The 57,671-nt window shown below is 65.6% G+C and carries 24 protein-coding genes, 1 tRNA gene and 1 pseudogene (1 of these 26 running past the window's edge); 5 read left to right on the forward strand and 21 right to left on the reverse strand.

The window, feature by feature from the left end:
* From ACPEES_RS09220 to ACPEES_RS09310, 19 genes and pseudogenes are all read right to left on the reverse strand, one after another.
* Window positions 1-169 (reverse strand): annotated as a pseudogene (locus ACPEES_RS09220) (IS5/IS1182 family transposase); the annotation flags it as partial.
* 678 nt (window positions 170-847) lie between these two features.
* Complete coding sequence (locus ACPEES_RS09225; protein ID WP_435103177.1) at window positions 848-1,924, reverse strand: hypothetical protein; 1,077 nt, start codon at window positions 1,922-1,924, stop codon at window positions 848-850.
* Window positions 1,914-6,278: a hypothetical protein gene (locus ACPEES_RS09230; protein WP_435103178.1), complete on the reverse strand. Its 4,365-nt coding sequence runs from the start codon at window positions 6,276-6,278 to the stop codon at window positions 1,914-1,916. Before ACPEES_RS09230 ends, ACPEES_RS09225 begins: the two co-directional genes overlap by 11 nt.
* Entirely contained in the window at window positions 6,278-7,024 is a 747-nt protein-coding gene (locus ACPEES_RS09235) for a hypothetical protein (RefSeq protein WP_435103179.1), read from the reverse strand. The genes ACPEES_RS09230 and ACPEES_RS09235 overlap by 1 nt, the downstream gene beginning before the upstream one ends.
* Window positions 7,011-8,540: a hypothetical protein gene (locus tag ACPEES_RS09240; RefSeq protein WP_435103180.1), complete on the reverse strand. Its 1,530-nt coding sequence runs from the start codon at window positions 8,538-8,540 to the stop codon at window positions 7,011-7,013. Before ACPEES_RS09240 ends, ACPEES_RS09235 begins: the two co-directional genes overlap by 14 nt.
* Window positions 8,541-8,865: 325 nt before the next feature.
* Window positions 8,866-10,161 carry a hypothetical protein gene (locus ACPEES_RS09245; RefSeq protein WP_435103181.1) on the reverse strand — a complete coding sequence of 432 codons (1,296 nt, stop codon included), beginning with the start codon at window positions 10,159-10,161 and terminating at the stop codon, window positions 8,866-8,868.
* Entirely contained in the window at window positions 10,133-10,924 is a 792-nt protein-coding gene (locus tag ACPEES_RS09250) for an outer membrane lipoprotein-sorting protein (protein ID WP_435103182.1), read from the reverse strand. The genes ACPEES_RS09245 and ACPEES_RS09250 overlap by 29 nt, the downstream gene beginning before the upstream one ends.
* Entirely contained in the window at window positions 10,921-13,287 is a 2,367-nt protein-coding gene (locus ACPEES_RS09255) for an FtsX-like permease family protein (protein ID WP_435103183.1), read from the reverse strand. Before ACPEES_RS09255 ends, ACPEES_RS09250 begins: the two co-directional genes overlap by 4 nt.
* A 24-nt stretch (window positions 13,288-13,311) precedes the next feature.
* Window positions 13,312-14,028 carry an ABC transporter ATP-binding protein gene (locus tag ACPEES_RS09260; RefSeq protein WP_435103184.1) on the reverse strand — a complete coding sequence of 239 codons (717 nt, stop codon included), beginning with the start codon at window positions 14,026-14,028 and terminating at the stop codon, window positions 13,312-13,314.
* Window positions 14,029-14,135: 107 nt separating this feature from the next.
* Window positions 14,136-19,082: a beta-ketoacyl synthase N-terminal-like domain-containing protein gene (locus ACPEES_RS09265; protein ID WP_435103185.1), complete on the reverse strand. Its 4,947-nt coding sequence runs from the start codon at window positions 19,080-19,082 to the stop codon at window positions 14,136-14,138.
* Window positions 19,075-27,363: an SDR family NAD(P)-dependent oxidoreductase gene (locus tag ACPEES_RS09270; RefSeq protein WP_435103186.1), complete on the reverse strand. Its 8,289-nt coding sequence runs from the start codon at window positions 27,361-27,363 to the stop codon at window positions 19,075-19,077. Before ACPEES_RS09270 ends, ACPEES_RS09265 begins: the two co-directional genes overlap by 8 nt.
* A gap of 44 nt (window positions 27,364-27,407) precedes the next feature.
* Window positions 27,408-34,184 (reverse strand): SDR family NAD(P)-dependent oxidoreductase, encoded by a 6,777-nt coding sequence (locus tag ACPEES_RS09275; RefSeq protein WP_435103187.1) that lies wholly within the window; start codon window positions 34,182-34,184, stop codon window positions 27,408-27,410.
* 60 nt (window positions 34,185-34,244) lie between these two features.
* Entirely contained in the window at window positions 34,245-46,709 is a 12,465-nt protein-coding gene (locus ACPEES_RS09280) for an amino acid adenylation domain-containing protein (RefSeq protein ID WP_435103188.1), read from the reverse strand.
* Window positions 46,710-46,789: 80 nt separating this feature from the next.
* Entirely contained in the window at window positions 46,790-47,668 is an 879-nt protein-coding gene (gene fabD, locus ACPEES_RS09285) for an ACP S-malonyltransferase (protein ID WP_435103189.1), read from the reverse strand.
* A gap of 81 nt (window positions 47,669-47,749) precedes the next feature.
* Window positions 47,750-49,105 (reverse strand): aspartate aminotransferase family protein, encoded by a 1,356-nt coding sequence (locus ACPEES_RS09290; protein WP_435103190.1) that lies wholly within the window; start codon window positions 49,103-49,105, stop codon window positions 47,750-47,752.
* 57 nt (window positions 49,106-49,162) lie between these two features.
* Window positions 49,163-50,557: a PfaD family polyunsaturated fatty acid/polyketide biosynthesis protein gene (locus ACPEES_RS09295; RefSeq protein WP_435103191.1), complete on the reverse strand. Its 1,395-nt coding sequence runs from the start codon at window positions 50,555-50,557 to the stop codon at window positions 49,163-49,165.
* Between the two features lie 21 nt (window positions 50,558-50,578).
* Complete coding sequence (locus tag ACPEES_RS09300; RefSeq protein ID WP_435103192.1) at window positions 50,579-51,562, reverse strand: acyltransferase domain-containing protein; 984 nt, start codon at window positions 51,560-51,562, stop codon at window positions 50,579-50,581.
* 130 nt (window positions 51,563-51,692) lie between these two features.
* Window positions 51,693-52,622, reverse strand: coding sequence for a DUF6208 family protein (locus ACPEES_RS09305; RefSeq protein WP_435103193.1), 930 nt, complete (start codon window positions 52,620-52,622; stop codon window positions 51,693-51,695).
* Between the two features lie 45 nt (window positions 52,623-52,667).
* Window positions 52,668-53,090: a hypothetical protein gene (locus ACPEES_RS09310; RefSeq protein ID WP_435103194.1), complete on the reverse strand. Its 423-nt coding sequence runs from the start codon at window positions 53,088-53,090 to the stop codon at window positions 52,668-52,670.
* Between the two features lie 383 nt (window positions 53,091-53,473).
* Here ACPEES_RS09310 and ACPEES_RS09315 point away from each other — a divergent pair, with 383 nt between their 5' ends.
* Window positions 53,474-53,770 carry a YkvA family protein gene (locus tag ACPEES_RS09315; RefSeq protein ID WP_435103258.1) on the forward strand — a complete coding sequence of 99 codons (297 nt, stop codon included), beginning with the start codon at window positions 53,474-53,476 and terminating at the stop codon, window positions 53,768-53,770.
* Window positions 53,771-54,240: 470 nt separating this feature from the next.
* Window positions 54,241-54,317 (forward strand) — tRNA-Arg (locus tag ACPEES_RS09320).
* 132 nt (window positions 54,318-54,449) lie between these two features.
* Here ACPEES_RS09320 and ACPEES_RS09325 read toward each other — a convergent pair.
* Entirely contained in the window at window positions 54,450-54,647 is a 198-nt protein-coding gene (locus tag ACPEES_RS09325) for a tautomerase family protein (RefSeq protein ID WP_435103195.1), read from the reverse strand.
* A gap of 102 nt (window positions 54,648-54,749) precedes the next feature.
* On the opposite strand from ACPEES_RS09325, the gene ACPEES_RS09330 reads away from it, so the two are divergent.
* The 3 genes from ACPEES_RS09330 (at window position 54,750) to ACPEES_RS09340 (ending at window position 57,263) form a co-directional block, all read left to right on the forward strand.
* Window positions 54,750-55,751: an aldo/keto reductase gene (locus ACPEES_RS09330; RefSeq protein ID WP_435103196.1), complete on the forward strand. Its 1,002-nt coding sequence runs from the start codon at window positions 54,750-54,752 to the stop codon at window positions 55,749-55,751.
* Window positions 55,752-55,760: 9 nt separating this feature from the next.
* Complete coding sequence (locus ACPEES_RS09335) at window positions 55,761-56,360, forward strand: TetR family transcriptional regulator (RefSeq protein ID WP_435103197.1); 600 nt, start codon at window positions 55,761-55,763, stop codon at window positions 56,358-56,360.
* 309 nt (window positions 56,361-56,669) lie between these two features.
* The gene (locus ACPEES_RS09340) at window positions 56,670-57,263 is read left to right on the forward strand and encodes a class I SAM-dependent methyltransferase (protein ID WP_435103198.1); all 594 of its coding nucleotides are present in this window, start codon (window positions 56,670-56,672) and stop codon (window positions 57,261-57,263) included.
* Window positions 57,264-57,348: 85 nt separating this feature from the next.
* Here ACPEES_RS09340 and ACPEES_RS09345 read toward each other — a convergent pair whose 3' ends face one another.
* A protein-coding gene (locus ACPEES_RS09345) for a PhoX family protein (RefSeq protein WP_435103199.1) crosses the window boundary here: on the reverse strand, window positions 57,349-57,671 show its 3' portion. Its footprint extends 1,708 nt past the window's final position; 323 of the gene's 2,031 nt are visible here — the last part of the coding sequence; its start codon lies beyond the right edge, outside the window; its stop codon occupies window positions 57,349-57,351.

Here is a 57,671-nt window from a genome sequence, read left to right on the forward strand (position 1 = left end):
CCGGGCGGCCCGTCGGCGAGGCGAACAGCTCGCCCCACTCGCGCTCGAACACCGACCAGTCGATACGCTCAGCGAGCTTGACCAGCGGGTGCTCCAGGTTGATGAGGTTCACCAGCTCACTGCGGAAGAGATCGTCCTGCGGCGTGCGCCGCTCGTCCCGAGGACCCATCCAACACCGTCCGTTATTGCAGGGAAACTGCTCTGAGCGTACCAAAAACCGGCAATTACAGAACGCTGGGAAACGCCGAAATCTACGCCGCATCAGTCGGTTGCGAGTTTTTCAGAACCGACTACGTAACGAAACCTTAGTTAACTCGCTTTTGTTACGCAAGTCAACGAGACCATATACCATCCGTATTTCCGTATGGGAACCGGCCGGAAAGACCGAAGTTCATTCGGGCCGGTGGGGCTCCAACCGAACGGCTCGCAAACTCTGCGGGCCTCCGAATGTCCGGGGGTGGGACGACGCGTGCATTTGCCGAGCAGGGGTTCCATTCGATGACGAACCGGCTGCCGATGGATCGGTGGTTCTCGGCCCAATCCTCCAAGAGCACGGGCTGCCAACACTGGCCCATATCCACCGGAAGCTGCGCCGCCCGGGCGTGACGCTACTGCTGCGGCAAGTGTACGGCGCAACGCCACGAACCCGAGTTGAAACCCTCCTATCAGCGTCTGGCAAGCCACTACGGCGTGGAGGTGCTGCCGACACGCCAACGCCGACTCCGTGACAAGGTCGTGGTGGGCGTCATCAGCCTGATCCCAAGTGCGAGCAACGTTGGTTCCGAGGATTACACCGGGTGCCGCAACCAAGGTCTAAAATGTCAAAGACAAATTTTGTAAATACCCTCTAAAAGGAATCCACCATCCCTTTCATTAAGTCGGCATATGTGAGACCTTCCTGTGGCAGGCATTGGCCTTCATCGAACAAGGTCTCCACTTGATCGACAAGCTCGCTTCCCAACCATTCGCGTACCGCCCGACGATGACCATTCCGCCTTTTGTCCTCTTTCAAAGGCCGGCGAGTGCCGCGTTTCAGCAGCGCCGTATACATTGGCACATCCGGCAAAACCGGTGACAATGCTGCCGCTTCGCGATTGGCATTGATGTCGTACGGGATCTTTACACCAGCGGGATCCAGATCGCCGAAGTATCGTATCTCGACGGCGCCGACCTCCCGGACGATAAAGTCCAGGTAACTCCCCGAACCGGCTTCACCAGCAGCGGATGCACGAGACCAGGCGTTGCCGGAGCCGTAGGCCACCGCCGCATACCGCCGGCTGCGTGCATTCCATTCTTTCACGGACCAATAGGAATGATGGTTCTCCACCACCAGTAACGGACGTCCGGCACTGCCCTGCGGCCCCGCTTCGAATGGAATCGGCTGGGGCACCCGGAAGCAGCCCAGATCCGTGAGATGTACCCCGCCGTTGAGCAGATAGCCCCGGGCGTCCGCCAGCGTGTCGAGCCGCTTTTCGTCGCCGAATATCTGTAGCGAGCGCTCCCGAAGCGGTATCGGCGGATTCAGGTCCGGCCGTTGCTTGAGAAAAGCGTTAATGGCCCGGGCGGCACCGATTTGCTGCACATTACGCAGACTCGCCGCAAAGGCCATTTCGGGGAGCCACGACTCCTGATCACGCTGTTTGACGGCCGTCGAGTCCGCCCGCATCCCCCGCAGCCTCACATGGTCCGGGAGGGGCGGTCGGCCCGGGCGCCAGAGATGCGGCGCTTTCGGGCACTCGAGGCTACCCTGCTCTTCCAGTCGCTCCAGCAGGAACCTCAGCCGCTGGCGGCCCGATGCGCTCTGGCTCTCATCCGGCCAGAGCCGCCGGTAGCAGGTCTGCACCGTATTGAGCGCAATCTTCACCCGGCCGTAGGCCTGCAATTCCGCCAACAGCCGGTTCGCATCCTGCCCGTCATCCGCCATGAGCCACCTGTTGTGCCTCCTCGGTTGCTGCACTCCCGCGATGGAACGTCCAATCAGCGACTTCCAGCACGATGCGGCCGGTGTTTCGGTCCTTGCCCGCTTTGCGCAGGCGCACCACGTGGGGCAGCGTCCGGAGGGAGTTGTAGTCCTGGATCCCGGTGGGGAAGATGAGCTGCACACCGAGTTGCGTAGCCATTTCCACCTGCGGCAGCAACAGCGACGGGCTGTTCACCTTGGCAAAGGGGTTGTCCACCAGCAGGAAGCCGTAAGCCTTGCCACCGCCCATGCTCAGGGCGCGCATCTGGGCACGGATATCCGCCATGACCAGATACAGCAGCATGGCCGAGGTCATGCCCTGACCGCCGGAGCCCACGTGGCGGGTGATGGGCACATAGTGCGGGTTGGCGTCCGCCGGTTTGAGGAGCTGGATGCCCAGCTCCCGATCGCCGCGATGCACCTCAGCGTATTTCTGCAGCAACTCCGTGGCCAGTTTGGCCGGGTCCGTGCGCGTCACTCCCGCTTCGATCAGCTCGCGGATATAGCCGTCCACCGCCTGCTGGCGCTCGCTGTACTCGACCCGCTTGAGCTGCTGGCGCACTTTGATGATGGGCTTGCCGCCGAAGTAAGGCACCCCGTCCGGCACGCGGGATCGGCAGGCCCGATCCAGCAGCACGATAGCTTCGTTGGCGAAGTTCATGAGCCGGTTGATGACCACGTCCACGTGCCCCTTCAACCGCTCCAGGATCTCGTTCACGGCCCGCTGACGGGTCCGCGCGGCGTCCAGGAACCGGCTGGCGTTGTGGCAGGCCGACGCGATGTGGGTGCCCGCCTCGGCCATGCTGCGGCAGATGCGCGGTTCGTGCTGCTCGAACTCCGGTGAACTCAGGAATTCGTGAACCGGCCGATAGGCCTTGCCGGCGATCTCTCCGGCCTGTTTGAGCTGCCCGGTGGCGCCGGTGTGGTATTCCTTGGCCGCATCCGCCTGAGCACCGATGGCTTCGATGGTCTCGGTACTCAGGTCCATGGATTCCATGGTCACTTCACTGTCCACGTGAGGCAGCACTTTCCGGGCCTGCTGCAGGTCGGAAATTCCCGCGTCGATACGTTCGACGGCCCTGCGCTGCTGCTCGCGATCCTGGGAGATGGCGTCACGGCGTTCCCGGGCTTCTCGGGCCTCGCTTTCGGCGCGGCGGCTGACCGCGCCGAGCTCTTCCAGCGGCAGCTCGGCCACGTCGTTGGGGATGTTGGCCTTTTCCTGTTTGTGGTGCCGCTCGGAGCGGAAGCTGACCAATTGGTTGCGGGCGGTGGTAACGGCGGATTCCGCTGCCCCCTTCTCTTCCAGCGCCCGCTCCAGTTCGGTCTGACGCTGCTGTGTCTCGGCATCCAGATTCTTGCCGACGAATGCCGCCACGTCGGCCTCGCGCTGGCCACCCAGATGGTGCTCATACGTCCGGTGCGCCTCGTTGGCTCGCTCGCGAGCCACCTTGAGCTGGTTCTGCAGGCCTTCCAGATCCAGCTTGTCCTCGCTTTCGTGGAGGGTCTGCAGCAGGGTGTCGTAGGCGCTCTGAAGCTCTTCCAGGCTGGCATCCGGGGCGGACTGGCCGGATTCGTCGGCCAGGTGGTAGTCCACAGCGCCAAACCGCTGCCGCAGATTGGACCGTGCTGTCTCCGCATCGCGGCGCTGGTCGTTCAGTGACTCCCGCAGGGAGGCATTGCGCTCCACGCCCTGCCGCGCCTCGGCCAGTTGTTCGCCGACGCGGGTAAGGCGATCCCGGACTTCGGCCAGCAGGCGCCGGTTTTCGGCGTGGGCATCGGCGTGGTCGCGCAGGAAGGTCCGCAGTTCGTGAATGACTTTCTGCAGTTCCTGGGCGTCGCCACGCAAACCTTCCAGGCGGGACTTGAGGGTGGCCTCCTGCCGCTCCAGGTCCTCGGCGGCGGTGTTAATGGCGTCCAGCTCTTCGTCGGCTCTGGCGATGCCCTCGTCCAGCTCCGCCAGCTTGTGGCGCAGGTTTTCCAGCCGGTCGCCACCGAATCGGCGGCGGTAATCGCGAATGGTTTCGCGCAGGCCATTGATGACCTCGCTTTCCTGCTTGACCCGCGCCTGCTGTTCCTGCAGGCCGGCCAACTGCTCGTCCGCTTCCGACAGAAGCTCGGCGGCGGCGTTGCGGTCGTAGACGGCATCGTGGGCCGCCGGGATAACGTGGCGATCGTCGCCGGCGTCGGCCGCGTCGGTGCTCGGCTTGGAGACGACCACCGGTTTGGACAACTTGAGATCGGCGAAATCGGTCTCGCGCAGGCGGTCCAGATCCTCGTCGCGATAGACCACCACGCCGAGATAGCGCGCCGGATCACTGTTGACCAGCCGGCGGGTTTCCTCGGCATTCGACGTCACGCCATCGGCGAGATAGCCAGGATAGTCCCGTGCCTGTTCGAAGCCGCGCTCATGGAGGAAGGTCAGCGCCTTGTCGGTATCCGCATCGCCGGGGGCCAGGCCGGTCTCGCGGATGCGCTCCACATCCCGCTGGAGGGCGTTGATGTCGTTATCCAGCCGGCGCCGCTGGCTGTCCCGCTTTTCCGCCAGTTCGGTGAGGCGCTCGTAGACCCAGTCCAAGGCCGGATCGATGTCGTCGGTGCCGAGGAGGCGTTTGAGCTCGTCGTCGCCGGCAATGCGGTCGCGCTCCGTCTCGCCCTCGGTCAGCTGGTCGCGTACCTGCTTGGCGTCCGCACGGTGCTGGCTCAGGCGGGCCTGCACGCTCTCGCGCTGTTGCTGTTGTTCGCGACGGCGTTGCTGCAGTTGGGCTTGTTCCTGCTGGGCGCGCTCGCGTTGTTCCTCGTTGTCGGCCAGGCGCTCTTCATTGCGCTCCAGCGCCGTTTTGGGCGCTTCGTGCTCCACCAGAATGCCGCTTTCGCGCAGGCGGTTCAGGGCACGCTCGTACTGGTCCAGACGCTCCTGGTAGAGGGTCTGCTCTTTGAGTGCTTCGGCCTGTTCGCCTTCCAGACGTTTCTGGTCGGTCTTGAGCTGGGCGTCCTGCTCGTCCAGGCGTTCGACCTGTCCGGTCAGATCGTCGATGCGAGCCTGTTCGGCATCCACATCCACCTGCAAGCGCGCCCGCAGGGCGCTGCCCGCGGCGCGCACCCGCTCTCGAACCGGGGCCAGCTCGGCGCTCTTGCTCTCCAGCAGTTCCCGCTTGGAGCGGACCTCCGCTTCCTTGACGCGCAGCGCGGTGAGGTAATCGGCAGCCTTGATACAGCTCAGCTCACCGCGCAGGACCTCGACCTTCCTGGCGATCTCGGCGACGAGGTCCTCGTTGTCGCTGACCAGTCGGCTCAGCCGCAGATCTTCCAATGTCTCGTAGTACACCTGGGCCTGTTTGGCGGCCTGCTGGACGTCCAGTAACTGCTGGCTGATGGTCTCCAGATCCGCCTCGGCGCGCACCTTCTTCGACGCCTCGATCTCGATACGCGCTTCGATGGCCGCGGCCATGCCCAGCACGTGGGCTTCCGCCTGTCGCAACCTGCCCTCGGCAGTGACGTACTCGCCGGCGGATTCGCCAAAGGTCTCCAGGCGCGAGACGAATTCGTGCAGCAATTCCGAGCGGCGCTTCTGCTCAGGGTACTGGCGGGACTTCTCGATGGTCTGGCCCAGGGCATCGCACACGGCGGCGCCGCTGTCACTGTCCAGCACCATGTCGAAGAAGGCGTGCATGAAGCGGTCTTCGGACTCGAACTTGCTGAAGACGTCCAGGCCCGCTTCCGTCTTGCACAAATCCACCTGTTTTTCCACCAGCCACGGGTCCACCCCGTTGCTGTCCAGCAGTTTCTGCCAGTCGCTCTGGGTGTCGGTGTGCTGGAACGAGGCATTCTCGGCCGGGGCGCGCTTGAGCCAGTTCTTGAGCTGCTCCCGGGTGTCGACGGTGAACGCATTCCCCAGGCCGGCGAACGGCAGCTCGTCGAAACCAAATCCGGGCTGGGCGTCGAACAGGAAGAAGTCCCGGTCCAGCTCCTGATTGTCGCGAACCACCACGCACTGCGCGATCACCAGCCGGCGGTCGCTTTCCACCAGATCGGCATTGCTGGCATCCAGCTCGATGGCAATGACACCGGGGACGCGGTCGAAGTAGTCCCGAAAGTGGTGATGGGGTTTCTGCAGATGCTGGATGAACTTGCGCTGCTCCGGCACGAAGCACGAGGCAATCAGCGACAGCAGCGTGGTTTTACCACCGCCGTTTTCCAGGTTGATGATGGTGTGGTCCGGCTCGCTGTTCTCAGCATTAATGAACGGAATCACCATCCCGTCGTACCAGGCCTCCTGGTAACCGACGCGGCTCAACAGCACACGGCGAATTCGATACATCAGGCCGTCTCCTCGTCCCGACGTTCAGTAGCAATCTCATGGAGGGTCCGCAGCAACGTGCCCGTGCTGCGCGCCAGCAGGATGCGGTAGCGATCGGTGGGCACATAGAAGCCCTCTTCACCGCCGCGTCGTTCCTGCTGCAGCAATAACTTCTGGTTCTCCAGATGGTTCAACACAATCTGGACCAACCCCTGCAGCGACGACGGACTGGCGCGATCGGACTGCGGCATGGTGGCGGGCAGCTCCAGCAGGTAGCGCCACGTCGGGCGCAGATCCATGGGCAGGCTTTCCGGGTCCTCGTCGGCGAGCTTTTTCAGGCGACGGCACAGCTCCGTCACCCGCTCGCGCACTTCCGTCGCGGAGGCGCTGGGCGGGGTGATGTCCGGGTCGTCAATGGCGTCAGCGGTGGGATAAAACGCCGACGCCACGGCCACCTGGATGACCACGAACACCGCCCGATTGGTGTTCTGGGTGTCCCGCCCCAGCGAGGCGCGGAATTCCGCCATGCGCTGGGCGAACAGGCTATCCGGATCGCTGGGCGCCACGACGGCGCCGGTGGCGGTCACGTCCAGCACTTCCAGCTTCAGCCCCCTGGCCACGGCATGAACCACCTCGCGAAAATCCAGATCCTCGCGGAAGCGATTCACCAGGCTCTGGTATTCGCTGTCCCGTTGGGGCGAGGCGCCCCAGCTCAGGCCCTTCTCCACCAGACGGGACGCGTTTCGGATGTCCTCATTGGTCGCCATGATCGTCCTCCCGTCGCCGGATCACCAGTTCCACCCCGGACAGCAGGTCGCTGCTGAACCGGCCCGCTACCTGTGCCTGGGTATCCGCGGCATCGGACTGCGGGCTGAAAGCGGAGATGATGTGATAGGCGATGCAGCGGCGCTCCTGTTCGGACAGACCCTGGTCCGCCGCATGGGTCAACAATGCACTGAAGTTGAGCTCGCCGGCTTCGGCGACCCGTTCGTTAATGAATCGCGTCATTCGTTCCTGCATTTCATTGGGGAAGGCCTCGGCGTCGATCGCAAGGGCTTCCAGATCCGTATCCTGCGGCCGATGATCCGTGCCTTCCCCCTGCTCGCTGAGATCGGCGATGCCTTCCAGCAGGATCACCGGGTCGAAGATGCTCGGGGTGATCGGCCGGTTCATGGCGGTATGCATGGCTTCGGCTGCCTGGCTGATAGGCCCCAGCTTTTCCTCCAGCATGGGCAGCAGCACTTCCGGCTCCAGGTTGGACAGGCGGCTGCTGTCACGCAGGCGAAACGCCCGGTTCTGGGCGTCCAGAAAGCGATCGGGCGCGTCCATGAGGTCCGACTGGAGATTCGCGTGGCGACGACGGCACTCCTGCAGCAGGTCGCGCAAATCGGCAAGCAGTTCGCGCTGGTCCTCATCCAGTGAGGAGGTGTCCCGGTTGTTCACCGCGGAGAGCAGTTGCCCCTCTTCCCGCTCCCGTTCGCAGACGTGGTCCAGGGAGTGCTGGAGCTGACTGCTGATTTCGTCGTAGCCCACCGCGTCCGGATAGCTTTCGTACCGGCGCAGGGTTCGCTCCAGACGGGTTTGGTATTCAATGGTGCGGGTTCGTGCGCGCTCGGCCAGGAAGATGGCATCCTCGAACGAGCCCTTCTCCACCATCTTGCCGATGAGCAATTCCTCGGCCTGCTGCATGAGCGCCGGGTCCACGTCCAGCATGGACAGGTAGGCGGTAATGCCTTCCGGTGTCAGCGAATAGCGCAGTTGCCCGTCGGCCGCCTGTTCGTAGTGCACCAGCCGGAAGCGCCGTTCACGCCACTGCCCTTCGCTCAGCTCGAAATACGGCACCACGAACTCCCGGTGCCGTTCGCGGCCGTTGGTGAGCGTGTCCAGCACGTATTCGCTGATGCGCTCGGCCTTCTCCTCGGGCAGTTCCGCACTCATGCGCCAGGCCTGCCCGCACAGGTGGTCGATGACATCGTCATGTCTGGCACCCAGGCCCACCACCATCTGCACGGAAATGAAGTCGAAAGCCGCCAATGCCAGAACCTTCGGGTCCACGGACTCGAACAGCGCCTCATCACCACCCAGGCGATGCCGGTTCTGCTCGATCCAGAAGATGGGCTGCAGCAGCACCAGGCTGCGCGCCTGGTTGGTCAGCGCTCGATCGCGTTCGGCTTGGCGGCGACGTCTGGCGCCGCGTTGTTCCGTAGACCGCGCGGCAGTTGCCACGTCAGTGAAGAGATCGCCGGAGGAAGGCGAGGTGTGCGACGTTCGTTTCTCGGTCATGGCTCAGCGTCGTGCCCAAACGGTAGCGGCCACCGGCAGACCCAGCGGCCCAAGAGGAAGCTCGCCAGTTTACACCTCAACGGCGGTTCCCCGTTGACCGCCCCGCTCACGCAGCCGGCATACTTCGCAAGGTGTCCGCGCCCGGCGCCCCCAGCTGAGCAGGGCTGGGGCATTGAACTGGAGCTCGACGCAATGGCGTGTCTACGACGACGCCTGGAGCAGATCGTCGCGATTTCCGTGTGTCGGGATCAGCGCGCTGCGGGTGCCCAGCTGGCAACGAAGCCGTCCCGACGGCGGGCCGGCCATTGGTGGTGGTCGCTCGCGATCAGAACTGCACGGAGATTTCCGCCGTTAGGCGGTCGCCGTCGTCGAACTGGCCAAAGAAGCCATCCTGATCGCCACCCAGCCAGTCCCCACCAACGGTCAGCTCATAACGACCGTGGAGACGGTAACGGAGCTCGGCCGTCACCCAATGGTCAGTCTGATCCAGGCCCACCATGGTGAATACGCGCAGCTTGAGACGGCGTTGGAGCCAGTATCGCTCGATCACCCCGCTGGCGTAGTTCCCGCTCGGCATCGCCAGGTTCGCTGGCTCGCCGTCGTCCTCGAAATGGAAGACCTGACCGCCAATCAGCCAGTTATTCGGGGTCCAGTCCATGCCCAGGGCCGCGTGCACCGCATCCTGCTCGCGCTGTACGGGCACGCCGTTGGCGTCGATAAAGCTGCGGTAGCCGTTCGGCGTGTAGAGCAACTCGAAGCGCCACACCGTCGACCCGTAGGGCGCGTCGCCGGAGATGCCGAAGAGACTCTGACGCACTGCGCGAGGGGTTACCCGAAGCGTGTTCGCACCAGAGATTTCGGTGAAATACACCGGCTGATTGGACCATCCACGGTAAGCCAGGGCAGAGAGCTCCCAGGGGCCGGCACGCCCGGTCCATTTCACGCCCACTTCCCAGTTGTCCGGGGTTTCGTCGGGCTCCGCCACCGACTCCAAATCAAGCTCGACACCGACGGGAAGACGTCCCTGCGTCGGATCGAAGCGGGCGTCACGGTCGGGCACACGCCCGGTTTCGAGGTCGGGGACCAGGACAACCTGTATCTCCTGATCACCCCGGTAATAGGAGGCGGTTCCCAGCCAGAGGGGCATTCGTGTACGCACCTCGTCGTCGAGCACGAACTCCCGGGTGTCCCGCGGGTTCACCACGTCGAGCAAGGGAAAAGCGTCCATCTTGCCCCACACGACATTCTGCTTGCCCAGCGACACGGACCAGTCGAGGGAGTCCCGGCTGAGCTCCAGCCGGCGGATGGAAGCCTTCTCGTAGGTATCCGGCTCGATCCGGTCTTCGTGCCGATACCAGCCCGTTGCCGCGAGGTTCCACCCCAACCCTGCCGAGGTTTCCCACCCCAGCTCGACGAGTTTGTCGCTGAGTACGGCTTTGCCTTCCCCCGGACCTGTCAGCCCCACACCTCCCCGATAGAGTATTTCTCCGTGAATCCCGTTCGCACGGCACGGCTGCGAAGTGCCCGTCGTAATGCCCGCGACGAGCACCAGCATCAGGCAGGCGTATACCCGCGGCGGCCGGCTATCCGGCTCAACGCCGCAGGAACCGCTTCGATACATAGAAGTCTTCCACTGACTGATCGATCTTGTCCTCGACGATCTCGAGGCGTGTTTCCCGGCCGCTACGCCGGTCCTTCATGGCCTGCCGGGTGGGCCGCCAGTAGCCGGCGATCCGGCGAAGGCCGCTGGCCGTCTCGACTTTCACGATGTCGCCGTCGTCGCCGAATAGCTCCACCCGCACGGGATAGAGCGACTCCGTCTCGATCCAGTACACCTTCTTCGAGTAGCCACTCGCCTCACGCTCCTCCGCGGTGCTCGGTTTGGCTTCGACGACGTGGCATTCGCCGTCGGTGCCCTTGCAGGCGGTCGAGCGAAGCAGTCGGAAGTCGTACTCGGATATCTGGTAGTCCTCGAAATCCTCGTAGGAGTACTCCGTGCCCATGTACTGATTGCTCTTTTCCTGCCCTGCGATGCGCCGTATCCGTCGCGAGGAAGGCAGGTAGAGCCAGATGTCGTTCTGCCCGCGGTTGTCGTCCACGATCAGCAGCCCCGTGCCCTCGAAGACCGGCGGGCTCTGGAATTTCTGAAGAGTCCTCTCTTCGTCCGCGCCGTTTTTCGAGTAGGTGACGAACTCGCGAACCTGCTCCACCTCGCCGCCGGCCGAGACAATCTCCATCCGGTATTGAATGACCTCGGTGTCGCTCTTGAGCTGCTCGTCGGAGCGACGAACCAGCGTTTCACCATCTTCCGCCGCCACCGCCGGCGTCGCCGCAATAAGACACAGTGCCGCGACAGCGGCACCGCAGACCCGCAGACGATTCATCCAAGCCTCCTTTGCCTGAGCAGTTGAACCAGTGGCGTTGTGAGGATGGTGCGCACCGACGGTGCGGCCGCCAGCGGCAACGCCACGAGTGCCGGCAGCCAGGCGACGGCGAGGCTCTGCCAGCTCACGTCGGTGAGCACCAGAAACCAGGCGTCGCTCAGGCGTGCATTCAGAAAACGTGCAATCGTATAGCCGATGGGCATCGATAGAACGATTCCCATGAATCCCAGCAACGCCACCTCGCCGACGAGCATTCGCCGTACGGTGCCATCCGCGAATCCCAGGACCCGCAGTACCCCGTACTCCTGACGCCGCTCCATGACGGTGAAGGACGTGCTGGCGATGAGTATGATCACCGCGACGACCACGCTGAAGGCGGTGGTGACGTAGATGATCGAGAGTATCTGGGAGGTCAGGTCGAGCACCTTGCGGGTGAGCTCATCCTTCGGGGTGACACTCGCCACGCGGTCCATGCGCCGCAGCTCGGTCGCCACCGGCCCCGGAGCACCCGAGGTGCGCAGCAGAATACCCGTGACCTGGTCTTCCATGTCGAGCCAGCGCTGCACGGTCTCAAGCGGGGCGTACACGGCACCGGGTGTGGTTCCCGAGAAGACGCCGGCCACCTGCGCGGAGAACGTGTCATCGTCGCGCTCCACGGTCAGCCGATCCCCCGGTTCGACGCCAAGGCGTTGTGCAAGGTTGTATTCGAGCACGATCGCTTCTTCGTCACCGGGCTGCAGGCCACGTCCACTGGTGATGTTGGTTCGCCGCATGGACGTACCGGCGGGCACGCCGGTGAGCAGTGCCGGCTCACGGCTGCCGTCATCGCTCAACCGGACGTTTCCGCGCAAATAGCCTTCCACGTCGGAGACGCCGTCGACGCTGCGGTAAGGGCCCAGCTCGTCGGACCACATCGGCACCATGAAACCGACGGACACATCCCATCGGTCACGGTCGAACCCGCGGTCGATGGTGTACAGGTAGGAATCGCCAGCGATCAGGTACGACAGCGACACCCCCAGGGCGAGCCCCACGGAGATGACTGTCAGCCCCGTGACGACGCGTCCGCGCATGAGGCTGCGCAGCGGATAGAAAACGGTAATGTGGTTGCGCAACCCGCTGACCAGACGCATCACCCGGCCACCGCCGCCGCGGGAACGCGATGCCTCCACGCCGCGAACCGCCTCCTGTGGTGTCAGCCTCAGCACCCTCGCCAATGGCCACGCCGCCATCAGAAACGTGCACAGCAGCACGCCTGCCAACCCCTGCCCCAGGTAGGCAGGTCGTACCGCCAGTAGCGGATCCGGCATCCCGAGCGCGTCTGCATAAATGAGCCCGAAATCGTAGAGAGTCGCGTAGGCGACCGGTATGGCGATCACGGCCGCGCACACGGCGACCAGGAGCATCGGATAGCACTGGGCGAGAACCAGCCGGCGGTTGGGATATCCAAGCGCCATGTAGACGCCCAGTGTCTCCTTCTGTGCCGCAATCCAGCGCACGATGAGGAACAGCCCGACGATCACCGTCGCCACCAGGAACACCAGGATGATGGCCGGCACGAAGATGGCGAACGCGTCCAGATCCACCTTCAGGAACAGGCTGCCGAATTGCTGGGAACGTGGTGTCACGGCATCGATCTGCAACCGCTCCGACAACCGCTCGCGTACACGCTGGCGTACGTCCGCGGGATCGGCGCCCTGTGCATAGGTCACCCGCACGCTGTTGACCAGCGAGAAGTTAAGCCGGTCCGCGATCAGCCTGTGCGGCGCGAAGACGACACCCACCGCCCCCTTGAGGGGGACGAAATAGTTCGGGCTGGAAGGAGCGAGCAAGTAGTCCGGGCTTAGCGCAATGCCGGCGACGTCGAGATCGTAGCGCGCATTGCCCACCTTGAGTGTCAGCGCATCGCCGGGTTCCACGCCAAAGTGGTCGGCGAAGGTTCGCTCGATGAGAACGGCGTTGGGCGTTTCGCGTTCGAGCCCCGTTCCCTGCAGCACCTGCAGCTCGTCGATGGGGGCCGGGTCGGCGAGATCGCGTGTGATGACCGTCGACGCGTGCCGGCTGCCATCCGCGAGGACGAGCTGGCCCGGCGACATCAGTCGCGTCGTCCACGTGGCAACACCTTCGACGTCATCCAGATCGGGAACATTGGCCCGATCCGACGGCACGAAGGTCACCTCGAGGTCCGCCGCGCTCAGCTGCCGGTAGTAGGTGTCGCGTGTCGAATAGAGGCTGTCGATCGACGAATAGATGCCGATGAACAGCCCCGCCGCTATCCCGAGAATGGCGGCGATACCGAGAAGCCGGTAACGCATCCCCCACGCCTGGCGATGCGCCCAGACCAGTGTCATCGTAGCGCGCATGACTACTCCCTGTCCTGGCGGAACTCAGCGCTCGACGAGGTGCCCGTCGGTGACCTCGTAGGCGCGATCCGTGTACTTCGTGGCTGCGTGGTCATGGGTGACCATGACCATGGATGCGTGGGATTCCCGAACCCGCTCGGTAAGCAGCTGCATCACGCTGTCGGCGGTATGCGGATCGAGATTGCCGGTGGGCTCGTCAGCCAGGATCAACGGGCTCGCTTTCACCAATGTCCGGGCGATGGCGACGCGCTGCTGCTCGCCCCCGGAGAGCTGACCCGGAAACTTGTCGGCTTTCTCCGCGAGCCAGACCGAATCGAGCACGTCGCGGCATTTGGCCTCGTCCTCGCGGGTCGTGCGGCGAAGGGCCTGCAACGCGGTGAGCACGTTCTCGAATGCCGTGAGACCGGAGATCAGGTTGTAGAACTGAAAAATGAACCCGACGCTTTCGGCGCGGTAGCGTGTCAGCTCCCGCGGCGACAGCGCGGTCACCTCCCGTCCGTTGACACGGACGGTGCCACCGTCGGCGTAATCGATGCCGCCGAGAATGTTCAGCAGCGTCGATTTCCCGGTACCCGAGACGCCCAACACGGCAATCGTTTCACCGGGAGCAACCGCCAGGTCGAGACCGGACAGCACGGGCTGCGGCCCCTCCGGCCCCTGGTAGGATTTCTCCAACGCTTCGACCTCGATCGCCAGCCGCTTCGGGCCGGCTTCCTGCCGCGCTGCACGTTCTGCCTCCATGGCGAGCATCCTCTGCATTGTTCGGCAATTGTGCCGAGGTTCATGTCACGCCGCTGCCGCATGCCGCAGATTCCGGCATGGCCGGACGATGCGCATAACGCTAATCCCTACAGCGACTGAAGCTTCAACCCTTCGACGGACGTCTGAGTGGATTGCGGGGCGTGCCAGCAGGATGGATCGTCTGCAAGCTGTGCCAATCGGGCGACGTATCGGTCCAGTAGACGTGCCACCACGCCCGGCCCGAAGGCCTCGTCGACGGCATCCCAGTGGACGTGCAGGTGACCGTCACGCTCGACGCTGACGTTGTCGAGACAGACCTGGGGCGTGCGCGAGACGCCCTGCCCCCAGCACACGCCGGATGGTAGCGCGACGTCACCATGATCGAGCAATCGGCTGAACACCACGGGAAACGCCAGGGCGCGACCGGATGCATCGCGAACCTTTCGCCGCAACGCGCGGAGGCCACTGACGGGATAATGCGCCCGGTCACGCTCGAGCTGGTCCCGGAAGGCCCGGACGCGTTCAACGAACGTGCCCTGCCCGTCGGTGGAGCTGATCCAGGACAGCCACGTGAAATCACCGACGCAGTGATCGAGGCCCGGCGGGTGCGAAGGACGCCGAAAATCCACGACCACCACGGTGAACGGCTCATCCCACGCCAGCTCGCCGAGCACCTCCATGTAGGCGGCGAAGAGCACGTCCTGCAACGACAGAGAATGCGCGCCGGCCTGGCGGCGCAGCCGAGGGAGATCGGCCAGCTCACGCTCGTGGCGTTGTCTCCCCCCCTTACCGCCGGCGGGTTCACGCAGGTCAGGACCGGGGGGCAGCGAAGCAAAGCGCGCGTCCCAATACGCATCGCCACGCCTGAGGCGGTCACCGTCAGTCGTGTACACCTTTTCCACGAAGGCGCGGTAATCCACGGGCGGCGTCGCACCCGTGGCACCGTGGTAGCGAGCGAACAACTCACGGTAGAGCAGGTAGATACTCGGCGCATCGGCGATCAGCATGTCCACGGCGATGTGCACCACCCATGCGCCGCGGGTACGCGAGACGCGCAGCTCGAACATGGGCCATTCGTCCGGGACAAAGGCGCGATGGGACATCGCCCGCCACCGCTTCGCGAGGGCCGTGTCGGCATCGTCGTGTTCGCGCAGATCGTCCACCGGGATACGGTAGTGCGGTACCGACGACTGCAGCGTTTGCCGGCCGTCGCTGCCGATCACGGCGCGAAGCATGCCCTGGTCGTCGAGCAGGTGATTCCAGGCCGTCTCCAGTCTCGCTACGTCCAGCTCGTCGAGCTCGAATTCCTGGTAGACGACGCAACCCGTACCGTCACCGCCGGTGAGACGGCCGAACAGGTAGGCGGATTGCAAGTCCGTCAGCGCGAATGGCTCGGGAGGCCCCTCCGGCGGGGTCACCGGATCGTGATCTCGCAGCGGTGCACCGGGTGCGCAGGGCACACCCATGGCGTCGTCGATTGCCCTTCGTAGCTGGGGAAGCTCCGCCGAGGCGTCCTCGGCCACGAGCGCAAGCGCCGCGTGGTAGGCACGGAACAGGGCTTGCGCCTCGGAGAGATCGACGACCCCCACCGCCACGTCCCAGCTGACATGCAATGCACCGTATTTCACCGCGGCCTGGTGGTCCAGGTGCACCTGCGGCGTCTGTGTCACTGCATAGACCCAGTCCGTACACCAGTTCTCGTCGAAGTCGGTGGACGCGAAATTGTCCACCATGCTGGTGAAGACCACGGGCAGCACGGTATCCGCTGCAACCGCACGGCGGCGGCGCAGCTCGCGCAGCACGCCGACACCACCGATGGAGCCGTGATCCAGATCGTCCCAGAGCTGTTCCTGTACCGCACGGCAACGCTCGGCCAGGGTCTGGTTACGCTCCGGTTCAGCGATGAAAAGCCCGCTACTGGCGAGAGGCCCTACCAGCTGCTCGATATCGGGATCGCCGGAGAGCCGGTTGAACAGCGTCATGACCAGCGTAAAAGCCCGTTCGGGCTGCGCCCGTCCGAGCACTGCATTGAAGACCGTCAGCATCAGCACCGTGGGCGACACCCCGAGCGCTCGCGCACGATCCGAAAACGCGGACCATTGCGCGGGTACGAGCACGGCCTTGAGACGGTGCCGATGCCCGTGAGCCGCACCCCGCGCTGCGGCAGGCAACGCCGGCGCCGGCGGCAGGTCACCGCACTTGCTCAGCCAGTAGTCACGGTCACGACGCATACGTTCGGGATCGCAGGACTGTTGGCCTTGCCGAAGGTGATCCGCAAAGGTGAGTCCGGTGTCGGGCAGGCGACTTTCCGGGTTTCGGTAAAGGCTCTGCCACTGCCCCAGAAGGCGACTCACGCTGGCGCCGTCGACGATGAGCTCGTCGATACTCACGTGCACCCGGTAACAGCCGCCTTCGTAGGCCGTCACACGGATCGTGAACATCGGCCAGTCCCCCGGCCGGTACACCCGGTGCGACAGCTCCCGCCGTACCCGGCGGAAGTGCTCCGACAGCGATACCGCATCCGCCTCGGTAAGATCGTATGCAGTAATCGAGTACGGCTCGAAGTCGCGTATCCGCTGCCGGCCGTCGTCGAGTATCTCCGCCCGCAGCATGCCGTGGTGGGCAAATAAGCGGTTCCATGCCTCGTTCAGGCGCCGGACATCGAGATCACGAACCTCGAGCTCCAGGTAGAGGTGGCAGCCGACACGCTCGTCGGGCGCGCCCAGCTCGCGGCCGAGCAGGTAGGCCTCCTGCAGCTCAGTGAGCGGAAACGGCTGGCGCCCTTCCGTCGGCGCCGGAGCCTGCGGCCCCGCAACTGCAGTCGCCCTTGCATCCGCATTGTCGCGATCCCGCCCGCTGTCCGCGTTTGTCTCGGCGACCGCAACCAGCGCTTCCCAGGTAACGTCGCCGGCCAGCTGCTGCATGGATATCGCAACACCGAGTTCCTGCTCCAGCTCGTAGCGCAGCTGGACCAGACGTATGGAATCGATGTGCAGAGTCCCCGGTCCGGCCGTCGCGGCGACATCGTCGACAGGCATGTCGAGCCTCCGGGCGAAGCAACGCACCGCGCGCGTTCTCGCATCGGCGCCATCCTTGTTGGCGGGAGATTGCGCGGCGCGCGTGCCAGATGTCGCCGACTCGTCGTCGCCGGCCGATGGCCCGGCATCGCCATGCAGCGAACGCCAGAAGTATCGGCGGGCGAACGGATAGGTCGGCAGCACCAGCATCCGGGGCTTCTCACCCGGCCCGTAGACGGCCGTCCAGGACACGCGCCCGCCGGCCGCCCAATGTGCCGCCAACCGTTCCGGCGAGTCATCCTCGCTCGAGGCGGGCTGCGGCAATACCCAACCCGGTGAGTCCGTGTCGAGACGCCCCGCATATACGCCGGGACGGTGGCCGTCGCCCGCCACGAAAACCTCCAGCGCGCGGCGCAATTCATCAATGCTGTCCGTGACGATGGCGAGCCGGACCGATAGTGACGTTCGCCCGCATTGCGTCGTGTACGCCAGGCGTCGGACGAGGGTCGCGTGATCGCCTTCGCCGGATACGCCGGTGAGATAATCCCGCATGCGCGAGGCACTGGCGCGGAGTCGCTCCTGGCTGGCGGCGGAAAGGAGGATCACCGGCGGCACGTGAGCATCCCCCGCACCCGCGCCATCTGCGCCGACGGGCGGCTGTTCGAGCACGAGGTGGGCATTCGTGCCGCTGAACCCGAACGCGCTGACGGAGCCGAACCTCGGCTGAGCGTTCGTGGGCCACGGCTCCAGCGACTGCGGCAGCTTCACCGGCAGCGCGTCCCAGTCGATGTTGGGATTCGGCGTATGGAGATGGAGGTTCGGTGGAACGGCTCCGCGGTCGAGCACCATGGCCGTTTTCAGGACGCCCGCCACCCCGGCTGCCGCCTCCAGATGGCCCAGATTGGTCTTGCAGGCACCGAGGTAACACTGCGGCTGCGACGACGTACGGTCGGCCGCCAGAATATCCCCGAGCGCATTGACCTCAATGGGATCCCCGAGCGGGGTGCCGGTGCCATGGCACTCCACGTAACCGAGCTCCCGCGGTGTCACCGAGGCGCGTTTCAGCACGTGCCGGATCAACTGCTTCTGGGACGTGCCGTTGGGCGCCGTCAGGCCGTTGCTCTGGCCGTCGTGGTTGACGCCCGAGCCACGGATGACCGCGAGAATGTCGTCCTTGTCCGCGACGGCATCGGAGAGCCGCTTGAGTACGACCACGCCGGCACCTTCACCGCGTACGTAGCCATCGGCTTCCGCATCGAAGGCGCGGCAACGTCCCGATGGGGACAGCGCCGCCGTCTTGCAGAAGTAGACGAAGCGGTGGGGGTCGGCCAGCACGTTCGCACCGCCCGCTATCGCCCTGTCACACTCGCCGCTGCGCAGGTTCTGGCACGCCAGATGAATCGCCACGAGGGACGACGAACAGGCGGTATCCACGGTCATCGCCGGGCCCTGCAGGCCGAGAAGATACGCTATACGCCCGCTGGCGATGCTGAACGCGGCACCGGTGAACGCGTGGCGACCGATGCACTCCGGGTCGCCGGAGTCGATGTGCGCCCGCGAATAGTCATGGGTGGCGAGCCCCACGAAAACACCCGTCAGCCGGTCTGAATCCTCCGCCGGCCGGGGGGGTATGCCGGCCCGCTCAAGGGCTTCCCAGGAGAGCTCCAGCAACAGCCGCTGCTGGGGGTCCATGTCGGTGGCCTCGTCGTCGGTAATGCCGAAGAGCTCGTTATCGAAGTGCGCCACCGACTCGAGAAACCCGCCGTGGCGGGCGTACATTCTGCCCGGTGCCGCAGGATCCGGGTCATAGTAGGCCGAAACGTCCCAGCGCTCCTGCGGGATCTCTCGTACGCCATCGCCGCCGGATCGCAGGAGCTCCCAGTACGCTTCGGGCGTGTCGACTCCCCCGGGAAACCGACATGCCGTGCCGACGATGGCGATCGGCTCTTCGATGCGATGCTTCAGTGCGTCGTAGCGGCGCCGCAGATTCCGGATTGCGGCCAATGCCCGATGCGTGGGGGTCAGTTCCTCACTCATGGCCCTGTGCCACCTCCACCAATTCACGCTCCAGTGCCGCATTCGCTTCCTGCTCGGACAGCGAACGAATGGACTCCCCAACGGCGTCGCCGTCACCGTGCTCGGCCTCGTCGTGTGCGCCGGCGGCCCCCTCCGTCGTGGCCATCAGATCCACGATATGAGCCGCCAGAACCGGAACGCTTGGATAGTCGAAAGCCACCGTGGCGGGCAGCCCCAGGTCCAGCGCCTGGTTGAGCTCATTGCGTAGCCGCACTGCGGTGAGCGAATCGAAACCGATATCACTGAAGCTGGCGGTGCGGTCGAAAGCGTTGCGCTCGTCGTAGCCGAGCAGGGCGTTCACCTTGCCGACCAGTAACCGCTCCACGTCCTCGCAAGAGTGCGCGGATCGCGGGGGTTGCCCCACGTCGTCGGTGACGGACGGTTCCGACCGGAAATGCCGCTGCCCATCACGGCGGAATGGCCGCAGCGGCGACGGCAGGGTGTACCCGGCAAGGCTTTCCACCAGCGCCGGCCAGTCGTAGGGAAGAACCGCGACGTCCGCCGCTGTGCCCTCGTAGGCGGCATCGAACAGGTCCGCGGCATGCTCCTGAGGGACCGCCCCGAAATCCACGCCGGTCCACGAGCGGCGTCTCCCCCCCGGCGAGGCGGCGACCATGCGGGAGCCGTCCCACGGCCCCCAGTTCACGGAGCGAGCCGGCAGCGATCGGCGCCGCCGGTAGCGGGCGAGTGCATCCAGGAAGGCATTGGCCAGCACGTAGTTGGTCTGCCCGGGCGCACCGAGCAATACCGAAGCCGTCGAGGTCGTCACGAAGAAATCCAGCGAGCGATCCGCCGTCAGCTGGTGCAGATGCCAGGCGCCGGTCGCTTTCGGTGCGAGCACCCGCCAGAGCCTGTCCGAATCCTGGTTGATGAACAACCCGTCGTCGAGACCGCCGGCCGTGTGCACCACGCCCTGCAATGGCGGCATACGCTCCTGCACTTCCTCCATGAGACCGGCAAGCGAGGCACGATCGCTCACGTCGACCCTCCGATAGTGCAGGTCGACACCCTGTGCACGCCGGGAAGCCAGCCACTGTCCGCCGTCGGCATCCGGTTCGCTTCTTCCCACCAGCACGAGCGTGCTGGCACCGCGCCGAAGCAGCCAGTCCGCATGCAACCGACCAAGCGACCCCAGACCACCCGTTATGAGGTACGTCGCATCGTCACGAACAGGCACCTCGGTCGCTTCGTCGGCATGCCGGGATGGGCGCAGCCGGCATGCATAGCAGCCGTCCCGCACCGCCAGTTGATCCTCGTCCAGAGCACCGTCGAACAGGGCATGAACGAGCTGCGACGGGCATGCGCTCGTCGGCGCCGGCAGGTCGAGCATGCCCCCCCAGAACTCCGGATGCTCCCAGGCCAGACACCGGCCGAGTGCCCACCAGACGCCATGGATCAGCGACGAGGCAGACTCGTCGCCACTTACCGGCTGCGCCTCGTGGGTAACCAGCCAGAGACGGGCGCTGCAGCGCGGATCCTCCGCCATGAGCCTCACCACACCCTGGAGGAGATCCCACGTGCGCTGCAGACGCTCGACCACATCGTCGTCCTCGGTTTCGACGGTGCGGGACTCCGACGGCACCTCCACGACGACCGTGGGAACGCCGAAGCCGTCCGACGTCTCCGCGGCGAGAGCCGCCACGATCTCCGAGACGGGCCGCTGCCGCCCGCCCACCGCCACGATTTCGTCGCCCGCCGCTTCCAGCGCGCCGGCCACCGCCGATTCCCCGGTATCGCCGTCCACCACCAGCAGGCGCCGCCGCGGTTCGCTGCGGCCGTGCGGTGGCACACTCACCGCCTCCCACCGCGGTTCATACAGCCAGTCCCGATGTGCGGCGCCGCGCAGGCGCTCGAGATCCGTCCGGCCGGTGCGCAGTGCGCTCATGCGGCGGAACTCCGCACACACCTCGCCAGCGTCGTCGTAAAGCACGATATCGAAGGTTACGGAGCGCTCGTGATGGTCATCGACGATTCGGGCATGGGCCCAGGTGGCCCGTGGCAACCGCCGGTGGAAACGGACACGCTCCGCGCCCAGCGGCAGAAACGGATCGCCCGACCGGGTCCGCGCCTCGCCGAGGGCCGCAACGAACGGCTGGAAGCAGGCATCCAGGAATGCCGGGTGCACTTCACAGTGACGCATGTCCGCCTCGAGCTCCGCCGGGAGATGGACCTCCGCGAGCGCCTCCGCGTCACCGCGCCAGAGCTTGCGGATCCCCCGAAAGCCGCCGGTCCAGTGGAACCCCATTGCCGCGCCGTGGCGGTAGAAGGCCTCGGCGGACATCGGCTCGGTGCAGCGTGCCCGCACCGCCTCGAGAGTCTCTGGCGCGGTGTCGCCCGCGTCGTGTGCACCGGCCGACCGATACGCCAGCGTGCAGTGCGTATGCCACTCGCCCGGTGCGTCGTCATCACCGGGACGCCCGGCGACCTCGATGGCGTCATCGTCCCGGCACCAACGGGACTGGACCTCGACAGCGCCTTCGGGGGGGAGATCGATGGCCTTGAGAAAGGTCACGTTGGCGAAGCCGTGGGGATAATCACCGTACTCCCGTACCGCGGCCGTAGTCGCGAGTGCCAGGTAAAGCGCCCCGGGCACGATCAGGTGGTCGTGAATGCGGTGATCGGCGAGATAACCGAGTCGTTGCAGATCATAGCGGGCGTGATACAGGGACCCGTTGACGAAGGGCGACTCCAGCCGCTCTCCCAGCAGCGGGTTCGTCACGGAACCCGCTCTCGCCGGGCCGTCCGCCAGTGCCAGCTCGCGGGGCAGGTAGTAACGCCGCCCCTGAAACGGATACGTCGGCAGTGAGAGGGGTGCCGGTGTGACCCGAGCATAGCGCTGCTGCCAGTCCACGACGGCACCCGACGTCCACAGCAGGGCCAGACGCTGCAACCCGCTCTCATCGGAGCCGACGTGCAGACTCTCGTCGCGGATGTGGAAGACCTGCGCGAAGCGCGGATCGACCCGCCCCTCGAAGACGGCCTGCGTATCCGGCTCACCGTCCACGAATCCGTGCAGCCGCTGCACGAGCTCGTCGGTGCTGCGAGCGATGACGGCCAGCCGGTGCGCCATCGCTTCACGACCGCATTGAAGCGTATAGGCGACCCGTTCAGGGTCCGGTGCAACCGCGCTGTCGGCAAGGTGCTCGCACAGCCGGCGCGCCATCCGCCTCAGCTCTTCGCCACTGCGCGCCGACAGCGGCACGAGTACCGGCGTGTCGGGATCGCCCGCGTCCGGCTCGGCATGCGGGTATTCCTCGAGCACGACGTGCACGTTCGCGCCGCCCGCACCGAACGAGCTGATCCCCGCGCGCCGGGGCGCCATGGTCTCGGGCGCAGCATGCGACGGCGGCTCCCAGGCCGAGAGCTCGTGCTGCACGCGGAACGGCGTCTGCTCGAACTCGATCATGGGGTTGGTCCGCTCGGCATTGAGCGACGGCACCAACTGGCGCGCGCGCATCTGCAACAGGACCTTGATGACGCCCGCCACCGCTGCTGCGGATTCCAGATGCCCGATGTTGGCTTTCAGGGACCCGAGTCGGCAGTGCCGCTCCACCGCTGGCGGCGCCGAAGTGTGGCGGGAGAACGCCTCCGATAGGCCACGAACCTCAATGGGATCGCCCAGTGCGGTTCCGGTACCGTGTGCCTCCACGTAACCGATCGTGCCCGCGTCCACGCTCGCTGTCTCCAGCGCCCTGCCAACCGCTGCGGCCTGTGCCTGAGGGTTGGGTACGGTAAAGCCGTTCGTCCGGCCGCCGGCATTCATGGCGGTACCGCGAATCACGCCATGAATACGGTCCCCGTCACGCTCGGCGTCGTGCAGCGGTTTGAGCAGCAATGCGCCGATGCCCTCACCGTACACGGTGCCGTCGGCATCGGCGCCGAACGGCCGGCAGACATCCGTCTCCGAGATAATGCCCATCTGCCGGTACTGCACGAAGCGGCTGGGATGGAGGAACAGGTTCACCCCCCCCGCAATGGCAACGCCGCACTCACCGCGGCGCAGGCTCTCACAGGCGAGATGGATCGCTGCGCCCGAGGACGAGCAGGCGGTGTCGACGGCCAGGCTCGGGCCGTGCAGATCGAAGAAATAGGAGACACGGTTAGCGACCTGGTAGTAGTCGGTCCACCGGTACGGTACCTCGCCCGCGGCCGCCGCCTCACCCGCGTAGACGCCATAGTCGTTGGCGATGACGCCCACGAACACACCCGTATCCCGGGCGATCGTCCGTGGCGTGTAGCCACCGTCTTCCAACAACGCCCAGATCGTTTCCAGGTACAGACGTTGCTGCGGATCCATGTAGAGCGCGTCCCGCGGCGACAGATTGAAGAACCCGGCATCGAAGCGCTCCGCCTCCGCCACGAATCCGGCTCGTATGTCCCCGATCCGGGCCCGTTCCGTCGCGCTCCACCGATTCTCCGGCGGCGGCCCGATCGCGCTGCGACCTTCGCTGAGGAGCTCCCAGAACGCCTCCGGACTGTCCGCGCCCGGAAAACGGCAACTCATACCGATCACGGCGACCGCGTCCCCGGCGTCCGGGGGTTCCACATCGCGAACACGGTGTGCCGCGCGCGCCGCCGACTGCTTCGGATTCGAGACCATATTCGCCGGCATGGCGTCGGATGGCGCGAGTGCGGCGACGATCGCATCGATGCTCCGATACTCGTAGAGGAACGTCGGCGGCAGCTCCGGGAAGATGCGCTTGAGCGCGACCGTTATCTCCACGACCTTGTAGGAATCCGCCACGTATTCATCCAGATCGGACGCCGGCTCGATCTCGGAGGCGGGAACCGCGAGCGCTTCCGAGAAGGCCTCCAGCACCTGCCGACGTACCACCTGCCGGTCGCGCTCTTCTCGCGGCGACTCCTCGGAACCGGAATGCGAACGCGGCACGTTCGCGCCGGCCGGCGTCGAGTCCTGCTCCACCGCACGGGCAATCGCTGATACCGAGCCGAGACGCCGCGTCCGCTCGTTGGTATCCATCGCCGGCGTACGGGCACTCGTGCGCGCAACGGCGCGGGTTTGCCCGTCACTCTCGCCAGAGGCCTCCGTTTCGGGATCGAACCGGACCGCTCGTAGATCCCCAGCCGCAGCGACGATCGATTCGCCGTCGCCCGCCTCGGCGCCAGGCGATGCGACCACGCTTTCGAGAAACCGCCGCGCCGGCTCGTTCTTGCGGGTTCCCCGGAATTCGATGGCCACTTCGTCGATGCCGCGCTCGGCGGCCAACTGCCCCGCGTGTGCCATCATGCGGTGTTCCACACCCCGCCCGAGCACACGGCAACTCAGGAGAAAGGAGTCGATGACCAGCCGGCGCTCGTCGAACCTGGTCATCAACACCCCGACCAGCCCGTAGTCGCCGAAGCGGTCGCGCGCACGCACGATGTGGCAGTCGGCCGCATCGTCCTGGAGCAGCGCCGCAATTTCCGCGGCGGTGCGCCGCCGGCCGGAGAAGTTGAACTGATTGGTGCGGAAGGTGAGCTGCGAGACCCGGGTCAGCTCTTCCTCGTTGGGCGCACGAATCTCCACCTCGAGTGCCAGGCTTTCCAGAAACGCCTTGTAACTTATCGTCGTCTCCTTCAATGCCTCGCGCGCGTGCTCGGCCTGGTACATCCGGGTGCGCTGGCCGTCCTCCTCGGTGACGACGAACCGATCGAACGCCCAGGTGTGATCGAGCAATGCCGAAGCATCCGCCTCATCCGCCGGCCACTGAAGCGTCAGCACCTCCGGGCAGCCGGCCCGAACCTCGGCACACTCGACCGGGTTGTCGTCGAGAAAGACGAAGCTATCCAGGCCAAGATTCAGCCGCTGCGCCAGATCCCGCAGATTGTCCGATTTCGGTGACCAGTTGACCGCGACGGCGGCACAATCCTCGAGTGTCAGCCGCATCCCGGCGTTACGCTCGAACGTGGCACGCACATCGTCCTCATGGTTCTTGCTGCACAGGCAAAGCAGCACACCCTGCTCGATGCGCCTGCGAAGAAACCGCTGCAGGCGTTCGAACGGCCCGTATACGCCCACGCCTTCGGGCCCGTCCTCGCCGCACACACCGGACCACAGCGTGCCATCGCAGTCGCAGACGATGACCTTGTACGGCTTCGCGGCCACGCTGTGGTAGAAGCGCATCACCAGCGTGCCGAGCAGGTGGAAATAGTCCGGTTGGTACGGAATATGGCCGAGCTCGTCGCGAACCGGGTCCTCGAACTCGCCGACACCGTAAGCCTCGTGGAAGTCGCTCACGTCGATGACGCCGAGTGCGTCCAGATCACGACACCGCTCGAGCAAGCGGGACTCGGCGTTGGCGACCGCGTCCGCGGCCGGATGGTCATGCCCCCCTGAGGGACAGAGCACGAGCACGACCGGGCTGCGGCTTCGACGGACGAATCCGACCATCGCCGTGACGAATTCATCCGCAACCTCGCGCAGATGCTGCCGCGACGCCTCGGGATCGCCCTCTCCCGAATGCTCGCGCAACCAGTCGATCACGCGCACCAGCACGGCGTTGACACCACCGTGGTTATCAGCCATTTCGCTGTGCGGATCCAGCAGTTGCCGGAACACTTGGTTGTAATCGGCGTAGCAGGGGCTGAGCGGGAGCTCCAGCTCCCGACTCCAGTAGTCGATGCTCGGGGACATCGGCTCCGCGGTGAACGTGGCCGCGATTACCGCCCGCGGCGCGTCGTCGCTTTCCCCCTGGGGCGGCTCCGCGTCGTGGCCGGACGAGCCGGCCAGCTCGGAAGCCGACAACACCCGCACCGTCCCCGGGCGCTGCTCCGCGGCAAGCGTGTCGACGAGTGATGCCGCGACGCTCGCCGGCGACTCGGCACCGACGGCGGCCTGGGGCGTGTTGCTCATCTCCGTGAGCATGCGAGGCGCGCGGGGGGCGAGAAACGATACTTCGGGGCAATCGGTGGCGCGGCGGTGCAACTCCGCCTCGACGGCATCCTTGAGGGCCACGTACTGCGGAAACGCGGCCGGACGCTCATCGACGAATACCGACGACACCGCGACAGCAACGCCGCTGCGCTGCCGTACGAGGGGTAGCAGGTGTTCCAGCGGCGTGCTGGTGACCGCGAGATTGCTCGCCACGTAGTCCCGGATCTCCTCGCGATGATCCGCCTCGGCCCCCATTGGCGAGGGCGCCGTCGCGGCGTTGCAAACGAGGATATCCAGCCCGCCGTGCTCGCCGGCAATCCGTTCCGCGGTCGTCCGGCACCACGCCGGATCGGCGACATCGCCCTGGAGCACGGTTACGCCGCCGTCGCCGCTGCGGCACGCCTCGGCCACCCGAGCCGCGGCGTCGACACTGCTTCGATGAGCCAGATAGACATGGCACCCACTCGCCGCCAGGGCCTGTACCAGCGCCGCACCGAGTCCTCGGCTACCGCCGGTGACCAGCGCCACGCGCCCTTGCAACGCGTTGGCCGGCGAGCACAGTCGCGCGGCGACGTCCTCGTACCGGGGCAGATCCACCTCCCGCCGGACAAACGCGTCGATCGCGCCCGTGACAGTAATGCCCGTACCGTGGCTGGCATGAAACCCCAGCCGGAGCAGTCCGAAATCGTCACTGTAGTGCTCCGGCTGCGCGGAAAAGGCGATCGTCCGTTCGTCGACGTCGTTCGGAGTCTCGTCTATGGACAGGCGCAGCTTGCTGAACAGCGCTTGCCGCCCCGGAATCTCCATGCCGACCAGATAGCTGGTGCACAACAGCAGCTCGACGAGACCGACACCGACCGTATCGACGGCGTCCTCCACCCAGGTCGGCGTACCCAGCGCGAACACGCTGCGGTCGCAGCGATAGGTGCCGCTCACCACGCCGGCGCGCGCAACGTCCGACGCAGTGAGCGCCGCCGGCGTGTCCCGGCAATGCAGTGGCCCGTCCACCGGCGGCTCGTGACACGGCGCAGGATTCCCCGCGCCACCGTATTCCGCGCGCACACTGACGGCGACTGTATCGCCGTCGCGCAGATATGCCGTGACGCTCCCTTCGCCCTGCTCGGCGGTGAGCCGGTAATTGCGGCCGGGGATCACCGCATGACGGAATTCCATGGTCAGAGCAGACGGTCGCTGTCGGCGGCGGTCTCCGATCACCGCCAGGCCCGCCAGCCCGCCCAGGATTCCGAATGCCACGCGACGGCCGTAAGCGGTTCGTGCCGCGTAATCGTCATCCATGTGAAGGGGGTTCACGTCGTGACTCGCACGCGCGAACCAGTCGAGCTCCGTCTCGGAGAACGTGATCTGCACGATTGCCCCCAAAAAACTGGTTACGCCAATGAAGCTGCGATGGATCAGGCGCCGCTGGTGCCCTGGAGCACAGCGCGGTGCGGAAGGTCACCGGACTGCGACTCGTCAGGCGTGGCCGCATATTGAGCCTCGCGCGCCGCCTCGACCCAGGCTTCCAGCAGATGTCTGGCGGTGGAGCCGCGGTGGCACCTGGCCGAATACCGGCACAGCAGCACAAGACGGCCCCCCCAGTGGCGGGCGACGAAGTCGAGTAGGTAGCGCCGCCGACCATTCGCTGCGCCACGTTCGAAGATCGCCTCCAGCGCCCCCGTCTCGTTGCCGAAGGGTTGGTAATTGAAACGAACGCACGCCACTTCCCAGGGAGCGGGAACTTCACCGCGCCGGCGCAGCAGCTCGTAGCCGACGCCGGTACGATCGATTTCCGCGTATCCGGCGGCGAACGAGCGGCCGTCTCCACGCTCCACGAGAATGGGCACGTCGCAGGCCAGGTTGCCGACGGCATCGGCGAACACACCTTCGTCACCCAGATCGCGGCCATGCAGACGCAGTGAGAGCACCATTCGAGACGTGTCACCCCATGTCATCAGGGTGTCGGCCAAAGCCGCTCCGAGGGATTCGAACAGGCCGTAGCCCGCGTCGGTATCCGCACCCTCGGCCAGGAGGTCTGAGGCGTCCACCTCGACCTCCTGCTGAACGGCGTGACTGTTGTTATCACCATCGAGCGCTACCGGAACCGTATCGTCAGGGCTCGGGTAATCCTGGCGTGCGATCCACTCAGGCACGCCTGAGCCGGTGTCGTTCAGCCGCGCCACCGCGGCGAGATACTGCGCGTAGGCGACACCGTCACCTGTCGATGCGCGTTCCCGGGAACCCGCATAGTCGTCGATGACGGCGCGGCCGAGTCGCACCGCCGACAAGCCGTCGACGAACAGGTGGTGCCACACCAGGCTGACCCGTGAGCCGCGCGGACCTTCGTCGATCAATGCCGCGCCCGCGAGAGGCCCGCGCTGCGGATCGAGGGATTCCGCCAACTCGGTCTCGACGGCTTCCAGCACGTCGGCCCGTTGACCGTCGCCCGCCTCCGCCTGGCGCACGACGATCAATTCCTCCGCTGGATCCGCGGGTCGCAGTGCCGTGTTGTCAGGCGTCAGGAGTGACCGCAACTGGGGCTGACTTCTAAGCGCGGTCGCGACCGCCTCGCGCAGCCGCTCCACGTCGCTCCCATCCCCCTCGTTCAGCACGAACCGCTGGATCAGGTACCACCCACGCTCGTCGACACCGCGGGCAAGCGACTGCGACTGCCCCGCCGATAGCGCATAGTCAACGGCATCCGCATATCCGAACCGAACCGCCAGCTCGCCACCTTCGGGCGTCAGGCGGAAATCGTCCGAAAGGCGGTCGCCCCAGCCCTGCGCCAGGGATGTGTCGATCTGCTCATGCTGGAGAAAGTTCGGATCTCCAATGCTCAGGGAGCCCTCGTGCAGGCCATCGAGCATGCGTTCGCCCCCGTAGGGGTCGAGCATTTCCCGATCGGGCGTCACGCCGAGGAATTCGCAGATACGATGCATCTCGGACTGCGGATCGCGAACGAGATCCTCGTAACGCACGGTAAGCTGGTTGCCGTCCGGAACATCGCGGAGGAATTCGATGACGTTGCGATTGATCCGTCGCCAGATGGCCTCCGCCGTCTGCCACGGATCCTCGCCGTGGGGATCGATGAGACGATGGAATCGGTTGCGGACGATGGACTCTGCAACGGCTCGCGGATCCCGCACCAGGTGAACGTAGCGGGCATTGGGGCAGAGCTCGCGGCTTTGGCGCAGCACTTCCGGATCCCGGCCGTAGGTCGGGGATTTGTCCACCAGCGACGCAGGCGCCGCCAGCGACTGCAGGAGTCGGTAGGCGTCGGCAATGGTGCCGCCTTCTTCGGTAATTGCCTCGATTTCCGCACGCGCCACCTCCGCGGAGACGCCGCGCAGGTGCCTGACGGCGTCGATCAGCCCTTCCTCGAGCCCCGTCTCCGCCAGACCGGTTCGACGTTCCTGCAGCGTGCCGTATCCAAGCAGATGCAGCTCCGGTGGCGCGAACAGCCCCGGATGGCCCTGCAGCATGGCGCGTAGCAGCGTCGAGCCCGCACGCGGTGTGGAGAGCACGAATACCATGGGCTCGGTCAGCGTTTCACCGGCGGCCGCCTCCGGCGCCGGGGTGCGGCTGGTCTCACCGGCGAACGCCCGGGTGGAATCGCCGCCGGTTTCGGAGTCCAGGTATGCAGCGAGCCGGTTGATCGTGCCATGACGCATGATCTCCGCGGCATAAACCGGTATGTCCAACCGACGCTGGATAGAGGCCACCAGCTGCATGCCCAGTATGGAGTCGAGCCCGTAGTCGGCCAGCGACCGATCCGGATTCAGACTGTCGGCTTCGAGCTTGAGCAGATTCGCCACCTGGTGGATGAGAAAGGTCCTCAAATCCTCATCACGTTCCGGCTGCGGTTCCTCCGGCCGGGACGGCCCGGCGGACGCCACCGAGGTCGTCGGCTGTACAGTCGGTTGCGTCGCCGGTATGCCGGCCCCGTTGCGCAGCCAGTAACGCGTGCGGCTGAAGGGATAGGTCGGAAGCGGTATCCGCCGGCCGCCGCGATTCAATGCCTGCCAGTCGATGTCGACACCCGAGAGCCAAAGCCGGGCAATGGCCTCGAGACGGCCATCGTCGTACAGGCGCCGCAAGAACTCCGCGCCATACGGGTGATCGAAGACGTCCGCCAGGGCCCGCGACGACTCGCCCTCTCCTGTCAGAACGTTGGAGGCGTCACCCGTGTCCGCATAAGCGGACAACGCGGCAATGGCCTGGTCCGCATCATCGACGATCAATGCCAGCTTGCTCTGCAGACTGGGACGGCCAACCTGGAGCGTATAGGCGATATCGGCGAGCTCCGGCATGTCACCGCGGTTGCGTGCGGCGGTCAGATGATCGCGGAGCCGACCGGCGTACTCGCGCAGACGCTCGGTGCTGCGCGCCGAGAGGACGATCAGGACGGGACCTTGCGCCGAGCGTTCACCGGACGGTCGTCTGGGATACTCCTCCAGGATCACGTGCGCGTTGGTGCCGCCGAATCCGAACGAGCTGACCCCGGCGCGATAGGGCAACGGTTCGCCGGCGTCGCTGTGCAAACGGGGCCATTCTCCGGTTTCGCGCTGCAGATACAGCGAGGAGCTTTCCAGATCCAGATAGGGATTCGGTCGATCAATGTGCACCGACTTCGCCAGCGTGGCGTATCGCATGCAAAGCAGGGCCTTGATGAGTCCGGCAATCCCGGCAGCGGCCTCCAGATGGCCGATGTTGCTCTTCACGGAACCGACGCTGCAGCTCGGTTCGGCGTCATCGCGAGGTTCGACTGCCGTGAATGCCCTTCTCAGCCCCCGAATCTCCACCGGATCTCCGAGCGCGGTCCCGGTACCGTGCGCCTCTATGTAGCCGATGGTCGAGGGTGAGACGCCCGCACGCCGGATCGCTCGGGCGATGACATCGGCCTGGCGTGTCGGGTTCGGGGCGGTGAGGCTTTGCACCCGGCCACCGTGATTGACCGCCGTGCCCTTGATCAGGGCACGGACGCAGTCACCGTCCCGTTCGGCCGCCGTCCGCGCCTTGAGCACCACCACACCGACGCCCTCACCGCGCACGTAGCCATTGGCATCCGCGGCGAACGAGCGACAACGGCTGTCCGCGGAGAGAATGCCCGTGCGCGCGAACGACCAGAACGGGCCCGGCGACAGCAACAGGTTGACGCCACCGACGATCGCCAGCTCACAGTCGCCCCGTTGCAGCGCGGAAACCGCCCGGTCCAACGCCACCAACGAACTCGAGCAGGCTGTGTCCACCGCCTCGCTCGGTCCGTTGAGGTCTAGGAAATACGAAAGACGGTTGGGTATGTTGTTGAGCGCCATACCCGTGGAGGTCTGGGGCGTGATCAGGTCGGCCTGTTCGCCCAGCAGACTCCCGAGCGCCACGGCCCGGTCAAGGTAGTCACGCGTCGAGGCGCCCACGAAGACGCCGGTCGCGGATCCCGCGAGTGTGAAGGGATCGTAACCGGCATCCTCGACGGCACCCCATGCCGCCTGGAGAAAACGGCGCTGCTGAGGGTCCATCATCTGCGCTTCCGCCGTGGAGATGCGGAAGAACTCCGCATCAAACGCATCCGGGAACTCGGTGAACCCTCCGACGAACGCGTTCTGACTCGCTTCATCGATGCCGAGCAGGTCAGCGAGGCCGTCGAGATTCCAGCGTTCCGGATCAGTGCCTATCAGGTCCTTGCCCGCGACCAGGTTCTCCCAGAAGGCATCCAGATCGGGTGAACCCGGAAACTCGCCCTGCAGACCGATCACGGCGATATCGTCTCCCGCCGGCCCGCCGTCACCGTCGGTGTCGTCCCGGGCTGCTGTGGTTCTCACCGGATCGGGCGTTGGCACCTCGGGCGACGCGCTCTGGCGCGGTTGCGGTTTGGCAACCGGCTGCAGCCAACCGGCAATGCGCGACCGATCACCCTGAACCACGAGCAGCTGCTCTTGCGCCGCGGCAACCGCGACCTCGAACGCCGCCATGCCGGATTTCGTGGACAATGGATCGAGCCCGAGCTGACGCCGCATGTACTCGATCGCGGACTCATGAGGCCGCATTCCCCCTTCCGCCCACAGCGGCCACTGGAGGGAAAGACACCGCCCCGCGCGCCGTCCACTGGCCACGAGCGAGGCGCGGCAGGTGGCGAAGCCATCGAGAAATCCATTGGCATACGTGTAGTCCGATTGCCCGTGGTTTCCCGTCACGGCTGCCATGGACGAAAACGTCACGAACAGGTCCAGGGGATCGTCGGCGGTGAGCTCATCCAGCAGGAGCGCGCCGCGCACCTTCGGGTCCGCGACTTCGGCGAATTCCTGGTGTCGCTTGCGGGCAATGGCGGCATCCCTCAGCACGCCCGCGGCGTGGAGAACGCCATTGACCATGCCGAATTCGCGACGGGTGGTCTCCACGAGACGCTGCGCCGTGGAACGATCGGCGATATCGCCCGAGACGTATCGCGCCTCTCCCCCCGCTGCCCGTATACGCTCGAGCAGAGCCCGGATCCGTTCATCCTCCGGGCGGCGTCCGGACAGAACCAGACGGGCCTGATACCGGCCGGCCAAATACTCGGCGAACAGCGCGCCGAGTCCGCCGGCGCCGCCGGTGAGAAGATACACACCGCGCTGTCGGATCACGGCGCCGGGTGCAGGCTCGACGTCGGCCTGCTCGCGCACCACGCGCTCTTCCCATCGCCCACCGTCGCCGGAGCGCACCACGCTTGCGCCGGACATCGGCGCGTTCAACAACTCGGCGACCTGAAGCCCGGTGTCCTTGCCAGCGTCAACGAGTGCGGTTCGCGTCGCGACCCGTGGATATTCCGTACGAATGGTCGCTGCAAGGGCGGCGAGCGCCGCGTGCGCTGTTTCAGCCTTCTCCCCGCGTTCCACCACGAACACGATTTCCAGGCCGTCGGCGTCGCCGACCTCACGAACAAGATCCAGGGCGGAGTAGGCGACGGCGCGCGAGGGTTCATCGGCCAGTGGACCCTCACCGTGCGACGGCGCGATGAAGAAAGCCACGCGGTGCACGGGCCGGCCGTCAGCCGATGCCTGTCCCAGCCATGCTGGCAGACGGGCCTCGTCCGGCTGCAGTGAGCGGGTTCGACCGTCACTGAGACGAAGGTCCCGCTGCGGCTCGAGCACCATGATCGGCCGCCGGGATCGCCCGGGCAGGTGCGCACAGACCTCCCGCACCCGTTGCGCATCGCGCTCGGTTACCGCATGGATGACCGCCGCGCCACTCGCACCCGCATCGACCGCCCGGCTCGACCAGTCGCGCCAGTCATAGGTATAGAGGTACGTATCCTCCGGCACCGACGGCAATTCCGCGGCAGCCTTCGCCTCATGTGATGCCGGGTGATCCGCTGCCGAAGCACTCGTCACCGGCGCCGAATCCGCGCCGGGCGGCGTCACCACACCGCCGGGCTCTGCCGCATCCGCCGCCCCGGTGGACTCGAAGGCGATGGCATGCTCCTCGGCGAAGTATTCGGCCACCGCCGCCAGGGTCTGGTGCTCGAAAAACACCGTCGGGTACAGGGTGATACCGAGCTCGTCCTCGAACTGCTCGGCCAACTGGATCAGTTTGGTCGAGTCCAGCCCCAGGTCCATCAGGTTCGCCTCGACGTCGATCTCCGACTCGGGCACCTCCAGTACACCGGCCAACCGTGCCACGAGATAACCCTGGACCCGCTCCGGCAGCGGCGTAGCGGGCGTTGCACTCGTTGTGGCGGCAGGCGTCGCCGCCGGTGCCGCGTCGAATTCGCGAGCCGGCGGGTGCGAGCCCGCACCGCGGCCTTCGCCCGAAACCGTCTCGGTGGTCTCGAAGGCCGCGGCGTGCTCCTCGGCGAAGTATCCGGCCACCGCCGCCAGGGTCTGGTGCTCGAAAAACACCGTCGGGTACAGGGTGATACCGAGCTCGTCCTCGAACTGCTCGGCCAACTGGATCAGTTTGGTCGAGTCCAGCCCCAGGTCCATCAGGTTCGCCTCGACGTCGATCTCCGACTCGGGCACCTCCAGTACACCGGCCAACCGTGCCACGAGGTAGCCCTGGACCCGCTCCGGCAACGCCGTGCCCGAGGCGACCGGTGTCGTCACCGCAGTGGAGCGCGGGCGGTCGACATCTTCGCCGCCGCCGTGCAGGAGTTTCAGCGCCGATTCCTTGTCCAGGTCGCCGCTGGCGATGCGTGCGAAGATTTCCTCCCGGCTCATGGTCGTTTCCCTTCCTTAGCAGAGTGCTTCCTGGTTTGGATCTCGCGCACCCGAGCTGGGCTATTCGCCCAGCAGCGGCTCCAGCGCGACGGCTTCTTCGACGCTGATGTGGCCTTGCTGCAGTGCCTCGACCAGCTCCTCATAGGTCCTCGGTCGTTCACCGGTGGTATGGCGGTCCGCGGTTTCCCCGTCCGGCGAGGCGCCCGTGGCGCCGTTACGGCATGGCCACCAGCAGCGCCGACGCTCGAACCGCGTGGGTGGCAACGGTTCGCGGCGTGCCCGGTAGGCGCCATCCTCCGGGGCGAACTCTTCGAGAATCATGTGGCAATTGGTTCCCCCGAAGCCGAATCCGGAGATCGCCGCACACCTGCGCTCCACGAAGTTGTCCCAGGGCGCGCCCTGTAACGCCGGTCTGAATGGTGAGCGCTCGAATTCGAAGCGCGGATGAGGCGTATCGCAGTGCAACGTCCGTGGTATGTACCGCTGCTGCAGCATCATGACGACTTTGATGAAGCTGGCCACACCGGCGGCCAGCAACAGGTGCCCCGTATTCGATTTCACCGAACCCACCGCACAGTACTGCCGGTCTTCGGTGAACTCCCCGTAGGCCCTGCTGGCGGCCTTGATCTCGATGGGGTCGCCCAACAAAGTGCCGGTCCCGTGAGCCTCCAGGTAGGTGATGCTTCGCGGGTGCACGCCAGCATTGTCGATGGCCCGCCGGATGACCGAATGCTGCATTTCGAGGTTGGGGGTGGTGATCCCCATGGTGCGACCGTCATTGTTAACGGCGGAACCGCTCACCACCGCCATGATCCGGTCACCGTCGGCGACCGCGTCGTCGTAGCGCTTCAGCAACACGAGCCCCGCCCCCTCGCCCAGCACGAAGCCCTTGGCCCGCTGGTCGAAGACATAGCAGCAGGGATCATCGGAGAGCACGGACGCCTGGCTGAAACGGACATGGGCCTGTTCGTCGAGCAGCAGCGTGATTCCGCCGGCGACCGCCATATCGCACTCGCCCGAACGCAGAGCACGGCAGGCATGATGGATCGCCACCAGCGACGAGGAGCAGGCGGTATCGATGGTGTAGGACTCGCCACGGAGGTCGAAGAAATCGGAGACGCGCGCGGCGATCATGTTCTGAATGGAATGCACCACCGCACCCTTGGCCACGTCCGGCGGCAGTGTCGGATCGCTGGTCGCGGCACATTCACCGGCGGCCGCACCCAGAATCACGGACACGTGACGCCCCGCCAGCTCCTTGCCGTGGTAACCCGCATTGTCGAAGAGGTGCTGCGAGAGCTCCAGGACCAGCAGGTGCTGCGGATCCATCGCCCGGGCGTCCGCCTCGCGGATACCGAAATATGCCGGATCGTAGGATTCGACCCCCGGCGCGTACCCCGCCCAGCGCGAGTACGTCTTGCGCACGGTACCCTTGGCGGGATCGAAGTGCTCACGCCAGTCCCACCGCTGCGGGTCCACCTCGCTGACGAGATGATTCCCGTCCACCAGGTGCTGCCAGTACGTCTCGACGTCCGGCGACTGAGGGAAACGACCCGCGACACCGACAACGGCAATGCGCTCCGCTGATCGGCCGCGACCATCGTTCGCCGTCCGCTGCGTGCTTGCAGCTTCAGGATTGGTCTTTGCGGGCCTGCTGTCCGGCGCGGCCGGCGCACGCGGTTCCGTGGAAGGCCCCGAATGCCCGGTGGCCGGCAACGGCCGCACCGTAAATTCATCCACCTCCACGAGCACCCGTCCTTCAACGTCGCCGATAACGATGTCGAAGCGCTCAACCTGCGCCGTGCTCCGGGACGAACGCCGCACGTGCACCCAGCAGTGGTCCGGCAATGCTTCGAACTGACGCACGGAACGCAGGAAGAAAGGCACGTGGACGCGTTCACCGGCGTCCGCATCGGCCGTGGCGCCAATCGCCGCCTGAAAGGCGCCGTCCAGCAAGGCGGGATGCAGAACGAATCCGTCGGTGCCGTTGTGGCCGTCACCCAGGGAAAGGCGGGCCAGGGCTTCGCCCTGCCCTGCGTACAGGACCTCGATACTCCGGTACCGCGGTCCGTATTCAAACCCCGCGCGAGCCATGTCCGCGTACAACGCGTCGCCGTATCGCAGACGTGTGCACGACTGGCGAATGGCATCGAGGTCGAGGCGGTCCATCACCGGTGCACCGGTGAGCGGCTCCACCGTGCCCTGGGCATAGGGAGCATCGGCCTCGCCGGGGGCGACGGCACGAAAGCCGTATCCTTGCCGGCGGCTGTCGAGCCGAAGCTCGATTTCGGTGGTTCCGTGGGGATCGATCCGCAGCGGTCGCTGCCAGGACACGTTGCCGAGCGCAATGCTTCGGCAATCAAGGCCTTGCGCCCCGGCAGCCCGCGCAACCTCCAGATAACCGGCGCCCGGCAGGAGTACGTCGTCACCGATCCGGTGATCACTGAGCACCGGGTCGGTGCCGTCCAGGACGACCGGTAGCCGGTCCACGCGACCGGTGTCGAGTGTGCCCAGCCACGGGTGCCGGCATTGGGATGCGCGTGTAACCGTCTCGGCGGTATGGCCACCCGCACCCGCCACAAACGGCTGCTCGTGCACCGCCTCGGGCATGCCTGCAGTCGAACCACCGCCGCCCGCGGCGACCGCCGCAAACGGGACTGCGTCGTTGTGACCGGCACTGGCAAGGAAGGACTGGAGGCTTGCGACCGTCGGCTGCTCCACCAGGTCCGACGGCGTCACCGCCAAGTCGAGCCGTTCGGACAGGCGGTGGGCGAGTCGTGTCAGCATCACGGAGTCGAACCCGTACTCCGTCAACGGCGTCTCCTCATCCACGAGCTCTGACTCGATCTTCGAAACACCGGCGATCTCTTCGACGAGTATTTCCGCAAGCGCTGGTCCCGCTCCTTCGCCGGCTGGCCGCTCCGGCGCACCCGGCACGTCGGCGGAGGTGCCCCCCAGGGTGCGCTGGACCCGCGCCGGATCGCCGGGAACGACCAGAACCTGGGAGGCCTCGCAGGCCCAGAGCCGATCCAGCAACGATAGGCCCTTCTCGCTGTCGATCGCCTCCACACCCCAGCGTGCCTGCAGCAAATCGAGGATCTCCAGCGCAATCGCCATCCCGCCGTCGTGCCAGTACGGCCAATCGACGGACAGCGATCGCCCGGAACGCCGTCCGGCCCGGCGTTCGCCCTCCCGCCAGCGGGCGAAGTGATCCGCGAATCCGTTCGCGAACGCGTAGTCGACCTGCCCCGGGGAAGCGATTTCCGCGGTCAGTGAGGAGAAGAGCAGAAAACACTCCAGCGGGTCCTCGCGTGTAAGCCGGTCCAGATTGACGGTGCCGAAAAGTTTGGGACCGAGAACCGCCGACATCGCCAGCGGCTGCTTGTCCGCGACCGGCGCATTGTGCAGTACCCCGGCACAATGAATAACGGCAATCAACGGGCCCAATCGCGCCCGTATGTCCCGCAGCACGACATCCAGCGCCTCGGCATCGCAGATGTCGGCCTGGTAGTACGCAAGGCGACCCGGCGCTTCCGCCTCGAGGTCCTCGCGCGCCGGCTCCGCCAGCCGCGAACGCCCCAGCAGCACAACGGCCGCATCGGTAGTTCGAACCAGGTGGCGTGCAAGACGGCGCCCGATGCCCCCAGCACCACCGGCGATCAGATAGACCCCTGGCCCGGGGGGCATCGGCCTTGCGTCCGCCGCCTGGATTGGCTCGTAGCCTTTCCGCAACCGCCGACCACCCTCGTACCGCACAGCCATCGACTCCGGCCCCGTCGCCCACAGCTCGTTGACCAAGCCGGAGGCGGTTTCGCCCGGATCACCGGTTGCTTCGACCACGGTCACGGCAGCCCACGAGAGCTCGGCGGCGATCGTGCGCAGCAGGCTTTCCTGTGCCCCCGCGAGGGGATGTTCCGACGGCGCGTCAGCCGGGTTCCACGCGATCAGCCGTGTCCGCTGACGGTGCCCCGCCTGCGACAATGCCTGAGTCAGGTACACCCACGGGTAGAAGCCTTGTCGGAGCTGTGTTTCAACGCTCGCCGGCGTCGTTTCGAACGGGTGGTCCACCCAGGCATTGATCACCACGGAAGGCGTGAGACCTGCGTTCAGCAGCGCGTCGACGAGTTGCCGGTACTGGCCGGGATCGGTCGGATCGACTGCGAACTCGTCGGCATCATGCCGTCGAAATGCCGCGCCCGGTCGAATCCGGACGACCCTCTCCGCGCTCCCGGCGAGCTCGCGCAAAGCGTTGCTGGTCGTGCCGTCACCATCCAGGACCCAGACAGTTCCGGGCAGACCGCTTCGGCGCGGCCCGTCATCGCGGACGTAAACAGGCACGACGAGGCCGGAGCTCCAATCGCCGGCGCCCCCGGCCTCTGGCGGTCCATCGGCGCCCCCTCCTTCCCGAGGTACTTCGGCCGGCTCGCCGGATCCGTTGCCGGGACGTGCCCCGCCGATCCAGTAGGTCTGCCTGGCGAACGGATACGTCGGCAGCGGAAGGCGCCGTGCCCCTTGATTCCCCGGCAACACCTCCCAGTCGACCCGTTCTCCGCGAACCCAGGCGGCAGCGATGGTCTCGGCGTCCACTTCCATCACCGGGCGGGGATCGACCGCGTGCGGGTCACCCGGCATCCGCACTTCGCCGCTGAACACGCCGTTACCGTCGAATTCGCCTCCCGCACACCGACCCAGACGCTCCAATAGCATCTCCATTCCGTGCGCGACGATGGCCAGCCGGCATGTCATGGCTTCACGACCGGTCTGCAACGTGAACGCGACGTCATCCAGATCGACACCGGGCCGCGCCGCCAGATGCGCCTGCAGTTGCCCGGCAGCCGCCGCGAGACGTTCACGCCGCTTCGCGGACAGAACGATGATCCGGGCCCGTTCAGTATCCGTGGGCCTCCCGGGCCGTTCCGCCTCCGGCCGATGCTCCTCGACCACCAGGTGAACGTTGACGCCTCCTGCACCGAACGAGCTGACTCCGGCCCGGCGCGGATACTCCATGGGCTCGCTGCCGTCGAGCGCCAATACGGGTCGTTGCCAGTCGCCCGGCGCGGTCTGCAGACTGAATGGCGTAGCGGTAAAGTCGATATCCGGGTTGGCTGGCTCGGCATGCAGCGTCGGCGCATAGCGTCCGTGCCGCAACTGAAGCAAGACCTTGGTCAACCCCGCGATACCGGCAGCGGACTCCAGGTGGCCGATGTTGGATTTGACCGATCCGAGGGCACAGTACTGGCGCTCATCCGTGTAGGGCGTGAACGCCTGACACAGACCCTCGATCTCGATTGGATCGCCAAGCGCCGTGCCTGTTCCGTGTGCCTCCAGATAGGTGATCGTGCGGGGGTGAACGCCGGCGCGACGCAGTGCCTCGCCAACAACTTCGCCCTGGGCCTGTGGATTCGCCACGGTGTAACCGTTGGTGCGGCCATCGCTGTTGATCGCGCTGGCCCGGATGACACCGTGGATGTGATCACCGTCTTCGATGGCCCGCCGCAACGGCTTGAGCAGGATGCACCCGGCGCCCTCCCCGATCACCGTACCGTCGGCGCGATCACCGAACGGCCGGCACTGGCCGTCGCTGGAGAGCATCGTCACCGACGACAGGCTGATGAAGTGGCTGGGATGAAGCACCAGATTGACACCGCCGGCCAGCGCGAGCTCGCACTCGCTGCGGCGAAGACTTTCACAGGCGAGATGCACCGCGGCGAGCGACGATGAACAGGCCGTGTCGACGGCCATGCTGGGGCCGCGAACGTCGAGCTGGTAGGACACCCGGTTGGCGATGGACCAGTAGCGCGTCACCTGTGCCCTGGCGGCAGCGTCCGCCCCCGCCACGTCGGCAGCGGCGCGTTCGTAGGTATCGTTCATCACGCCCGCGAAAACGCCCACCCGGCCGGCCTCACCGAGGGCTCCGGGTGCCCGGCCCGCGTCCTCCACGGCGCTCCAGGCCGTCTGCAGGAACAGCCGCTCCTGCGGATCCATGGACTCGGCTTCGCTGGGGGCGATGTTGAAGAACAGGGGATCGAAGTGCTCTGCGCCGGTGACGAATGCGCCGAAGCGGCTGTAGTTGAATCCGGTGCGGCCCCGTGTCTCGTCGTAGTGCTGCCGCCAGTCCCAGCGCTCCGGGGGAATTTCGCCGATGCTGCAGCGGCCGCTGATGAGATTGTCCCAGAAAGCCGGCGCGGAATCGGCCTCGGGATATCGCATCGCCATCCCGATCACGGCTATGGGCTCGTCGCCTTCGCCCGGCGTCTCCCCCGTTGCCCCCGACGGGCCGGCCACCGAAGCGGGCCGCCCATCAGCGGCCTGCGCGCTGCTGCTTACGGGTGCCTCCGGCGACTGCAGTAGCGGAGTCACGGCCGCAGCGTGGTTGGCGAGCAGGTACGCTGCGACATCGCCGAGGGTGCGGAATTCGAACAGCAATGTCCGCCGCTGAATGCCGACACCGAGGCCGTCCAGGCGTCGGTTCATTCGCGTGATGAGCAGCGAATTCAGGCCCAGGTTCTCCAGCGGCACGTCAGGTCGTACACGATCGACGGGCAGCTCCGCCTCCTCCGCGTACATACCGCAGAGCCACTCCGCAAGGACATTCTGCGGGTCGGTCGCCTCCCCTGTCGGCTCCGCCGTCTTCCAAGCCGCTTGAGACCCCGCCACTGCGCCAGGCGTACTGGCGGGTATCCAGTGCCGCTCACCGGCGAAGGGATAACTCGGCAGCGGCACACGCTGTGCGCCCGTATGCCGCAGGGCCGACCAGTCAATCGCGGCTCCCTCCAGCCACTGCGTCATCGCCGCTTCCAGCGTCGGCGCACGCACCGGCGTTTCCCGGCCACCCGGGTCGGCACCGGTGTGTGCGCTCGCCAGAGCCGGCACCTCAACGTCGCCGGACGCGAAGCGGCGAAGGCGCTCGGCAGCCTCTCCCGGGCTGCCGGCAATCGTGGCGAGCCGATAAGGCATGGGAACGCGGCCGTTCTGCAGGGTGAACGCCACGTCACAAAGGGATGCGTGCCGCATGACCGCCGGCCGGGCATCGGCAGGCGTCGCATCCAGATAGCTCAAGTGGGTGGCGAGCCGCTGCGCGTATGTACGCAACTGCGCCTGGGTGGCAGCCGAGAGAACGATCAGCTCACGGTCACCACAGGTGGATACCTCCGATGGAGCGATCGATTCTTCCACGATCGCATGACTGCAGGAACCTTCCGCGCTGTAGCCGTTGATCAGGGCCCGGCGACTGGCGTGGCCTTCCTTTTCGCCGGCAATCGGGGCGTCCCAGGTACGGCCGCTGACGGCTAGCGCGCCTCGAGCGCTCTGCCAGTCCACGAAAGGATTGAGCGCATCCGGCACCGGCGTGGGCACGATCCGGCCATGCTGGAGCTGGAGCACCACCTTCGCCAGTTGTGCCATGCCGGAAGCCGCCTCGAGGTGCCCGAGGTTCGCCTTGGCGGAGCCAATGAGGTACGGCGATCCCTCGTCGCGGCTCTCGCCCAGGACACGCTCCACCGAGGAGACCTCGGCCGCGTCGGCGATACCGGCCCCGGCGGCGGAGGCTTCCACGTACGAAATCGTGTCCGGTTCCACGGCACATCGTTGCATCAGCGCCCGTAGCGACCGCGCCTGACCATCCGCATTGGGCATGGTTCGGCCACGACTTCTGCCCCGATGGGCGGCCGCCGTGCCCCGGATAACGGCGTAGCGGGCATCGGCGTCACGCCGGGCTGCCTCGGCTGGCCGCACGAGAACCGCCCCCACGCCTTCGCCGACCACCCAACCATCCGCGTCCGCCCCGAAGACCTGACAGGTCTGGTCGGGGGAGACGAGCTCCAGGTCCCTGAGCACGCGGATGTGGTCCGGGTGGCCGACCAGGTTCACACCGCCGACGACCGCCGCATCACATTCGCCGTTACGAACGCTCTCGCACGCCATGTGCAGGGCGGTGAGGGCCGACGAGCAGCCGGTATCCACCGCCATGCTCGGCCCCTGGAAGTCGAAGAAGTGGGAAACCCGGTTCGGGATCGAGGAATACGTCGACGTGGGACCGGGCTCACCGTCGGAGCGAGCACCGAACTTCTGGTAATCGCCCCACATCACGCCGACGAAGACCCCCACCCTGGGTGCGGCGGCACGAAGCGTGTCGGGCGTGTAACCGGCGGATTCGAGGCACTCCCATACCACCTCCAGAAACAGGCGCTCCTGGGGATCCATGGAGCGCGCTTCGACCGGCGCGATATTGAACAGCAGGCTGTCGAACCGGTCGATGGCGTCGAGAAAGCCTCCGCGGAGCTCATCGCTGCCCCAGCGGTCCGACGGTAGCGGCCCGATCATGCATTCGGCATCCTCGAACCGGCGCCACAACTGCCAGACGTCGTCGGCGCCGGGATACCGGCCGCTCATTCCGATGATCGCCATTTCGCCGCGCGGCTCGGCAGCCCCCGCCGCCTGAGCGAACCGGCTCGTATCCGACTCGCGCCGATCGAGGGCACTCAGGGGAACCGGCTGATCATGATCGTAATACCCACCGGTGAAACCGTGCACGAACTCGACTTCGGAACCGAGCTCCAAATGCTCCCGTACAGGGTCGAGGTGCATCCAGCCCACCGGGCACAGGCCGATTCGGAAGTCCCGCTGACGACGCATCAGCGTCTGTCCGAGCATGCCCGTGGCGACCACGGCGGCGTTGAGGCGTGCGGCGTCGTTAACGGTGTTAGCGGCGCCGACGATCAGCAGCGCGAACGCCGCCTGATCGAAGTGGCCGCGGTTGAACGGGTAGAAGCCCTTGCGCACGGCATCATGGGCATCGGCACTAACGAACGTCAGCTCGTTGCGCTCCGGCAGGTATCGCCACAAGCCGCCTTCGAGCCCGTCAATCGTATCGGCGCGTACCAGCACGTAGAACTGCACGAGTTCGCTCAGTCGCGCATCGTCACTGATGCCGAGACCGAGGCGCTCGACTTCGCCACCAAGCAACGCCATGAAATCGTGGAAGGCCGACTGAGGTATCGAGCGACGGGCATAATCGCGACGACTCGCGCGCCCGATGAACTCGCTCAGGGGATAGGAGTGGCCGACAAGTGTCACCGATTCGCGCGCTTCACAATCGCCGCGCACGTTCAACGCTCCGGCCTCGTACTGGACGCGTTCCTCAGCGGAAAGCTCGACGCTTCGGTAGTCCGCCGCCGCGTAGCTCGCGGTGACCGCGGGCTCGCGACCGTTCGTCTCCAGGCACAGGTGCGCGAGTGGTTTCGCCGTGGCGTGCTCGTTCGCGGACGTCCCCGCGCTGCCACTGACAGCCAGACAAGCAAGCTGACGATGCCCGGCATCGAGCGCCAACGCCGAATGAAGGCGCTCAGAGTCGGTCACATGCGCGGCAGACAGGCGCACGCCAGCTTCGGCCTGACCGTCACTGATAAGCTGAGTCATGTACCCGGCATCGAGCGTCGCGAGCAGCGGACTCAGGCGGTCATACGTGGATTCGAGCGCCTTGAGCTGCCCCACGAGTACGAGGCACACACCGCCACCGCCGCGAACGCCGGCGTCAGCCGGCGCCGCGCCGCCAATGCGGTAAAGCTTGTGATGGGCCGGATGGTAGTAATAGGTACCTTGTGCGAGGCCGTCCACGTCACCGGGGCCGACGACGACGTACACCTGTACGGCATACTTGCCGCCGCCGGAGGGAAACAGGTAGCGCGCGTGGTCTTCCGCGATCGTTACCGAACGCAGCCGGGAGAGGAGATAGCCGAGTGCAGCGACGGAAATGCGCCCGGAACCCATGTGCGACGATAAACTCGTGCCGAGTCGGTCACCGTTGCCTGATTTCGGGAGCGCGACGGTCCGTAATGTGTGACTCTCGTGACTGCCCTGCCCGACCGCCGCTTCAGGCGCGGGTTCCGGCTCTGGAGCGGACCGAGGCGACTTCGTGGCTCCGGTCTCCTGCACGGGGGCCGTCGCCGACACACTGCCAGCGGGTCGGTTCTCCTCGGCACCGGGCCGCGAAGCAGGCGACTGTTCCTGAACGTGGCGCACCACCCCGGTGAGGGTTGGCTCTTCCAGGAAGGCCTCGAGGGCAATTGCGACCCCGAGCTCGGTCTCGACGGCCCGCGCAAGCCGCATGAGGGTGAAGGAGGTGGCACCTAGCTCGAAGAGGTCGGATTCGATATCTATCGAGTCCACCTCCAGCACGTCTCGGCACAATCGGGCAACGACGTCCTCCACTTGAGCATCCGCGGATACCCGGGATGGCGAAACCGGATTCTCGACGGCGGTTGCCTTCGATGCCGACGCTTGATCGGAATCGGCACGCGATCGTTCTTTCCCCTGACCAACCGTGCCGGTATCACCCTGAGTCAGGCAGACTTCGATCGCATAACCATCGGAGCCAGCGGCGGGCGGTTGCTGCGGCGCGGCTTCGGTCACGGTTGCACTATCGTTCTCGGTGCTCGATTCCGTCGGGGATTCGTCGCTCCCCATTTGGCGCATTACGCCCGCGAGGGTCGGCTCTTCCAGAAAAGCCTCGATGGCGATGGCGGTTCCGAGCTCGTTCTCGATGGCCCGGGCCAGACGCATGAGGGTGAAGGAAGTGGCCCCGAGCTCGAAGAAATCATCACTTTCGCCGAGCGTGGCGACCCCGAGCACCTCGCGGCACAGTCGCTCCACGTCAGTCCGGACGCTGTCCATGCTGTCCTCGTGGTCATCCGTGTAATCCGACGGGCGCTCGGCGGCGCCGCGGTCAACCGCCGTCGATTCGTCCGCACCACCGGCGTCCGACCCACCGGCACCGAGCTGGTTGAGGATGCCGCGGATGGTGGGATCGAGCAGAAATGTCTCGACCGCGATCGTGGTGCCGAATGCCTCCTGCAGTGAGCGGGAAAGGCGCATGAGCGTGAATGACGTCGCCCCGTAATCGAACAGATCGTCGTCCGGACCCAGCTGCTCACCGTCGAGATGGCGCCCGACCAATGCCGTGACGCGCTCGACGAGGCCGTCGGCGTGCGGCTCGCCCGACTCGGCTTTATCCTCCGCGATGCCTCCGTCCTTCAACGCATCCCGATCCACCTTGCCGTGGCCGGTGAGCGGGAGCGTTCGCGGCTCCACGAACCGGTTGGGCACCATGTAATCGGGCAGCTTCTGGCGCAGATGCCGTCGCAGCTCCCGGACCGAAACCTCGTCGCCCACAACGTGCGCCACCAGACGAGGGTCGTCGCCCGTCTCGTTCTCGACCACCACGGCTGCCTGGTGGATCGCCGGATGGCTGACCAGTGCCGCCTCGATCTCCCCCAGTTCGATGCGGAATCCCCGCAGCTTGACCTGAAAATCGAGCCGCCCGAGATAGACGATGTTGCCATCCGGGAGCCGTTGCGCCCGATCCCCGGTCTTGTACACACGCCGGCGCTCGCCGTCGGCGTCGACATGGTCGAAGAAGCGCTCGGCCGTCAATTCGGGGCGGTTGAGATAACCGCGCGCCAGTCCCGCCCCGGCAATGTGCAGCTCCCCGGGGTCTCCGTCGGCGACAGACCGGCCTTGCTCGTCGAGCAGCAGAATCTCGATGTTGTCGATGGGGCGACCGATCGGTACGGCCCCATCAGCACGCAGCTCACAATCCCAATAGGTCACGTCGATGGCGGCCTCGGTGGGGCCGTAGAGATTGTGAAGTGCCGTGGCCGGCAACCGCTCCATGCCGCTTCGCATCAGGCCATGGGGTAAAGCCTCACCGCTGAGAAACACGTGACGAAGCCCGAGCGCCCGTCCGGGCTCGAGATCGGTCAGGAACTGACGGAACATGGACGGCACGAAATGACAGACCGTAACGCCGTGCTCATCGATACACCGCGCGAGATAGACACCGTCACGATGACCATCCGGCCTGGCGAGCACCATGCGGGCTCCGACCGTGAGCGGCCAGAGCAATTCCCAAACGGAGACATCGAAGGTGAACGGCGTCTTCTGCAGCACGGCGTCATCGGGCCCGATGGGATAGGCCCGCTGCATCCACTGAACGCGGTTCGCGAGCGCGGCATGCTCCACCATGCAACCTTTCGGCCTGCCCGTGGAACCGGACGTGTAGATCACGTAGGCGAGATCGCGCCGACCCGCGGAGCCGGCGCCGAACGGCTCACGTCCGTATCCTGGGTCGTTCCGCAGCTCCGCGACGCAGACGTGACGAACGTCCGTACCGAGACCGGACGGCACCGTTTCCAGGTCCGAGTTCGTCAACACCGCTTGCGGCGCAGCATCCTCGATAATGAAGGTCAACCGCTCGCGCGGATAACCTGGGTCGATCGGCAGATAGGCACCGCCGGCTTTCAGGACCGCGACGATGGAAACGACCAGCTCGAGGCTGCGCTCCATGGCGAGTGCGACAATGGTGTCCCCGCCTACACCATCGGCGCGCAAGCGTCGCGCAAGTACGTCTGAAAGCGCCTGCAGCTCTCCATAACGCAGCACGGCACCGTCGAGCTCGGCTGCGATGGCATCCGGGTCCGTAGTCGCCCGGGTCTCGATAAGCTGATGCAGGCAACAGTCCTCTGTCATGCCCCGTCTCCCATTCCTTATGTCGAAAATCCTGCCGATCCGTCAGCGCAAAAGACGCACGCCCTCGAGATATTTCGCTGTCAGGAGGACGAGGCGACCAGCCCGGCCGGCTCGCCGCGCTCGTTGCGGATGCGCGTGACCATATCGGTGAGTACGTTGCCGGGACCGACCTGTTCGATACGCCGGACACCGTGGGCAAGCAGATACTCGACGCTCTCCAACCAGCGCACCGGGCTGGCGATTTGTGCCGCTAGCAGTGCCTTGATCTCCCCCTGCGGGTACGGCGCGGCCTGTACGTTCGAAATGACCGGTATGCGCAACCAGTTGAACTCGTAGGGGCGCAGGTAGTCGCTAAAGGCCTCGCTCGCGTCACTCATTTCCCGGGAATGGAACGCGCCGCTGACGCGCAGCGGGATCAACTGGCCACCGGCGTTCGCGATGGGCCGTTCGGCCGCGGCGATTTCGTTCGCGGGTCCCGAGATAATGGTCTGGTAACGCGTGTTCATATTCGCGAGGTCGAGACGGCTCAGTGCGTTGTCCCGCAGCGCCGTGCGAATCTGCTCCACCGTCAATCCCAAGACAGCCGCCATGCCGCCTCGGTCGGCGCTAGCCATTAACGCGCCACGCTTGCATACGAGACGTAATCCGGTCTCGAAATCGAACGCCCCGGATGCCAGCAGCGCGTTGTATTCACCCAGGCTATGACCGGCTACGTAATCGGGCTCCTGGCCGTTGTCCTCCAGCGCGGCGAGATAGAACAGGTGATTGACCACGTACAGGGCGGGCTGTGTATACGCCGTCTGCGTGAGCTTCCCGTCGGGGTCTTCGAGGCAAAGGCGTGATACGGAATAGCCGAGCACGGTGTCCGCCTGCGCCACATGCTCGGGGAAGCGCTCCCACAGGCCCTCTCCCATTCCCTTGAACTGGGCGCCCTGGCCCGGAAATACGTATGCCAGCATCGGTCTCTCCCTGTTGCCGGGCCGGTAGTGCACCCCGGACAGCCCGGCGTCTTCTGCTATTCGGGTGTTCGTGGGAACGGGCTATCCCGCCGCTTGCAACGCGACCGGATCGTCCATGCTCAGGAGCACTTCCTTGGCTTCGTGCAGCGCGCCGTGTATACGGTCACGGAAGAACGCGACATCGTCATCGTTGAGCATGAGATTGCAGTAAAGCCGGAAGTACCGTGGGGCGAACTGGATCCCGTGCCCTTCGCATACCGCCTTTACCAGCCCGTCCCGGGTCTGCAGCTCAGGGGTATAGTCTTCGGGTCGCCGCAGCGGCTCGGCGCATACGTGCGCCGACATTCCAGTCGGAATGCCCTGGACCACGAGCGGCAAGCCGACATCGCGGGCGGCGTCCGTCAGCGTTCGCGCGATCTCGAGTAGGTGGCCGCCCATGCGCTGATAGCAATCCGGATCCTCCTCCAGGAGGTTCATGGTCGCCTCGACCGCCGCGAGACCGAGTGGATAGCCGTTGTACGTGCCGCAGTGGACGACACGCTGACGATCGTAGAGGTCCATGATGTCGCGTCGGCCCACCAGAGCCGAAACCGGCACGGCACCGCCGCTCATGGCCTTGCCGAGAATCGTGAGATCCGGCGTCACCCCGAAGACCGACTGTGCACCACCGAGCGCCATGCGAAACCCGGTGATGACTTCGTCCAGGATGAATACGACACCGTGCCGATCGCACAACCGCCGCGCCGTCTCGAGATATCCGGGCGCGGGCAGCATGCCACCACTGTTGAGCGCCACCGGTTCCATCATGATCGCGGCGAGCTGGTCACCGTGGTCTCGGAACACGCGCTCGAGCGCGTCGACGTCGTTCCACGGGATGAGCAGGGTATCCTGGTCGAGGGCGCCGGGAGCCCGGCCCTCGGTGAAGTAGCCATCGCCGTCGTACTCCTGCGCCCTGGGATCGGCCTGCGAACGTGGCGTGCCGCCCATAACGCTGTCCGCGCTGCCATGGTAGTGACCGAGAAAGCGCAGGACGCGTTCACGCCCGGTATAGGCTCGCGACAGCCGGAGCGCGTTCTGGATGACCTCGGTGCCGCTGAGGCCGAAACGCACCCACTCCGCACTGGGAACATAGCGCACGAGGCGCTCGCAGACGCCGGCTTCCAGCCCTGCCTGGTCAACCGAGACGACGCGGTCGATCTGGCTCTTGAGGCGTTCGTTGTAACGCTGATTGCCGTGGCCGACCAACGAGGCACCGTACTCGCAGACGAGATCCAGGTGCTCGTTGCCGTCCATGTCACGCAGGCGTGCCCCGTGTCCGTCGACGAACGGGGTCAGCGGGCGAATGCCCGACTTATAGAAATGCCGGTGTGCGCCGCATGGCAGATAGCGCCGAAGTTCCTTGAAGTAGGCTCTGGATTTGGCGGTTTTGAGCGTCATGATGCGTCATCCCTGTACGATTCGTTCCCGAGGTCGGTGAGGTTGGCTGTAAACCGCTCACACGGCGGCCACCTGCTGCGGTTGTGCGCGCGAGGGCGTCGAATACAGGCGATTCAGGTGGGCCGCGGCAGCCTGCATGATTCGGGTCCCGAGCTCGGGCGCACGGCGGTTACGCCAGCTTTCGAGCTCGGTTCCCCGCACCCACTGGTTGAAAGCGCCCAGAGCGGGGCCACAATGCACCTGAAAATCAGCCTTGTGCGCGGAATCGCCCTCCAGCGCCAGGCGGGTCGTGTGCACGAAATACCAGCGGAATACGAGGGCCATCTTCATCTTGGCGGAACGCTCTGCCTTCTCGAGCACGTCCGGCGCGGTACGGGCGTAGTGCGCCCGGGTTTCCGCCCAGACGTCCTCGAACGAGCGCTTGAAGTACTTGGTCTCTATCTGCTCGCGCATCCTTGCATCGATCTCTTCCAGCGAATCGTGGCGGCTGTAAAGCTCGTAGAGCTTGTTGGCACGACCCGGGAAGAGCACGCCTTTCCTGAGGACCTGCACGCGGGCTCCGATCTCGAACATGTCGCCGGCGGGGGCGTAGTCGGTGTCCTGGACGTCCATCTGCTGGAGCATGTCCTTGACGGTATCGCTGATGCCCGCCTCCACCGTGCACTGATTGATGGAACCGGTGGTGACGAAATCGGCCCCCAGAACGAACGCCGCCGCAGCGGCCGTCGGCGTGCCGATACCACCGGCCGCACCAACGTGGATGGGCCGTGCGAACCCGTTCTCGGCCATCATGCGCTCCCGAAGCGCCAGAATGCCGGGCAGCAGCGCGAAAAGCCTGCCGCGGTCCGTGTGCCCTCCCGAATCCGCTTCCACGCAGATGTCGTCGGCCACGGGAACGAAGCGCGCGAGCTCGGCTTCGGCCTTTGTGATCTTTCCCGCTTCCCGAAGCCGGTGCACGGTGCGCTCGTCCACCGGACGCATGAACGCCTCGGCCACCTCCGGGCGGGAGATCTTCGCGACGACGCGGTGCGGTGTAACGATCTGGCCGTCCGCACCGCGATACAGCCCCTTGAGGCGATACCGGGCAAGCGCCGGCGAAACCGTCATGTAGGCGGAAGCCTCCACGACCGGCACCTCGTGCTTGAGGTACAGATCGACGGTTTCCTCTTCCAGCTCCGGTTGCACGACATTGTTGAGAAGGTTCATGCCATAGGCGCCGTCCGAACCGAGCTGACGCTGGATGTGCTCTATCGACCGCTCGACCCGGGACAGCGCAACGCCGCCGGTGCCGCAGAACCCCATGAAGCCCGCCTGGCCCATGGCAATGACCAACTCCGCAGTGGCAATGCCCTTGTACATTGCCCCGGACACATAGGCGTAGCGCAGACCATAGCGTTCCCGGAAAGCGGATGCGCCCAGACCTTCCGGCTCCATACGCAAGTGAGCGCTCATACGTTCCCCCTCAACCAACTTTCAAACCCCCACCCAAGGCACGGCACCATGACCCGGTGTCGCCGTCGCCGGGCGCGCCCGCGTAGAGCCGTTGTCATCGAATGGTGTCATTTCCGCCCGGACCCGGTGCGAGTCCTCAGCGGACAGCAGATACCCAACCGCGTTGGCGAGCGTCCCGGACACACCCAGGTCCCGATAGACGGGCTGTCCATTGCGCTCCAGGCCCTCCACGGTCATCCGGAAATTGACGCGGCAGCGAATGACTCGCCACGGATGCATGACCGGCGGCCATTCGACGGCCCGCGCGGTATGGGCGCTGACGACCCGGACGGTGGGATGTCTCCACTCGATACCCTCGAGCAGCCGAACGAATGGTTCGCGCATGGGTTCGATCAACGACGAGTGAAACGGGTATCGCACGGGCAGCTCGTGGCTGACCACGCCCATTCGTCTGAGGCCGGCCGCACATGCCGCAACCGCCTGCGCGGTACCGGAGACCACGCAGTTCTCGTCCGTATTGACCGCTGCCAGTTCCACACCTTCGAAATGCTCTGGGTGCCGATGCACGACACTGGCGCCGGCAAGCACGGCCAGCATGCGCCCTTCCTCACAGGTGCTTTCAGCGATCTCCGCCATTCGCACCACCAGCGCGATCCCATCCTCGAGGCGCAGACAGCCGGCCAGGGCGAGGGCCACGTACTCCCCCAGGCTGTAACCGAGAAGATAATCCGGCGATTCCTCGCTCCCATCCAGGAGCGACCGACCGAGCGCGTACTGAATCGCGAATAACGCGGGGTTCGTGCGCTGCAGCTCGAGCAGGCGGTTTTCACTGCCTTTGCTCCGGTCTTCCATCAGACGCTTGACGGAATAACCGGTGTAGTCGCCGACGATTGCGTCGCAAACGTCGAGCCACTTACGAAAAGGCGGATCCGTGGCGTAGCGCTTGCGGCCCATCCCCAGGTACTGCGACCCCTGACCGGAGAACATCCAGGTGCGCGGCGTCATGTACTCAACCCCGGGAGAAGCCGAACGCCCACAGCAGCGTCCATGGCATTCCTCGCACAGGCCGCGCCCGCGGGCATAGCAGCGACGTTGCGCCGGTCACATCGCCCCGGATGGACAACCACCGGTTCGCTCATACCGGCGTCACCATCAGCCGGTCATCGAGATCGGGGATGCGCTCGGAAAGCACGATCCGGCAGAGGTAGAACCCGCCGTCAGGAAAGCTGGGGGTCGTCACATCGGAAGGCGCCTCCACGCGTACGCCATATACGGGAAAGCTGCTGCGGTTGTAACAGGTCAGGTAGACGAGGCCGGCTCCGAGCACCCGCTCGTCCGCGCTTATCCGTATCGATTGCCCCGCCTCGAACGCGCCATACACGAAACGCGTCTCCGGATTACCCACGGGCAGGTACTCGCGTTCGACCCAACGGTCCGGGAACAGCTCCGGCTTTCTCAGCATCGTTCGCATGTACAGGTGCAGGAAGCCGAAGAACGCGGAGCGACGATGAAACACGATGCCTTCCAGCTCGGGCTGCTCGAGGGTGGCGACCTTACGCGCTGCGATTCGGCGTTCACCCCCGTCGACGACGACCTCCGGCAGACCCAACTGCGCCTGTGGCAGGTAAGCACGTAAAGTCACCGTGTATATGCCGGGTTCAACCGTTACGCAGACCTTCCCCTGCGGATCATCCTCGGACGACACGCACCGGACGGTCTCACTTTTCGGGGCGCGGTAAATAACGAAGTACCAATGCGCCGCTGCCTGGCACAATCCGGAAGTGGAAAACTCCAGCTTCTCATCCACTCGCACGGGCCCTCCGCTCGCTATCAACGCGTGCGGATTCCAGCGCGGTGCAGCGACCGCCAGATATCGTACGAAAAAAGGCTTTTCGCTAAGGACTTCGTTGAGCGTTTGCCACGAAAATGGCCCGATTTCAAATTGTTTTCTTTGCAACAAGAAACGCAGACGGTATAGAAGCCTGAAACCGGAACGAACGACTCGGTTCAGCGCGAAACTGAACGGGAAGACCAAGAGCTCGAACCCGCTTGTCACTCGATCCATGAGAGCTACCCAACCCCGAACACCGGGTGTGTATTACGGAATTCCTTAAACGATTCTCGCCTGTGCTTCTCGGACGTGTCCCGTGGGTGACTCGATACCGGCCGACCGGAAGAGATGGACCTGGCATGCCGGCACGCGCAGCAGCATGAACCGGCAGCCACGATGCGCCGCCAGGCGGAAAGTATCCTCACCTTCGGCCCATTCAAAGGACTTCAGTGCGTCAGGATAGATCAGCCATCCCGCGGGCACGTTGTCCGTTTCTACGTAACCCGAACCGACGGTTGCGGCGTCGCGCACTCGCAACGGATCGCACTCGATGCCCAGGCAATACTGCGCGAACGTGTTCAGGGTCACGATCAGGGAAGCCGACGACATCTGAGCGTAGCACTCGATCACGTCGGGAAATGCAGAGTCGTAACGTATCCCATCGATGACCATGGGATGCACATTCCATGTCGGGTATTCCATAACCGCCCCCAAGGCTTCCACCCTTCCTACACCGCAACTCGCACGGCGTAACAAGCGTATATCCCCATCAGCCCCGGCAATCCCCTAAGCCATGCAATCCTGCGTGGCAGACACTTGCCGTTGGTACAGCACCAATGCCTCGTCTCCCGCAGGCATTGAAGTGCACAATAGGCAATCACCTATCTTTTTTCAAGTGACCAACTCGTTATCTTTGATGTAATGCTATGTTGTTACATTATCACGTTATTTCATAACAAACGGGCACCCACGAAAAGCTCCATAGACCGGCCGCCACCCAATGCCCCCCGCCAGAGCGGCACGTCATGTGATGCGGCGACACGGTACATTAAATGATGAATCAACGAAGACGACTGACGTCGGATATGCGGTTACCGAAACGTGGGTCGCGGGAGTTGGGTGTCGCCGCCTGCATTATCGGCCCCGTCGATCTGATTCCCGATATCGTACCGCTGCTGGGATACCTCGATGACCTCATCCCGATTCCGGCGGGCATCGCGCCGACACTCGGGATGGTTACGAGTCCATATTGCTCGATTGCCGCGTCCTTACACGGCAGCCTACTGCCAATGGCGAGCCTACTTACTAGTCTTCTCAGAGGTATTGTCATGCGTCAGCCGAACTGTGCGCCGATGGGGCAAGGCGCGAGGCGCGCGGTGTAGCCGGGCTACATAAGCGGCGAGCAACGCAGACCCCATCGGCGCACAGTCCGGCCCGAAGGGAGCGCCACAGCGGCCCGGTGGCGGCGTTGCGCTCGCTTGACGTGACCCGCCACGCCGGCGCGAGCGCGCCTTGCCCCCGACCCGCTCTGGCGCTCTGACACATGACAATACCTGTGATAAGACCGGCGCGGTGGCGGGCGGCGGATGCCGCCCGTCAACGCCGAACGTAACTGGGCGGTGCGACCGCCAAATCCCGGGACCGCCGCACGCGTGGGCGGCGCCGGTTCAGCATGGGGCGGATGCACGCATGCCCCATACCTCATTCTGGCTACCAGTTGCTTTTCGCCAGACAGTCGCGTACTATCCGCCTCCGTCGTCGGCACAGCATAGGCGCTGGCGGCCGGGGCGGGAGGCGAACACAAGGTTGACGTACCGAACGCGAATCGCCAGAATACGCGCCTCACGACAAAGCGCCCGTAGCTCAACTGGATAGAGCACCTGACTACGGATCAGGAGGTTGGGAGTTCGAATCTTCCCGGGCGCGCCAGATCAAGAACCCCGCAAGGCACTGCCATGCGGGGTTTTTTCGTTGGGCCGGGCCCAAAAACGGTGCCTGCCAGAACTGGATCGCCACCAACCGCCCCATCGGGACAGTTCTTATGGCGTCTGCCCAGTCCGGCTAGCCGATGATCTCACCGCCTAACGCGTATCCACCCTCCGAGGTCTCACTGATCTGGACCATGACGTAGGGCCGGACGTCCTCGTTCTTCCGTTCGCGGAAGAAGTTGCTGACGGTGTCGGTCACCCGCTCCACGACTTCGGCCTTTTCCTCTTTGGTGAGATCTCCCTGGGGAACAGTCAATCGCACAGTGGGCATGGCGTGCCTCCTCTCTTGGCTCTGCATGACAAATATTGACATTTGTCATTCCAACAACAATCCTGCGGTTGGTCAATCCCAATCGAGCCAGGAGGCAACACCATGCTTCAGCGTCAACTGACCGCTCAGGGCCCCAGCGTCTCTGCCATCGGCCTCGGCTGCATGGGGATGTCGGATCTCTACGGCGCCGCCGACCGCCGGGAAAGTCTCGCCACATTGCTCGCCGCCACCGAGCGTGGCGTTACCCTGCTCGATACCGGTGATCTCTACGGCATGGGCCACAACGAGCTGCTATTGCGGGAGCTGCTGCGCCACCGTCGCCGGGAGGATCTGTTCATTGCCGTGAAATTCGGCCCCCAGCGCGCCCCGGACGGCGAGTTCCTGGGCATCGACTGCCGGCCGGCTGCGACCAAGAACGCCCTCGCCCACACGCTCACGCGGCTGGGCACCGACTACGTGGATCTCTACCAGCCCGCCCGCGTCGACCCGAACGTGCCCATCGAGGAGACGGTGGGCGCGATCGAGGAGATGCGCCGCGCCGGCCACGTCCGCCACATCGGCCTCTCGGAAGCCGCCGCCGACACCGTAAGACGTGCACATGCGCAGGCCCCCGTGAGTTGGCTTCAGATCGAGTATTCCCTGCTCTCCCGCGGGATCGAGTCGGAGATTCTGCCGGCCTGCCGGGAGCTGGGCATCGCGCTCAATGCCTACGGCGTGCTCTCGCGCGGCCTGCTCTCCGGCCACTGGACGGCGAATCGCGAGCGGGCACCGGAGGACTTCCGCAACCGGTTGCCGCGTTTCCAGGGCCGCAACCTCGACAACAACCTCGCCTTGGTGCAGGCTCTGCGCCAGCGTGCCGGGGCCATCGGCGTGACGGTGGCTCAGCTCGCAATCGCATGGGTCATGGCCCAGGGGGAAGACATCATCCCGCTGGTTGGCGCACGGAACCGGGAGCGCCTGGACGAGGCACTGGGCGCCCTGGACGTTGCGCTGCCCGACGCGGAGTTCGCTGCCATCGAATCCGCTGTGCCCGCACACGCCGTCGCCGGCCAGCGCTATGACCCCGGCCAGATGGCCATGCTCGACAGTGAACGTGGAGGCTGAAGACCGGAAGTGAACGCGGAGGCCCTGACGCGCGATCGCATCCTAGATACGGCAGAAGACGTTCTGCGTCGCTTCGGGCCGGCGAAGACCACGGTAGTGGACGTGGCAAGGGCCCTCGGCGTCAGCCACGGCACGATTTACCGCCATTTTCCCAGCAAGGCGGCATTGCGCGACGCGGTGGCGCAGCGCTGGCTCGCCCGCGTCGCCCACCCCCTTGGCGCCATCGCTGCCGAGCATGGCCCCGCCACGGACCGCCTCTACCGGTGGCTGACAGGGCTTGCGGCGGCCAAGCGCCACAAAGTGCTCGACGACCCGGAGCTGTTCGCTACCTATCATGGCCTCGCCGAGCAGGCTCGCGGCGTCGTGGATGCCCACGTCGAGGAGCTCACCGGCCAGATAGCGCGGATCATCGATGACGGAATCAGTGAAGGCGCCTTTGTCGTTTCGGATGTGACGGCTACCGCACGCGCCGTGTTCGACGCGACGCTTCGATTCCACCATCCCGCCCACAGCCGTGAATGGAACGACCCGGACATCGACGACGCTTTCGAAGCCGTTTGGGGAATGCTGCTCGCCGCACTCACGGGCCGCCAGGCAGGCGCCGCCTAACACAGACCGGAGAGTGTCGATGACGCACGGACCGGCAACCCTCGCACCCACGCTAGCGACCTGCGGCTACCGCTCATCCGATTGCTCACCCCGCTCACCGGGACATGAGGCCGCCACGGGCTTTATCCTGCCAGCGCGTCGGAGGTCGCTGGTTGTACAATCACCGGCTAGAAAGCGCCGGAACGAGAATAATGATGCCCTGGCCGGGGTTCGTGAGAGGAATTGCGGGCCGCGCCAAGTGGCGGTGGGGTTTACGATAGAGTATACCGGCGTTCGCCTTGAGCTCTCGCAGACTAAGGACACCGCAACATGACCGCTACGGATATCCGCTCGTTCCTTCGTGCCTGGATTGCGAATCCGGCTCGAATAGGGGCGATTGCGCCATCCGGTGCGATGCTCGCAGCGCTGATAACGAGGGAGATTTCGCCCGGCAATGGTCCGGTGCTCGAGCTCGGCCCCGGCACGGGAACCTTCACACGCGCGCTGCTGGAACGTGGCGTACCCGAATCCGACCTGACGCTGGTCGAGTTCAGTCCCCAGTTCGCCCGCCTGCTCCACCAACGCTTTCCGGCGGCCAACATTCGTCGGATGGATGCCGCCCGCCTCACCCGTGCAAAGCTCTTCGAAGACGCCCCCTGTAGCGCAGTGGTGAGCGGCCTGCCATTGCTGTCCCTGCCACCGCGGAAGGTCTTTGCGATCCTCACCGGCGCCTTCAGCTACCTGCAGCCAGGCGGAACCTTCTACCAGTTCACCTACGGGCCGCGGTGTCCGGTGCGGCGCCGCATTCTCGACCGTCTCGGGCTGACGTCCACGCGTATCGGCGAGGCACTTCTCAACGTCCCGCCCGCCGCCGTCTACCGCATTTCGCGGCGGCCGACCACGGACGCCACAGCGTCGCACTGAGTTGACCCGCGCAGCGAACGATTCATGAGAAAGGCCCGGCATTCGCCGGGCCTTTCGTTTCACACACAGGTGACGACTGTGGTCGTCAGAGCGCGATCTCGCCGCCGTCCGTACGGCTGACCGCCACCGTAGCGGAGCGCGGGATGGAGCCCTCGCCACCGGGCCAGGTGCCGTCGGGATGCTGGACGTTCACGAACAGGGTCTTGTGGTCCGGGGTCATGTGCAGCCCGGTGACCTCGCAACCCGATGGGCCCACCAGGAAGCGCCGCAGGTCGGCCTGGTTGTCCGGGCGCACCGTTCGATCGTCACCCAGGTTGGCCGGCACCACGGCGAGCAGCATGTCGTTGCTGCCGGAGTCGAGATCGGCGCCATTGTCCGTCTCGATCCAGAGCACGCCACGGGGGTCCA

It is taken from the genome of Arhodomonas sp. AD133, from assembly GCF_051195215.1.
Lineage (GTDB): Bacteria > Pseudomonadota > Gammaproteobacteria > Nitrococcales > Nitrococcaceae > Arhodomonas.

What these genes read in the sequence shown, in the direction of transcription:
- ACPEES_RS09225 (WP_435103177.1), bottom strand. Translation starts at nt 1,924, where the DNA reads ATGGCGGATGACGGGCAGGATGCGAACCGGCTGTTGGCGGAATTGCAG.
- ACPEES_RS09230 (WP_435103178.1), bottom strand. Translation starts at nt 6,278, where the DNA reads ATGTATCGAATTCGCCGTGTGCTGTTGAGCCGCGTCGGTTACCAGGAG.
- ACPEES_RS09235 (WP_435103179.1), bottom strand. Translation starts at nt 7,024, where the DNA reads ATGGCGACCAATGAGGACATCCGAAACGCGTCCCGTCTGGTGGAGAAG.
- ACPEES_RS09240 (WP_435103180.1), bottom strand. Translation starts at nt 8,540, where the DNA reads ATGACCGAGAAACGAACGTCGCACACCTCGCCTTCCTCCGGCGATCTC.
- ACPEES_RS09245 (WP_435103181.1), bottom strand. Translation starts at nt 10,161, where the DNA reads ATGTATCGAAGCGGTTCCTGCGGCGTTGAGCCGGATAGCCGGCCGCCG.
- ACPEES_RS09250 (WP_435103182.1), bottom strand. Translation starts at nt 10,924, where the DNA reads ATGAATCGTCTGCGGGTCTGCGGTGCCGCTGTCGCGGCACTGTGTCTT.
- ACPEES_RS09255 (WP_435103183.1), bottom strand. Translation starts at nt 13,287, where the DNA reads ATGCGCGCTACGATGACACTGGTCTGGGCGCATCGCCAGGCGTGGGGG.
- ACPEES_RS09260 (WP_435103184.1), bottom strand. Translation starts at nt 14,028, where the DNA reads ATGGAGGCAGAACGTGCAGCGCGGCAGGAAGCCGGCCCGAAGCGGCTG.
- ACPEES_RS09265 (WP_435103185.1), bottom strand. Translation starts at nt 19,082, where the DNA reads ATGAGTGAGGAACTGACCCCCACGCATCGGGCATTGGCCGCAATCCGG.
- ACPEES_RS09275 (WP_435103187.1), bottom strand. Translation starts at nt 34,184, where the DNA reads ATGAGCCGGGAGGAAATCTTCGCACGCATCGCCAGCGGCGACCTGGAC.
- ACPEES_RS09280 (WP_435103188.1), bottom strand. Translation starts at nt 46,709, where the DNA reads ATGACAGAGGACTGTTGCCTGCATCAGCTTATCGAGACCCGGGCGACT.
- fabD (WP_435103189.1), bottom strand. Translation starts at nt 47,668, where the DNA reads ATGCTGGCATACGTATTTCCGGGCCAGGGCGCCCAGTTCAAGGGAATG.
- ACPEES_RS09290 (WP_435103190.1), bottom strand. Translation starts at nt 49,105, where the DNA reads ATGACGCTCAAAACCGCCAAATCCAGAGCCTACTTCAAGGAACTTCGG.
- ACPEES_RS09295 (WP_435103191.1), bottom strand. Translation starts at nt 50,557, where the DNA reads ATGAGCGCTCACTTGCGTATGGAGCCGGAAGGTCTGGGCGCATCCGCT.
- ACPEES_RS09300 (WP_435103192.1), bottom strand. Translation starts at nt 51,562, where the DNA reads ATGACGCCGCGCACCTGGATGTTCTCCGGTCAGGGGTCGCAGTACCTG.
- ACPEES_RS09305 (WP_435103193.1), bottom strand. Translation starts at nt 52,622, where the DNA reads ATGGATCGAGTGACAAGCGGGTTCGAGCTCTTGGTCTTCCCGTTCAGT.
- ACPEES_RS09310 (WP_435103194.1), bottom strand. Translation starts at nt 53,090, where the DNA reads ATGGAATACCCGACATGGAATGTGCATCCCATGGTCATCGATGGGATA.
- ACPEES_RS09315 (WP_435103258.1), top strand. Translation starts at nt 53,474, where the DNA reads ATGCGGTTACCGAAACGTGGGTCGCGGGAGTTGGGTGTCGCCGCCTGC.
- ACPEES_RS09325 (WP_435103195.1), bottom strand. Translation starts at nt 54,647, where the DNA reads ATGCCCACTGTGCGATTGACTGTTCCCCAGGGAGATCTCACCAAAGAG.
- ACPEES_RS09330 (WP_435103196.1), top strand. Translation starts at nt 54,750, where the DNA reads ATGCTTCAGCGTCAACTGACCGCTCAGGGCCCCAGCGTCTCTGCCATC.
- ACPEES_RS09340 (WP_435103198.1), top strand. Translation starts at nt 56,670, where the DNA reads ATGACCGCTACGGATATCCGCTCGTTCCTTCGTGCCTGGATTGCGAAT.